Source organism: Kitasatospora sp. Xyl93, from assembly GCF_055383135.1.
Window position 1 is genome coordinate 1,979,622 of record NZ_AP029185.1, and the last position, 57,054, is coordinate 2,036,675.

A 57,054-nucleotide genomic window follows, 5' to 3' on the forward strand; every position below is an offset into this window, starting at 1 on the left:
CCGCCGGAGGTCGGCGGTTCGTCAGCCGTCGCACTGCTGGAGCATGGCCTTCTTGTCGGCCTCGGTGACGGGAAGCTGGTACTTCAGCGAGACCTGGGCGAAGCGCACCGCGTACGCGCAGCGGATCTCGGTGTTGGCGGGGAGCCAGGCGGCCGGGCCGGAGTCGCCCTTGGAGGCGTTCTGCGAGCCGTCGGCGGGGATCAGGTTGAGCGGGTCGTTGGCGATCTGGACGCGCTTGGCCTTGTCCCACTTGGCGGCGCCCATCTGCCAGTCGTAGGAGAGCGGCATCACGTGGTCGATCTGGATCCTGGAGGCCTGCTGCTTGGTCCACTGGACGCTCTTGCCGGTGTACGGGTCCCAGATGGTCATCGCGGTGACCGTGCAGGCCGAGCCGTCCTTGTGCTCGACGGCGGTGCCGTCCCGGGCGAGCAGGTCGTTGCGGGTGTCGCACTTGTTGCCGCCGAACGGGACGCCCGCGACGTTGTCCGTCCAGGCGGGGCCGAACTCGTCGCGGTCGTAGCCGTCCTTGGTGCCGACGGCGGCGGTGGCGACCCTGGCGATGACGTCCCGGCCGGCCTTCCGGTCCTCGGGGGTGGTCAGCGGCGCCAGGCCGGGCTTGGTGCCATCCGGGTTCTGCAGCGGGCTGGTGCCCGCGGCGGCGGTGCCGCCGGGTCGGGGGTCGCTCGGCTGGTGGTCGCGGCCGCCGATCAGCCAGCCGACCAGCGCGAGCGCGCATATCAGGAACACGGTGGCGGCGGACAGCGTGGTGCGGCGGGCGGGCACGGAGGACTCCCGGGATCAGGATGGGTTGACGGCGAACCAGCAGATCAGCCGCCCTGGGGCAGGTCAAGGCGACGCCACGCGGCGCCCCGGGAGCATGTCGAAGCTCACACCCGCTCAGGTCCCGCGCCGTTGACCCCGGCCCGGCCGGGCCGGGCCCGCCCCGACGGCGGAACCGCCGGAGCAGCCGGACCGGCGGGGCACGGCCCCCGCGTACGGGGCGGCACTGCGGGTTCCCACCATGCGCGCCCCGGCCCCGACCGGGCACGCTGTCCCCATGCAGACCGCGCCGACACCCGCCGGACCCGCCCCCGGGCCCACCCCTGCCGCCGCCCCGGTCGCCGCCCTGGTGCTCGCCGCCGGGGGCGGGCGGCGCCTCGGCGGGCGGCCCAAGGCGCTGCTCCGGTACGGCGGGCGGCCGCTGGTGGAGCACGCGGTGGCGGTGGTCCGGGCCGGCGGCTGCGCGGACGTCACGGTAGTGCTGGGCGCGGAGGCCGGGCGGGTGCGGGCCACCGCGCACCTGCCGGGCTGCCGGCTGGTCGGCAATCCGGACTGGGCGCAGGGCATGGGCTCCTCGCTGCGGGTCGGCCTGGCCGCACTGCCGCCGCACGTCTCGGCGGCGCTGGTGATGCTGGTGGACACCCCGGGCGTCACCCCGGCCGCGGTGGCCCGGCTGCTGGCCGCCCACCGGGCCGGCGCCGGACTGGCCGCGGCGGCCTACGGCGGGCGGCGCGGGCACCCGGTGCTGATCGGCGCCCGGCACTTCGCCGAGGCGGCGGCGGGCGCCCGCGGCGACGCCGGGGCCCGCGCCCTGCTGGCGGCGCACGCGGCGGAGCTGGTGCTGGTCGAGTGCGCCGACGTCGCCGTCCCGGACGACCTCGACACCCCCGCCGACCTGGCCCGCTGGTCCGCCGGCTGAGCGTCCCGGCGCGGCCGGCCGAGCATCCCCCTCGGGAAGGATTCCGCCCCTACCAGAGCGGGCAGGATCCCCTGATCCGTCCCTGAGGATTGCCCCATTCCGCGTCCGGCGCCGGACATTTCGGGGAGCATGGGAGACGTCCCACCCACCCGACACCGACGGACGGAGCCCGCGATGGCCGGACTGCCCGACGACTTCACCGGACACGACCCCACGCGGCCGGGGCCGGGCGGTGGCGCCCGGGCGATCCGCTGCCCCGCCTGCCGCCGCGAGCACCTCTACGAACCGCCCTCCCTGCCCTGCCCGTGCGGGGCCTCGCTCAAGGTGCCGCTGCTGCGCGGCGGGGTGCCGGTGCAGGTCCGCTTCCGCTCCTGGGAGGACTCCTGGCTGAGCATGCGCTGCCCGCACTGCGGCCGCTCCGACCAGTGGCCGCAGCCCGAGTTCACCTGCAACTGCGGCGCCACCGTCCGGCTGCCGGTGGACCGCACCACCCGGCTGGGCACCGGCGCCGCCGCCCCGCTCGCCGCCCCCGGCCCGCACGCCGCCCGCCCGTACCCGGCCCACCCGGCGGGCGCGCCCGCCCCGGCCCCGCCCGCGCCGCCCTCGGCCGGCCGCTCCCGCCCGTTCCGCCACCGCGCGCCGTTCCGCCCGCACCCGGTGCGCACCTCCCAGGACGCGGTGTTCACCGCCGCCCGCTACCTGGAGTGGCTGGGTTTCGACGACCTGGAGCTGACCGAGGCCCAGGAGCGCGACGGGGTCACCCTGCTGGGCAGCCGGATGGTCGCCCAGGTGGACACCTGGACCGAGCCCGCCGACGTGAAGTCGGTCGAGTGCCTGTGGCTGCAGACCCTGCACGCCGAGGAGACGGCCGCCGCGATGTTCACCCTCGCGGGTTATTCGCACCAGGCCACCGTGCGCGGCGAACAGCTGCTGGTCGCCCTGTTCAGCCTGGACCTGGCGGGCGTGCCGCAGCCCGCGAACGGCGCCGCCGAGGCCCTGATGGAGACCGGCTGGACGTCCTGACCCACCGGGCGGCCCACCGGACCGCCCCGCTCCGCCTCCTCTAGATCATCCTTCTTCCAAAAGCAACAACCTTCGCTCGTGATCTGGTGCACAAGCTCACCCCCGTGTTGAATTGCCGCCACAGCGCGGGCCTTTCGCCCTGCCGTCGTCATGCGCACGGGTCGTGACGGCAGGGCCCCAGGGGCAGGTCCGCGCCCTTGCCGGATGGCGCACACAAGGAGGTGGCGTTGTCGGAGCACGGATGGGACCCGAGCGGGCCGGTCGGGCGGGGGAGGGCGGCAGCGGAGGAGCCGGGTGACACCGTGTGGCGGCTGAGGTCCCGGGGGTGCTGGCAGGAGGCCGCCGAACTGCTGCGACCGGCCGCCGAGCACGACCCGGACGCGGCCCTCGGACGAGCCGAACTCCTCATCGAACAGTGCCTGTTCACCGCCGCGAACTGGACCCAGGCGGAGCAGGCGCTACGTCTGGCGGAGGCGCTGGCCTCCGGCACCGAGCAGCGCGCGGCCGCCGCCTGCGCCCGCGGCTTCCTCGCGTACGTGGCGAGCGTGCTCGGCCCGCGGGACCGGCTGGACGAGGCGCAGGCCGCGCTCGGCCGCACCTCGGCCCTGCTGCCGCCGGACGCCCCGGGCCGCCCGCTGCTGGACTTCCGGCGCGGGCTGGTCGCCGAGAACCTGCTGCGCGACCGCAGCGCCGCCTGGATCGCCTACCGCCGGGCGCACGAGGGCGCCGGCGAGCGCGGGGACGAACTGCTGCGCTCGTACACCTGGCGGCACCTGGGCGCGCTGGCGCTCTCCCGCGGAGACCTCGGGAACGCCCGGGAGGGGTTCGACGCCTCGCTGCGGCTGCGCGAGCAACTCGGCTTCACGGTGGGAGTGGCGCCGGCGCTCGCGGCGCTCGCCGAGGTGTCCGAGCCGCCCGAGGCCGCGCGACTGCGGGCCGAGGCCAGCCGGCTGGTGGCCGCCCTGGGCGGGGTGCCGGTCTGGCTCGCGCGGCAGCTGGGCGCCGTCCGCACGCCGGGGCCTCCCCCGGACGGGCGCATCGTGAGCGAGACCGGGGGCGGCATCAGCTAAGGTGAGGCTAACCTGGCCGGGGAGAGCAGTACCTCGGCCAGGTCGCCTTGCCGTTCCCCGGGCACCGCCATGCCCCGGTCCGGCCGCGTCCGGCGCCGCCGCTGCACCGGGCCCCGCCGGGCGGACCATGGGCGCCCCGGTCGACCCGATGGGGCTGCCCATGACCGTGAGCAGCGCCCGGCCCGGCCCCCGGCCGCGCGCCCCCCGCACCACCGCGGCGCGCACCCCCGGCCCCACCACCCCGGGCGCCCCCTCGTACCACCGGCTGTCCGGGCTCACCCCCGTCCTCACGGTGCGCTGCGCCCCACCCCGGCGCGGCGACGGCTGGCTGCCCGCCGCCGACCTCGCCACCCGCCCCGAGGCGGTGCGCGAGCTGATCGCCCACGACGCCCGGCAGGGCCTCGCCCGCTACGGGCAGCCGCTGCGCCCGGACGTCGCGGCCGGCTTCGGGCTGCACCGCTTCGTCTGGCCGGTCTCGCTGCTGTTCACGCTGCCGTGGTTCCTGGAGCGGCGGGTCCCGCTGCCGGCCCTCGGGGACGTCGCGCTGCGCCGGCGTCCGGAGGGGGTCGAACTGACGGTCCGCCCGGCGGGGTTCGCCTGTCTGCCGGACGACCCGGCGGCGGGGTCGGCAGCCGGCCCGCCGGTCGGCTCGGCGGCGGGGTCGGCGGACGGCTTGGCGGACGGCTTGGCGATCGGCCCGGGGCAGGCCCGGACGGTGGCGGACGAGCGGGCGCTGGCCGCCGCCCTGCGGTCCGCGCTGGGGGCCTTCCTGGCCCCGGTGCTCACCGCCTTCGGCCCGGAGGCCCGGCGCGGGCCCCGGGTGCTGTGGGCGATGGCCACCGACGCGGTGGTGGAGGGGCTCTGGTACGCGGCCGGGCTGCTCGGGGAGCAGGAGCGGGCGCGCACCGAACTGTCCGCGCTGCTGGCGCCCGGCGAGCCCCTCGACCCCGCGCACCCGCCCGGCACGGGCGCCCGCCCCGCGCTGGCCCCGGCCCCCTTCACCCCGGGCGCCGGTTTCGCGCCCCCGGCACCCGGGGACGGCGGCGCTCCGGGCACGGAGCGGTCCCGGGCCAGTTGCTGCCTCGTCTACACCGCGGATCCGCGGGAGATGTGCGCCGGCTGCCCGCGCGTCACGCGACGTTGACGAATATCCGTCCGAGGGCAGGTCCGAAAAGCCTGGGATTGCGGGAAGAATCCACATCAAATTCATATGACAATGCGATGGTAGCCGGGTCAGAAATCCCTCTCCTCAGCGCATTGACGGAGAATCAGCCGTTCCCCCGTCGAGCATCCGCCATGATGGTCCCCGCCGTCAGGACGCAGGAGAGCGACGCAGGAAAGCGAGGCCGATTCCGGCGATGAAATTGTCCGACATACCGCTCGGATGGGCGATCACCGTGGTCGTGGGGCTGCTGGTCAGCGCGCTCCTGGTGGCCCTGCTCCGCAGCCGGGGATCCACTCCCGCCACCACCGGCACGGATTCCTGGGAGCGCTCCGAGGAACGGCGCCGCCGCAAGGAATCCCTGTACGGCGGCGCGTCCTACACCCTGCTGTTCTGCTGCGCCGGCGTCGCGGCCGCCCTCTCCTTCCACGGCCTGGTCGGCTTCGGGGTGCAGAACCTGGGCCTGTCCGGCGGCTGGGAGTACCTCGTCCCGTTCGGACTCGACGGCGCCGCGATGTTCTGCTCGGTGCTCGCCGTCCGCGAGGCCAGCCACGGCGACGCGGCGTTCGGCTCCCGGCTGCTGGTCTGGCTCTTCGCCGGCGCCTCGGCCTGGTTCAACTGGGTGCACCCCCCGCGCGGCCTGACCCACGCCGGCGCCCCGCAGTTCTTCTCCGGCATGTCGATCTCGGCGGCGATCCTGTTCGACCGGGCGCTGAAGCAGACCCGCCGGGCCGCACTGCGCGAGCAGGGCCTGGTGCCGCGTCCGCTGCCGCAGATCCGCGTCGTCCGCTGGCTGCGCGCCCCGCGCGAGACCTACGCGGCCTGGTCGCTGATGCTGCTGGAGGGGGTGCGCAGCCTGGACGAGGCGGTCGAGGAGGTGCGCGAGGAGAAGCGGGAGCGGGCCGTCGAGAAGCAGCGCCGCAAGCTGGCCGGGCGCCGGGAGCGGGCCGAGATCCGGGCGATCAACCGCTCCCACAGCGCCTGGCGGCGCGGCTCGGCAGCTGACCTCCGGACCGGAGCCCGCGACGGGCGCCGGAGCGGCACCTCCCGGAACGGAACGGGTGGTCGCGGAACGGGCCGGGGCGGAGCGGGCCGGGGCGGAGCGGGTCCCGACCGCACCGGCCGAGGACGCGGTCGTCCAGCCGGGCCAGCCGACCCGTCCGGAGCGGCGCACCGTCGACCTCACCACCGAGGACGACACCGTCACGCTGCCCCGGCTGGACTCGCTGGAGCGCAAACTGAAGGACCTGGAGCAGCAGTTCGGCTGACCGCCCGGGCCCGGGCGGCACGCCGGTGCCGCGGGGGTCCGGACGGGGGATCAGGCCGCGGCCGCCGCCAGTCCGCTGAGCTCGAACCACATCCGCTTGCCGGAGCCGCGCGGCTCCACGCCCCAGGAGTCCGCGAGCGCCTCCACCAGCATCAGCCCGCGCCCGGAGGAGGCCTGCTCCCCCGGCGTCCGGCGGGTCGGCCAGAGGTCCGACTCGTCCTCCACCTCGACCCGCAGCCGGGCCCGGCCGCCGTCCGCCTCCGGTTCCCGGTAGAGCCGGGCGGTGAACATGGCGTCCCGGTCGGTGTGCCGGATGGCGTTGGTGACCAGCTCGGAGGAGAGCAGTTCGGCGGTGTCGATGAACTCGGCCACGCCCCAGCGGCGCAGCGCGTCGCGCAGCTCGGCCCGGACCTCGGCGACCCGCGCCAGGTCGGCCTGCCCGATCCGGCGGCGCAGTTGCTGGGCGGCCAGACCGCCGGCCGGGCCGTCCCAGCGCAGGAGCAGCAGCGCTATGTCGTCCTCGCGCTCGCCGGAGTCGGCGGCCTGGGAGGAGATCCGGTCGGCCAACTCCTCCAGCGGGTCGCGGGCGGCCTCCGCCGCGTCCGGCAGCGGGCGGGCGAGCACCCGGGTGAGCCGGGCGACGCCCTCGTCCAGGTCCATGCCGCGCGCCTCGACCAGGCCGTCGGTGCAGAGCAGCACGGTCTCGCCCGGGTCCAGGCTGAACCGGGTGACCCGGTACTCCTGGTCCGGGTCGATGCCCAGCGGCAGCCCGCCGGCCACCGGCACCACGGCGGCGGTGCCGTCCGCGCGGCGCACCACCGGGTCGAGGTGGCCGGCCCGGACGGCGTAGACCACGCCGTAGTCCACGTTGACCTCGGCGTAGGTGCAGGTCGCGAAGTGGTCGGTGTCCAGGTCCGCGAGGAAGCGGGAGGCGCGGGCCATCACGGCGGCGGGCGGGTGGCCCTCGGCCGCGTAGGCGCGCAGCGCGATCCGCAGCTGGCCCATGATCCCGGCGGCGTGCACGTCGTGGCCCTGGACGTCGCCGATCACCAGGCCGACGTGCCCGCCGGGCAGCGGCACCACGTCGTACCAGTCACCGCCGATCTGGAGGCCGGAGCCGGCCGCGATGTAGCGCACGGCGGTGCTGACGCCCGGGATGGACGGGACGGTGCGCGGCAGCATCACCCGCTGGAGGCCGGCCGCGAGCTCGTGCTCGGCGTCGTGCAGCCGGGCCCGGGCCAGCGACTGGGCGACCAGCCCGCCCAGGGTGGACAGCAGGGTGCGCTCGTCCGCGTCCAGCTCGCGCTCGTCGTCGAAGCTGACCACGCAGACGCCGATCGCCCGACCGCTGGCCACCAGCGGCAGGTACGCCCAGGAGCTGCGGCCGGTGCGGCTGGTCGGCTCCCACACCTCCGGGTAGCCCTCGCGGAACTCCTCGCGGGTGGAGACGAAGACCGGCGCGCGGTGGCGCAGCGCCTCGGCGGCCGGGTGGCCGGCCGGCAGCACGGTGCGGTCCCAGACCGCCAGCGAGTCGGCGCGGTAGCCGGAGGCGCCGAGGATCTGCGCCCGTCCGGCCTCGAAGGAGGCCAGCACCAGGCCGTCCGGGGGCAGCCCGGGCAGCGGCAGCTCGGTGAACACCCGGGCCACGTCACGCACAGTGACGGCTTCGGAGAGGGCGCGCGCCGCCTCCTTGATGAACCGGGAGCGCTCCTCGCGCAGCAGGGCCATCCGGTCGGCGTGGTCGCGCTTGTGCAGCTCGACGGTGGCGTCCCAGACGAAGCCGACCATCCGGGAGGCCCGGCCGAAGGCGTCGGCGAGCACCCGGCCGCGGAAGCGCACCGCGCGCATGCCGCCCTTCGCCCCGACCGTGCGGTAGTAGGCGCCGCACTGGCCCAGCTCGGCCACCGCGCGCTCGACCCGGCGGCGCACCACGGGCGCGTCCTCGGGGTGCAGCAGGGACAGGAAGGAGGCGGCGGTGCGGTCGAAGCGGCCGTGCTCCAGGGCGTCCAGTCCGACGATGGCGCAGGCCCGCTGGTCGCCCTCCAGGACGTCGCGGCGGATGTCCCAGTCGAAGGAGCCGATGCCGTTGGCGGCCATCGCGGGCTCCAGCCAGTCCGGCATGGTGTCCGCGGAGGACGGCGGCAGCCCGCCCGACAGCACGGGCGCCAGCCGGGCGGCGGCGAGGCTCGGGGACGGGCGCACCACGGAGCCGCGGCGCGAGGGCTGGGCGGGCGGGCGGGCCCGGCCGGTGCCGGTGGGGCCGGGCTGCTCGGCCACGCGCGGCTCCACGGTCCGGGAGGCCGTGGTCCGGGGGGCCACGGTTCGCGGCTCTACCGCTCGCGGCTCGACGGTTCGCGGCTCTACCGCTCGCGGCTCGACGGTGGGCGCCGCGCCGGGAGGAAGCGCCGGCCCCGGCGACTCGGGCTCAGTGGGCATGCTGCTCCTGCCGCTGCCGTGGCGGACCGCGCCGACCGTCCGGACGGGCCGCGTGGCGGTGTGATGGGTCGTGCTGGATAGGACGGTGCGACGGACGGTGGCCAGTCGAGGTTCGGTCTCCCCGCTGCTTCCCGCACGTGGACACACATTCCCACCATCCTGGCCAATGTTCGGCCGAGCGGCAATGCCAACGGGCCGGAAATCTTCCGTTCCGCCTTCTGTTCAGGGCTTCCTTCGACGGCGAATCAATCGACGGCGAACCATCGTACGACCCGGCGGCCGGCGCCGGGCCGGGGCCGGCCGGTGGCGCCGGGACGACCGCGCCGGCTCATGGCGTGGCGAGCTCGAACCAGGTGACCTTGCCGTCGCCGCGCAGCTGCACGCCCCAGGAGTCCGCGAGCGCCTCCACCAGCAGCAGGCCGCGCCCCGAGGTCGCGTACTCGGCCTCCGGATCGCGCCGGCGACCGGGCAGTCTGCTGGTGCCGTCCTGCACCTCGACCCGCAGCCGGTGGTCCGAGCCGAGCACCGCGTCGAACACCGCGCCCTTGCCGGTGTGCAGCAGCGCGTTGGTGACCAGCTCGGAGGTGAGCAGCTCGGCGGTGTCGGACAGCTCCGGCACCCCCCAGTGGCTCAGCGCCGACCGCAGCCGCCGCCGGACCGCGCCCACCCCGACCAGGTCCGCCGGGTCGAGCGCCAGGTGCAGCCGGCGGTGCACGGCACAACCCGGAGCCGGTGAGCCCGGCAGGGTCGTCCCGGTGCCGCCGACCGGCCCCTGGACCGGCCCGGACCGGTAGGCGTCGCCGGAACTCGTCCGCTGCCGCGGGAATCGCGACTGACCGTCCATCAACCCATGCCCCCGCCCTGAATCCCAGGCCCCCGCCTCCGGATCCCCCGCCGGCCGGGTGGCCCCCTCGATCTGACCACTCATCCTCATGCCCAGTTGACGGCGTTTGCAACAGTGTGCGTCCGATCACGTGGGGTGAAAGGGGCACGGGGTGGTTCGCGTGATCCAACTGCCCGCGCCGGACAGGTTTGCGAAGCGCAGAGGCCGTTTTCGAGGACGCCCCCGCCCGAGCCCGCGCACACCCGGCGCCCGTACGGACCGTGCGCCCGCCTGCGCGCCCCTCCCCCGCACCCGCCGCGCGCCGGGGGCGAGGGGAGCGCCGGGACGCGCCGGGGCCGGGCGCCGGGGGCCGGGGGCCGGGCGTCGGGACTGGGGCTCTCGCGGGCGCATCCTGTCCCGTCCGGGCCGCTCACCCCCATCCCCCGCCCAGCAAGCCGAACGCCCGCGCAGCGGCAACGCTGGACAGGGCGGCCCGGTGCGGGTTCAATGACCCGAGATGTTTGAACGACGTTCTAACATCGCCCCCGGAGCATCCGAGCCCCGGCCCCCTTCCGGGACCGGACCCCTTCCGAGGCCCCGAGCCGACCCCCTCCCCCGGCGACCGCGAGCGAGGAACCGTGCGACTGACCCCCACCGAGCGGGACCGGCTGCTGATCTTCACAGCAGCCGAGCTGGCCCGCGCCCGCCGCGCCCGGGGCGTGCGCCTCAACATCCCCGAGGCCACCGCCCTGATCGCGGACACCGTCTGCGAGGCCGCCCGCGACGGCCGACGCCTGGCCGAGGCCATCGAGGCCGGCCGCTCCGTGCTGACCGCCGAGGACGTGCTGCCCGGCGTGCCGGACGTGGTCACCGTCGTCCAGGTCGAGGCGGTCTTCGACGACGGCACCCGCCTCGCCGTCGTCAACGACCCGTTCCGCGGCGCCGGCTCGCTCGGCGACGAGGCCCCCGGCGGCGCGCTGATCGGTGACGGCACCGGCTACGACCCGGTCGAGGAGACCCTGCTGCTCCCCGTCCACAACACCTCCGGGGTGCCGATCTCGGTCACCTCGCACTTCCACTTCTTCGAGGCCAACCCGCGTCTGGCCTTCGACCGGGCCGCCGCCTACGGCACCCACCTGGCCGTCCCGGCCGGCTCCTCGGTCCGCTTCGACCCGGGCAGCACCGTGGAGGTCGGCCTGGTGCCGATCGGCGGCGAGCGGGTCGCGATCGGCTTCGCGGGGCTCGTGGACGGTCCCCTCGACGCGCCCGGCGCGAAGGAGGCCGCCCTCGCGAAGGCCCGCGCGACCGGCTACCTGACCAGCTTCGACGACTCGGAGGTGCCCTCGTGACGGCGATCTCTCCCCACGACTACATCTCCGTGCACGGCCCGCGCGCCGGGGACCGCGTCCGGCTCGGCGACAGCGGACTGATCGTCCGCGTGGAGTCCGACTCCCAGGCGCCCGGCGACGAGTTCCTGGCCGGCTTCGGCAAGACCGCCCGCGACGGCCTGCACCTCAAGCCCGCCGCCGTCCGGGACACCTGCGACGTGGTGATCAGCAACGTGCTGGTGATCGACGCGGTCCAGGGCATCCGCAAGACCTCGATCGGCCTGATCGGCGGCCGGATCGCCTCGATCGGGCGGGCGGGCAACCCGGACACCCTGGACGGCGTCGACGTGGTCGTCGGCACCGGCACCACGATCGTCTCCGGCGAGGGCCTGATCGCCACCGCCGGCGCCATCGACACCCACGTCCACCTGCTCTCGCCGCGGATCATGGAGGCCTCGCTGGCCTCCGGCGTCACCACGATCATCGGCCAGGAGTTCGGCCCGGTCTGGGGCGTCGGCGTCAACTCGCCCTGGGCGCTGCGCCACGCCTTCAACGCGTTCGACGCCTGGCCCGTCAACATCGGCTTCCTGGGCCGTGGTTCGTCCTCCGACGAGGCCCCGCTGATCGAGGCGCTGGCCGAGGGCGGCGCGTCCGGCTTCAAGGTGCACGAGGACATGGGCGCGCACACCCGCGCCCTGGACACCGCGCTGCGGGTCGCCGAGGAGTACGACGTCCAGGTCGCCCTGCACACCGACGGCCTGAACGAGTGCCTGTCGGTCGAGGACACCCTGAAGGTGCTGGAGGGCCGGACCATCCACGCCTTCCACATCGAGGGCTGCGGCGGCGGGCACGTCCCCAACGTGCTCAAGATGGCGGGCGTGCCGAACGTCATCGGCTCCTCCACCAACCCCACCCTGCCGTTCGGCCGGGACGCGCTCGGCGAGCACTACGACATGATCGTCTCCGCGCACGACCTCAAGCCCGACCTGCCCGGCGACGCCGCGATGGCCCGCGACCGCATCCGGGCCGGCACCATGGGCGCCGAGGACGTGCTGCACGACCTCGGGGTCATCGGCATCACCTCCTCCGACGCCCAGGGCATGGGCCGGGCCGGCGAGACGGTGCGCCGCACCTTCGCCATGGCCGGGAAGATGAAGGCCGAACTCGGCCCGCTCGACGGCACCGGCTCGTACGGGACGACGGAGAGCGGCGACGACAACGAGCGCGTGCTGCGCTACATCGCCAAGCTCACCGTCAACCCGGCCATCGCGCACGGACTTTCGCACGAGGTGGGCTCGATCGAGGTCGGCAAGCTCGCCGACATCGTGCTGTGGCGCCCGGACCACTTCGGCGCCAAGCCGCAGCTGGTCCTCAAGGCCGGTTTCCCGGCGTACGGCGTGGTCGGCGACCCCAACGCCTCCACCGACCGCTGTGAACCGCTCGTTCTGGGGCCCCAGTTCGGCGCCCACGGCGCGACCGCCGCCGACATCTCGGTGGCCTTCGTCGCCCAGGCCGCCGCCGACGGCGCCTACCTCGACCGGGCCGCCGACGGGCTGCCCACCCGCCGCCGCCGGGTCGGCGTGCGGAACACCCGCGGCATCGGGCCGCGCGACATGGTGCGCAACGCCCGCGTCGGCCACGTCGAGGTCACCGAGACCGGACTGGTCTCCCTGGACGGCTCGCCGCTGCGCTCCGAGCCCGCCGACAGCGTCTCGCTCAGTCGCCTCTACTTCCTCTGACCCTCCCCTAGGACGCGATGATGACCACCCCCACGCCCGCCTCGCTCGGCTACCGGATGCCCGCCGAGTGGCACCCGCACGACCGCACCTGGATGGCCTTCCCCACCGCCAACCCCACCTTCGACGGCCCCGAGCAGCTGCACGCCGCCCGCCAGGCCTGGGCCGCCGTCGCCGACACCATCGCCGGGTACGAGCCGGTGACGCTGGTCGTCAACACCGGTGAGACCGCGGAGGCGCGCAAGTACGTCTCCGAGCGGGTCGAGATCGTCGAGCGCCCGCTGAACGACGCGTGGATGCGCGACATCGGCCCGTCCTTCCTGATCGACGGCAAGGGCTCGCTGGCCGCCGCCGACTGGATCTTCAACGGCTGGGGCGCGCAGTCCTGGGCCCGCTGGGACAAGGACCAGCACATCGCCGAGCACATCGGCGAACTGACGCAGGCGCGGCGCTTCGCCTCCCGGCTGATCAACGAGGGCGGCGGCATCCACGTCGACGGCGAGGGCACGGTGCTGGTCACCGAGACCGTCCAGCTCGGCGAGGGCCGCAACGCGGACTGGACCAGGGAGGAGGTCGAGGCCGAGCTGCACGCCTTCCTCGGCACCACCAAGGCGATCTGGCTGCCGCGCGGGCTCACCCGCGACTACGACGAGTTCGGCACCCGGGGGCACATCGACATCGTGGCCTCCTTCGTGCGCCCCGGCGTCGTGGTCGCCCACGTCCAGCCCGACCCCGCGCACCCGGACCACGAGGTCTGCCGCGAACTGGTCGCCGTCCTGCGGGCCTCGACCGACGCCCAGGGCCGGCCGCTGGAGGTCATCGAACTGCCCGCCCCCACCGTCCTGCTGGACGAGGACGGCGAGCCGGTCGACTACTCGTACATCAACCACTACGTGGCCAACGGCGCCGTGATCCTGTGCGCCTTCGACGACCCGCGCGACCAGCAGGCCGCCGACATCCTCGCCGAGGCCTACCCGGGGCGCACCGTCGAACTCGTCGACGCCCGCGAGATCTTCGCCAACGGCGGCGGCATCCACTGCATCACCCAGCAGCAGCCGAAGGCGCTCTGACGCCCCACCCGGGTGGGAGCCGCGCGCTCCCACCCGGGCCGCCTTCCGAGCGCCGGGCCGCCTTCCGAGCGCCGTGCCACCGAGGAGATCCGCACATGGCCGACCCCCGCCCGCGCCGGCCGGCCCGACCCCGCGAGGAGGTCTTCGCCGCCGCCCGGGCCGCGATCGCCGAACACGGGCTCGCCGGACTCACCATGGCCGGGCTCGGCAAGCAGCTCCAGATGAGCGCCGGGCACCTGCTCTACTACTTCGGCAGCAAGGACCAGTTGCTGCTGGAGACCCTCCGCTGGAGCGAGGACCAGCTCGGCGCCCGCCGCCGCGAGGCCCTCGCCGACCGCGCCCTCGACCCCTGGCAGCGCCTCGACGCCTACCTGCGCCTCTACCTGCCGGAGGGGGCCGGCGACCCGCGCTGGATCCTCTGGGTCGAGGTGTGGGGCCGCTCCCCGGCGAGCGCCGAGATCCGCCAGGGCCAGCAGGAGATCGAGGCACCCTGGCAGGCCGACCTGGTCGCCCTCATCGAGGAGGGCACCGCCGCCGGCCACTTCACCCCGGGCCCCGCCGCCGACCGCGCGGTGCAGATCCGCGCCCTGCTCGACGGTCTCGCCGTCCCCATCGCCATCGGCCTCCCCGACGCCCACCACCCCGCCGCCCTCACCCAGGCCACCGCCGTCACCACCATCCTCCTCCGCACCTGACCCACCTGCGCCCCTGCGCCGGCCGTGGCCCTGGCCCTGCGCGAGAAGTCGGCCCCGCCGACTTCTCGCGCAGGCACCCAACCAGCCACCCGGAAAAATATGCAGACCGGTCTACTTATTCGCACCCGCTCAGGCACCCGCGCACAGGAAGTCGACCCAGCCGCCTTCCTGTGCAAGCGCTTCACATCCCCCGTCGCAAAAATATGCAGACCGGTCTACATATCGTTCCACCCGAACACCCACCGACCCCCTCCCGGCGGCGGCAACCTCAACGCCTGCACACGAGAAGTCGACCAGACCGACTTCTCGCGCAGTGGTCAGCCTCCGGACGTTGCCCGAGGGGTAAATATGCAGACCGATCTACAGATTCGCTCTCACCCCCGAGTCCCCGTGCACAGGAAGTCGACTCAGCCGACTTCCTGTGCGAGCCCCCAACGCTCGAATATGCAGACCGGTCTACAGATTTACGGTGCCAGATCTCCGCAGATGAGTGTGCGCCCGGTCGACTCGCTGTACGGCAGGTGAGAGGGGACTCCGCGCGAGAAGTCGATCAGGCCGACTTCTCGCGCAGGTGCGGGAATCGTGCCCGGGCACCGCACACAGGAAGTCGGTGGGGCCGACTTCCTGTGCGGTAGGGGACACGGGGGGCGGGGCGTGAGAAGTCGGCCGGGCCGACTTTTCGTGCGGGGTGAGGGCGCGGGTTGGGTCGGGGTCACTCGGTCCAGAGGGCGGCGGCCGTGCGGTCGTCGGCGTAGCCCTTGGCACGGACCTGGACCTGGCGGAGGAAGTCGACGGTGCCCGGGGGGTGCGGGTGGGCCCAGTGGGAGGAGAGGAAGTGGGCGACGGCCGGCTCGTCGGCGATGGGGCGGGCCAGGCCGGGGGCGCAGAGGAGGAGGATGTCGCCCGGCGTCGCGGGGACGAGCCGGAAGCGGAACGGGCGCGGGCCGGGGGCCGGAGCCTCGGGGACCGGCGGCTGACCGTCCGGGTGGTGCAGCAGTCGGGCCGCGTAGGCGTCGATCCAGTGACCGGAACGCAGCAGGTAGAGCCCGCCCGGCCCGACGCCGAAGGCCGCGCGGTAGCCGGCCTCCGGGTCCAGCGACACCATCAGGCAGTGCAGCGAGGCCGGTGACGGGCTGTCGTCCCCCTCCGCCCGGGGCGCCAGGGCGCGCAGCGGGGCGGCCGCGCCGGTGGCCAGGCGCTGGAGGCCGTAGCGGAGCCGGTCGCGGGCGCCGTCGCGCAGGTCGGCGGCCAGTCCGGCCCGGCTGCGCCCGATCGCGGCGGCGAGCTGGTGGCACGCCTCCCCGGTGGCGGCCGCGACCGCCGCCGCGGTGACCGCCTCCTCCTCGGCAGTCCCGCCCGTACGGTCGAAGCCGCCGAGGACGGCGAGCAGCAGGCCGTCGGGCCCCTCGCCGAACCGGGTGACCAACAGGGAGTCGCGGCGCGGCTCGCCCCGGTAGCGCGCGGAGTCGCCCCGCACGGAGGCGGCGCGCAGCACGGACGATCCGTACTGGGCGCCGTCCAGCACGGTGTCCGGTACGAGCGCGCGCAGTGCGCCCGGGTCCGCCTCGGGTACGGCCGTCGGCTCGGGTCCGTAGGTCGGGGGGCGTTCGCCGACGTGGGGGACGGCGCCGCCGTCGGCGAGCGGTGCGCGGACGGCCAGGCGGGGATCGGGGGCAGCCGCGGCCTGGACCACGGGCTCAGGGTCGGGGTCGGGATCGGGATCGGGCTCCGGGGTGTGGACGGGCTCGGGCTCGGGCTCCGGTTCGGGTTCGGGTTGTGCTTCGGCGACGGGCTCCGGCTCGGGCTCCGGTTCGGGGGTGGGCGGCGGGGTCGGCTTCTCCAGGGAGACCGGGTCCGAGACCGGTACGGCCTCCGGCTCCGGTGCCGCCTTCGGTGCCGCCTTCGGTGCGTCGTCGGCGAAGGCGGGGGCCGGGAACTGGTGGGTCTCGGTGGAGGTCCGCTGACGCCCGATCCCCTCCGTTCCTCCGATCACGCCGACCGCGGTGTCGAACCAGTCGTCGATGCTGTCCCGGTTGTCCGAGCCCGCCGAGATCTCGGAGCCCACCGGGCCCGCCGAGCCCGTCGGCCCCTCGGAACCGTCAGGCTCACCGGGCGTCTCCGGCTCGGATTTCGCCTCCGCTTCCGGTTCAGGCTGCGCTTCCGGCTCCGGCTCCGCCGACCGCTGCTGCCCGATGAGCCCGACCGCCGTGTCGAACCAGTCGTCCACGCTGCCGTCCCCCGGGTCGGCGTGCGGGGTGTCCGGGAGGGTGCCCGTCGGACCGTCGTAGACGGCGTCCCACCAGCCGTCGTCCGGCCGGTGCGGTTGTGCGGGTGCACCCTGCTTGCTCATCTGACGGCTCCTGGTCGTTCCGTGGTCGCGCCGCCCCCGGCGGGCCGGGCTGACGACATTGTTCTCCACCCGCGACGACCCTGTCCGGGTTTCGGCGACAACCGGTCACCCACCGGAAGGTCCCGGCCACCGCGCTCACCAGCCGGTTCGCCGGACCGGCGCCGGATACGTCATCGGTTCGTCCGCTTCCGTTCCGTCCGCGCTTGCCGGATGTGTCCGGAGCAGGGCGTTTCCTGGCCATCCGGGTGTCCGCGCCGCCGAAAATGGGGGCCAATGGGGGGCATCGCATCACTCGTTCGGCTGATTAAATGTGCGCATGACCGCGTCGGCCCCCAGTTCACCCCGACCGGGGAGGGCCGCGTCCGCGGGCCGCCCGGTGGGTCGGCTGTTGGTCCTGCTGCTCGCCGCGCTGCTGACGCTGCTGCCCTGCGCGGGCCCGGCGAAGGCGGCGGACGGCTCCGGACACCCGGCGCCGCCCTCGGCCACGGTCGGCGCCGTCACCGTCGTCAGTGTGGTCAATGTCCAGGTCGCCACCGGGCAGACCTCCCACAGCGGCCGCGCCGCGAAGGTCACCAAGTCCGCGCAGTCCTCGGACCACCACCGGACGGCCGAGGAGCAGGGGCACTGGATCCTCTGCACCGCCGACGGCCAGCCGCCGCGCAACAACGGCTGCTCCAGCCACCCGTACTGCCCGCAGGACGCCCAGCTGCCGAACCCGCCGCCGCAGCCGCAGCCCGCCGTGTCACCGCTGACCCCCGCCGCGCCCGAGGCGCTGCCCCGGGTGGTGCCGACCGGTCTGCTGGACGGCTCGCACCCGGTTCCCGACCTGCACGAACTCCAGGTCCACCGGTCCTGAGTGGAACCCGCCGTCGGCACGACCGCCGACGGATCCGATCTTCCTCTCACTCCAGCTGACCGCCGCCACCGACCCGGTGCGGCGGGGACAAGGACGACCACCATGGGTTCCGCTTCCAAGCAGTCCAACAAGCCCGGCGGCAAGCAGGCCGGCGGCGACCGCCGCGCCCGGATCGCCGAGCTGCGCGCCGCCGAGCAGCGCCGCGACCGCCGCAACAAGATCTTCGCCTCGGTGGCGGCAGGCGTGCTGGTGATCGGTGCGATAGCCACCGGCACCTGGGTCGTCATGGACCAGAACCAGAAGAAGAAGGACAAGGAGACCGCCGCCAACGCGGACATCCCGGGCGTGAAGACCTTCGGCGAGCTCAGCCGCACCCACGTCAAGGACAAGGTCACCTACCCGATGACCCCGCCGGTCGGCGGCGACCACAACGCGATCTGGCTGGACTGCATGGGCCACGTCTACGACCAGCCGGTCGAGAACGAGCGCGCCGTCCACTCGCTGGAGCACGGCGCGGTCTGGGTGACGTACAACGGCAAGGCCACGCCGGACGACCTCAAGACCCTCTCCGACAAGGTCAAGAAGACCCCGTACTCGCTGATGAGCCCGTACCCGGACGAGGAGGGCACCATCACCCTCAACGCCTGGAGCACCCAGCTGATCGTGGAGAGCGCCAGCGACCCGCGGGTGGAGCAGTTCTTCACCAAGTACGTCCAGGGCAAGCAGACCCAGGAGCCGGGCGCCTCCTGCACCATGGGGCAGATGTGACCGCCGAGCCGGGCCGCCCCGACGGGGCCCTGACGGAGGACGCCGCGCACGCCGAGGCGGACGCCGTCGAGGAGGGCGGGCCCTCGCGCCGCCGCCGGATGTGGTGGCCGGCCGCGCTGGCCGCCGCCGTGGCGCTGGCGCTCGGGGTGCCGGCCCTGGTGGCGAGCGGGACCTCCGCGTCCGGCTCGTCCACGCTGTCCGTCCCGGCCGACGACTCCCCCGAGGCCGGGTTCGCCCGCGACATGGCGACCCACCACCAGCAGGCCGTGGACCTGTCGTTCGTCGTCCGGGACCGCACCGCCGACGAGCCGACCCGCACCCTGGCCTTCGACATCATCAACACCCAGGCCAACCAGCGCGGGATGATGATGGGCTGGCTCGACCAGTGGGGGCTGTCCCAGCACGCGACCGCCACGCCGATGGCGTGGATGAAGATGGGCCACGAGTACCAGGCCCACGACGGTTCGCTGATGCCCGGCATGGCCACCAACACCCAGATCGCGAAGCTGCGCACGCTCAGCGGGCGGGACGCCGAGGTGTACTACCTCCAGCTGATGATCGAGCACCACAAGGGCGGCGTGGAGATGGCCCAGGGCTACGTCGACAAGGCCGGGAACGAGACGGAGAAGCGGCTCGCGCAGTCGATGGTGGTCGGCCAGACCTCCGAGCTCCAGCTGATGACCGACATGCTCAAGGAGCGTGGCGCCGCCCCCGGCATACCAGCCTCCTGAGCGGCCGCTCCGCACGCTCGGCGGGCGGGCCGCCTCGGGCGTTGCGGGCGTTCCGCAGGTCCGTGTGCTCCGTGTGCCCCGCGCTCTCCCCGGACGGCCGGGGCGTCGGCGGGGACGGTCCCGTACCGTCCCCGCCGCGCCCCGGCCGTCCGCCGTTCTGCCGGTTCCTCCCAGCCGTGGCCCTCAGGCCCGGGTGGGCCGGGTGAGGAGCGCGGCCGCGGCTGCGACGGCGGCGAGGATGAGGAGGACCGTCCGCCCACCGGACTCGGCGCCCGCCAGGTGGACGCCGAGGACGGACAGGGCCATGCCGAGGGCCGTACCGAGGCTGCGGGCCATGTTCACCATGCCGCCGCCGACCGCCGAGCACTGCGCCGGGATCGTCCGCATCACCAGCGCGTTGTTGGCGGGCAGCAGCAGGCCCAGCCCGTACCCGGCGACCAGCAGCGGGGGCGCCGCCGCGACCGAGGCCGGCAGCAGGGCGAACAGCAACAGTCCGGCGGCCGCGAGCAGTGCGCCGAAGCGGCACCTGGTCGCGTCCCGCCAGGCACCGGGCAGCAGCCCGCCGCCGACCGTCGCGGCGAACGCGAACGCGGCGGGCAACAGGGTGACCACCAGGCCCGCGTGGGCCGTCGACACCCCCGCGCCGGTGAGCAGCACCGGGCCCAGCACCAGCGGGCAGAACAGCAGCAGGTAGCCGATCAGTGCCACCAGCAGGCCGGAGCGCACGCCCGGGGTGTTGATGAGGCCGGGTGCCAGGATCGGGCGGGCGGCCCGCCGTTCCTGGCGCACCAGCGCCAGGGTGAGGGCGGTGGAGGCGAGCAGCAGGGCGGCCACCGCCCAGCCGGGCAGGGGCAGTCCGGAGGCGGTGGACAGGGCGAGCAGCAGCGCGGTGGTCGCCCCGGTGAGCAGCAGCATGCCGGGCAGGTCGAAGCGGCCGTCCTCGCGGGGCCCGTCGAGTCGGGCTTCGGAGAGGCGGGCTTCGCTGTGGCGGGCTTCGGAGAGTCGGGCTTCGGAGAGTCGGGCTTCGCTGTGGCCGGCGCCGGCGAGGCGGGGGCCCGGGACGGCGGCCGGAACGGCCGGGGCGGCCGACGCGCAGGTGCGGGTGCGGGGCAGCAGGTACCAGCCGGCCACGATGCCGAAGACCGCGATCGGCACGTTGACCCAGAACACCCAGCGCCACGAGGCGTGCTCGACCAGCAGTCCGCCGAGGCTGGGTCCGAGCGCCAGGCCGAGGCCCTGGGCGGAGGCCTGGATGCCGAGCGCGCGCCGCATCGCGCGCTCGGGGACGCCGCGCGCCACCAGGGCGACGCTGTTGGCCTGCATCATCGCGGCGCCGACCGCCTGGACGGCGCGGCAGCCGACGAGGGCCCAGAGGCCGCCGGCGAATCCGGCCCCGAGCGAGGCGAGGCCGAAGACCGCGAAGCCGCCGATGTACATCGTCTTGCGGCCGACGCGGTCGGACAGCCAGCCGATCGGGGCCAGCAGGGCGACCAGGACCAGCAGGTAGGCCAGGGCGACCCACTCGACCGCGGCGAACCCCGCGTCGAAGTCACGGCCGATGGCGGGGAAGACCAGGGCGATGACGCTCGCGTCGAGCTGGCCGAGGAAGGCTCCGAGGCAGACCGTGGCGACGGCGAGCCAGTGGGCGTGGCGCCAGCCGGCTATGCCGCGTGGCCGGGGCCGCTCGGTGAGCAGCCGCGAGGCAAGGGTGGCGGCGTTCATGTGCACGAATATATCGAATACAGATATGTTCCTGCTACGAGCAGATCGCTCTACGACGGGTCGCGTTCCATGGCACGGACGGTGCCCCGGACGGACGCCTGCCACGGAGCCCGCGGCGGAACCCCCGACGGAGCCGCGAGCAGGCGCGGCCAGGCGCGTCCGCGGACCCCGAACCGGCCGCCGGACCGCCCCGCACCAGGAGATACGCTGTCCGCCATGCCGTCGTCACCACACGTTCCCGACTCCGCCACCGGAAGCACCGACCCGGCGGTCGAGCACGCCCGGCGGCTGACCGACACCGTCACCCGGCTGCGCCGCGCGCTGCGCAGCAGCATCCGCACCGACTACCCGTGGGAGTCCCTGCCGATGGCGCAGGTCGAACTCCTCCAGACGCTGGCCGCCGCACCGCTGCGGGTCGGCGAGCTGGCCGCGCGGCAGCGCCTCGCGCCCAACACCGTCAGCGGGTTGGTCGGGAAGCTGCTCGACGCCGGATTCGTCGACCGCCAGGCCGACCCCGGCGACCGTCGCACCGCCCGGATCGCCCTCACCCCGGCCGGCCGGCGGCAGCTGGACGACTGGCAGCACGCCCACGAGCGGCGGATCGCCACCGCACTCGGCACCCTGGACCCGGCCGACCGGGCGGCGGTCGTCGACGCCCTGCCGGCGCTGGAACAGCTCGCCCGCGCCCTCGCCCGGACGGGCACCGGGGCCGAACAGGGGGCTGCGGCCGAGCAGGAGGCTGCGGCCGAGTAGGGGGCTGCGGCCGAGCGGGAAGTCACGGCCGAACACAGGGCAGCCGCCGGACAGGACCCCGAAGCTGGATAAACCGCTGGTGGCCGGGGTCCGTCCGGCGCTACCGTCCCCGGCATGACCACCGCAGACGTACCGGCAGAGGTACGGATCGAGCCCTGGACGGACGACGACCTCGCGCTGCTGCGCCGGGTCAACACGCCGGAGATGAAGAAGCACGTCGGCGGGCCGGAGAGCCCGGAGCAGCTGCTCGTACGGCACCGGCGCTACCTGGACTTCGTCCCGTCCGGGCTCGGCTGCATGTACCGGATCGTGCTGCTGCCCGAGGGCGAGGCGGTCGGGACGGTCGGCTACGGCACCCGGACCTGGGAGGGCCGGACCGTCCACGAGATGGGGTGGAACGTGCTGCCCGGCTTCCAGGGGCGGGGCATCGCGGTCGCCGCCACCCGCGCGGCGGTCGCGGCCGCCCGCCGCGAAGCCGCGCACCCCCACCTGCACGCCTTCCCCTCCGTGGACAACCCCGCTTCCAACGCGGTCTGTGCGAAGGCCGGGTTCACGCTGCTCGGCGAGACGGACTTCGAGTTCCCGCCCGGGAGGCTCATGCGCAGCAACAACTGGCGGGTGGACCTGCGGAGTTGAGCGCAAGGCGCGGTTGAACGCCTGCGGAGGTCAGAACAGGGCGCCGCCCTCCAGGTCCAGCAGCCAGCGCTTGCGGTCCACGCCGGCGGCGAAGCCGGTGAGCGCGCCGTTGGCGCCCAGCACCCGGTGGCAGGGGCGGACGATCAGCAGCGGGTTGGCGCCCACCGCGCCGCCGACCGCCCGGACCATGCGCGGCTCCTGCCCGGCCAGCTCGGCGAGTTCGCCGTAGGTGACGGTCCTGCCGTACGGGATCTCGTCCAGCGCGGCCCAGATCCGGCGGCGGAACTCGGTGCCCTCGGGCGCGAGCGGGAGGTCGAAGCCGGTGCGCTTGCCGGCGAAGTAGGCGGTCAGCTGCGCCACCGGCTCGGCGAGCGCCTCCGGGTCGAGCACCCAGTCGTCGGCGGGCTCGGCCAGCGCGTACTTCTGACCGGGCGCGGTGACGGTGGCCAGCGCGGCCGGTCCGCCGTCCTCGGGCAGCACCCCGCTGAGCAGCAGCCGGCCGAAGGGGCTCTCCATGGTGGTGTAGACGGTGGTGCTCATGCTCGTCCGTTCTCCGTTCCGGTGCTGGTCTCGCTGGTGCTGCTGGTACTGCTGGTGCTGCTGAGTTTGCCGCCGGTGCTGAGGCCGGGGCTCGCCGGGCCGGCCCACAGCCGGTGGACGGCGTAGGAGCGCCACGGGGCCCAGGACTCGGCGGCGCGGGCGGCGGACTTCGGGTCCCCGGCGGCACCGAGGCGGAGCAGGCCGTGCTTGACGCCCACATCGCTCGGGAGGAAGACGTCGGGGTCGGCCAGGGCCCGCATCCGCAGGTAGCCGACCGTCCAGGGGCCGATGCCGGGCAGGTCCAGCAGGGCGGCCGCGGCCTCCTCCCGGTCGGCCCCGCTGTCCAGTCGGACCACGCCCTCCGCCAGCGCGGCGCACAGCCCGGTGAGCGCGCGGCGGCGGGCGGCGGGCATCGCGAAGTCCTCCGGGTCGGCGGTGGCCAGGGCCGCCGCGGTCGGGAAGAGCAGGCGCAGACCGCCGCTGGGCTCGGGCAGCGCGGTGCCGTACTTCTCGGCGAGCCGTCCGGCCAGGGTACGGGCGGCAACGACGCTGATCTGCTGGCCGAGGACGGCGCGGACGGCGAGCTCGTGCGGGTCCACGTGGCCGGGCGAGCGCAGACCGGGGCGCTCGCGGACCAGCGGGCCGAGCAGCGGGTCGGCGCCGAGCTGGTCGTCGACCGCGAGCGGGTCGGCGTCCAGGTCGAAGAGGATGCGCAGGCGCTGGACGGCGGTCGGCAGGTCGCGCAGGTCCGCGAGCAGCAGGCGGCAGTCGAGCCAACCGCGGGTGCGGGGCTCCCCCGGCGCCAGGCCGTCGACCTCGGCGATGCCATGGCCGTACGGGAGCGCGAGGGTGCGGCGGTACACGCGCACGCCGGGGCGCGCGCCGGGGACGACCTCCTCCACACCGGGAACGGCGCGCAGGGCGAGGAAGTCGATCAGGTGCTCGCTGTCGAGCGCACCGCGGTAGGCGAGGCGCAGGGTCAGCCCACCGGCCGGGGTCGCGGTGCGGCGGCCGGCGGCGACCTCGGCGCGCAGGCCGCTGGGGGTGCGGTCGTAGACCTCGCGCACGGTGTCGTTGAACTGGCGCACGGAGGCGAAGCCGGCCGCGAACGCGACGTCGGTGACGGACAGTTCGGTGGTCTGGAGCAGCAGGCGGGCGGTCTGCGCGCGGCGGGCGCGGGCCAGCGCGATCGGGCCGGCGCCCAGCTCGGCGGTCAGCTGGCGCTGCAGCTGGCGTGAGCTGTAGCCGAGGCGGCCGGCCAGACCGGCGACGCCCTCGCGGTCCACCACGCCGTCGCCGATCAGGCGCATCGCCCGGCCGACCAGGTCGGCGCGGTGGTTCCACTCGGGCGAGCCCGGCACGGAGTCGGGGCGGCAGCGGCGGCAGGCGCGGAAGCCGGCCCCCTGGGCGGCCGCGGCGCTGGGGTAGAAGACGCAGTTGACGCGTTTGGGGGTCACGGCCGGGCAGCTCGGACGGCAGTAGATGCCGGTGGAGGTGACCGCCGTGAAGAAGACCCCGTCGAAGCGGGAGTCGCGGCTGTCCACGGCTCGGTACCGGATGTCGTCGTCGATCACGTTGTCCAGTTTGCGGCACGGGGCGGGGGGTGACTGGCGGGAATCGGACATCGCCGTTGATCGCTCCTCCGGGGGCCCTCCCCCTCCCCCACCCACCACCCACCTCGCCCGGGGAACCCGAGAACCCGAGGAACCCGCGGCTCCCCGCGACGAGCCGCCCGGCCCGAAATTCGCGAGCCCGCCGGCCGTCGCGCCGTTACTCTCGCGGCATGAGCGACCAGCAGCCCTACACCGGTCCGGACGACCCGCGCGTCGTCGCCCTGCCTCCGGCCGAGTTCGCGTTCCCCGGTCCGCTGCGGGACCAGTTGGTCGCCGCGATCCTCGACGGTGCCAAGACCAGCACCACCGGCCTGGTCGCCGACTACGAGCACGAGGGCGATCCCCTGCCGCTGCCCGGGGAGCGCTCCGCGGTCGTCGACTCGGACGAGCGCAGGGTCGCCGTGATCGAGACCACGGACGTCCGGGTGGTCCCGCTCGCGGAGGTCGACCTCCAGCACGCCCTGGACGAGGGCGAGGGGTGCACCAGCGTGGCCGAATGGCGTGCGGTGCACGAGCGGTTCTGGCGCAGTCCGGAGATGCTCGACGCCCTCGATGACCCGGGGTTCACCGTGGACGACACCACTCCGGTGGTCCTGCAGCGCTTCCGCGTGGTGGCCGACCTCCGCTGAGCCGGGCGGGCCCGGCGGAGGCCGGCCGGCGGCCGTTGCGCGGCGGCCGGCCGGTGCCGGGGCTCAGCGCTTCACCGGACCTCCCGCGGCTCGCATCGACTTGGTGATCGTCTTCCACTTCTGCAGCCGCTCCTTGGCCACCCGGGCGTCCGAGCGCGAGGCGATCCACTCGTTCTCGCGCTGGAGCTTGAGGTAGCTGTCCATCCGGCGCTGCGGCAGGGTGCCGTCGGCCAGCGCCTCCTGCACCGCGCACCCCGGCTCGGTACGGTGACCGCAGTCGTGGAAGCGGCACTCCTCGGCCAGCTCGGCGATGTCGGCGAAGGCCAGGTCCACGCCCTCGCCACCGTAGAGGCCGACCTCGCGCAGCCCGGGGGTGTCGATCAGCACGCCCCCGCCGGGCAGCGGGATCAGCTCGCGGGTGGTCGTGGTGTGGCGGCCCTTCTGGTCGACCTCGCGGGCCTCCTGGACGGTCATCACCACGGAGCCGGCCAGCGCGTTGGTGAGCGTGGACTTGCCGACACCGGACTGGCCTATCACCGCGGTGGTGCCGGGGGTGCAGGCGCGGAGCACGTCCATGCCCTCGCCCGTCTCGGCGCTCACCACGAGCACCGTGACGCCGGGAGCGACCGCCTCGACGTCGGCCCGGATGAAGTCGGCGTCGTCGACGAGGTCGGCCTTGGTGAGGACGACCAGCGGTTCGGCGCCGGACTCCCAGGCCAGGGCGAGGAAGCGCTCGATCCGCCCGAGGTCGGGATCGGTCGCCAGGGAGGACGCGATCAGCACGGTGTCCACGTTGGCGGCCAGCACCTGGCCGTCGGAGCGCTTGCCGGCCACCTTGCGGATGATCGCGGTGGAGCGCGGCAGCAGCGCGACGACGGAGGCCATCGGCTGGGCGTACAGGTCGACCGCCGCCCAGTCGCCCGTGCACGGGCAGTTGATCATGTCGGCGTCGCCCACCGGCCGGGTGTCGAACCGGACGGTACGGGGCTCGCCCGTCTCCGGGTCGGCGATCACGGCGTCGCACTGGCCGCGGTCGACCCGGACGATCCGGGCCGGGAGCAGCCCGGCCTCGCCGAGCGGGGTGAACAGCTCCGCGAGCTCGGCCGTCCAGCCGTAGCCGGTCAGCGCGGAGGCCTCGTCGGAGAACGAGGAGGAGGAAGAGGAAGAAGAGAACGACGGAACGGAGGCAGCGTTGAACAACGCAGTGGCCCTTCGGGAGGAGATGGTCCCGGCGGGCTACGGCTGGCGCGAAGGGCTCAGCCGGCGGCCGGGAAAAGGAGGTGAACGCGAGTGCTGCCCAGGGCAGCTATCGGGGCGACAACGACCACGGGGTTCACCTCCTGCTCTCTACTCCTCGGGCGGCCCAATGGCCCCCGAACCGGACGTGTCACACGCTAGCGGACCGGGGGATCCGGGCCAACCTATTTTTGACCTGCGGAAATGCGGCACGGGGGGCGTCAGGAAGGCCTTGGCGGACCAAAATTGGCCCGCCCAACCCACGTGCACCCGGCCGCCGCCAGTCGACCCGCCGGCCCGCGCGTCCTACCCCCCGTACCGGTGCTTGAGGTTCGGGTCGTCGAGCCACCACGGCCGCATCTCCGCCTCCGTCTCCGTCTCCTCCTCCGGCCGCCCCGCCGCCCGCGCCCGCGCGGCCGCCGCCGCGAAGCGGGCGTCCAGCTCGGCGTCCACCGCCTCGGCCTCCTCCCGCCCCCGCACCACCATCCGCCGCACCAGCGCGGCCAGGAACGGCAGCCCGACCAGGTCCCCCAGCACCCAGAACGCGTTGCCGCCCCAGGTCTGGTCCTGTGCCGGGCTCGGGCCCCACGGACGCCCGAGCGCCAGGTAGTACTGCTCGGCGACCAGGTGTCCGCCGTAGATCAGCACGATCCCCAGCGCCGCGTCGAAGATCACCTCGGCGAAGGTGATGAACAGCCCGACCAGGTGCGGGTACTCGTGCCCGACCGGGTCCAGCTGCAGGCGCGGCCAGAAGTACGCGAGGCTCAGCAGCACCAGCGCCAGGTGCAGCACCGCGTTCCCGAGCCCGCTGGACACCGACCACTCGTACCAGGGCGTGAAGTAGAGCAGCCAGGGCGGCGCCATCAGCAGCGCGGTGGAGACCGCCGGGAACATCAGCACCTTGGACGGGCGGCTGCGCAGCGCCCGCAGGAGGCGCCCCCGCCGGACCGCCGGCGCCGCCTCGACCAGCAGCGAGACCGGCGCGCCGAGCGCGAGCAGCAGCGGGACGACCATCAGCAGCAGCACGACCTGCACGGCCCGGTCGGTGAAGAGGATCCGGTCGTACACGCCGAGGCCGGAGCAGGTGCACCAGATCCACAGCAGCAGCCCGCCGAGGAACGCGGCGGTACGGGTGGGCTGCCAGCGCCCGTCGCCGGACCGGCCGCCTTCGGACCGTCCGCCACCGAACCGGTCACCGCCGGACCGGGCCCGCTCCCCCGCCGCCCGGTCGACCTTGCGCACCGCCGCCAGGTACCAGGCCCCGAGCAGTACCGACAGCGCGAGCACCAGCGGCTCGGCCGTCCAGGAGGTCGCCAGGTCGGACCACTGCCACGGCGGCGGCCCGCTGTAGGCGAGCGCCGAAGCGGGCCCGCCGACCAGATGGCCCACCGGACCGCCCGCCACGCCGTCCACCACCGCGTCCATCCGCCCGCTCACCTCGCTCGTTCCGGCGGGCCCGGACCGTCGGGCACCCGCCGCCGGGGCACCCCGGCGCCCGGCCATGGTGTCCCGCCGACGCTGCCCCGCCGCACCCGGGCCCCGGCTCAATACCCGGACCTGAGGAAAGCTTTACCGGGCCCCACCAGTGTTCTGCCCAGGCGAAGTTCTGCCCGTCGGCGAGACCCGCCTGGTGCTCGGCAAGGGCTGGCAAGGGGTACGGACCACGGCACCCGGCGAAGGCCGCCGGGTAGCGGCGCCACCGAGCCGACCCTGCCGGCCCCCGCGGTCGCAGTCCGTCCGCCGGGGCACGTCGTCGCCGCCCTGGCGCTCACCGGCAGATGCCGCCCGAGCTGCCGTTGCGCGGCCTGTCGCCGGACGCGCCGGACGCGCCGACCGGGGCGGCCACCGCCGACCGCCCACCGCCGACACCGTGCGCACCCCCACCGACGCAACAGGGCCTCCCCCGCATGCGCGGAAGAGGCCCTGCCCCTGTTCCTGCCGTCCGCCTACCGCTCGTCCCACGGCGGCCACGGCGGTCGGGGCGGCCGCGGCGGATACCCCGGCACCTGCCGCCCCGGCGGTCCCTGCGGCGGCCCCTGCGGCGGCCCCGGCACGGGCCCGGGCCGCGCCCCGCCCGGTTGCGCCCCGCCCGGCTGCACCCCCGGCTCCGCCCCCGCCTGACTCCCCGCCTGCTCCCCAGGCTGCCCCCCCGCCGCCGGCCCCGCCGGCCGGTCGCTGTCCGGCGGCGGCGGCCCGGGCCGGTGGTGCGGCCCGCCCCGGGCGGTGAGCCGCCCGCGCACGTTCTCGGCGGCCAGCACGTCGGCCCACCGCTCCGGGTACTCGGAGGGCGCGTCCACGTCCTCGCCCTCGCCCTCGTCCTCGCCCCACTCCTCCTCGACGCCCTCGGCGAGCCCGAGTTCGCGCGCCCGCCGGGCCCGTTCGACGGCCCGCCGGGCGGCGACCTCGCGGACCACCGCGGCGGCCGCCTCCTCGTGGGCGCGCTCGTTCTCGGCGCGCGCGTCGGCGGTCTCCAGGGTGGGCCAGCGGCGGTCTATCGCGGCGTTCATCGCGGCGCCGATGAGCACCGCGAGCGCCACCACGAAGATCCACAGCAGCACCGCCACCGGCGCCGCCAGCGAGCCGTACACCGAGGGGCCCTCGACCGAGCTGACCAGGTAGAGCCGCAGGCCGACGCTGCAGAAGACCAGCACCACCAGGGCGACCAGGGCGCCGGGGATGTCCTCGCGCCACGGGGTCGAGACCGGGACGGCCAGGTGGTAGAGGGTGGTCAGCGAGACGATCAGCAGCACGATCGCGACCGGCCAGTAGAGGGCGCCGACCAGCCCGGCCACGCCCGGCACGGCGTTCTCCACCAGTCCCGGCCCGGCCATCAGCAGCGGCAGCACCAGCGAGCCGATCACCAGGGCGCCGAGGTAGAGGCCCAGCGACATCAGGCGGGTCTTGACGATGCCCCGCTTGCCGTCGAGCCCGTACATGACGGTGATGGTGTCGATGAAGATGTAGAGCGCTCTGGAGCCGGACCACAGCGACAGCAGGAAGCCGATCGAGACGAGGTCGGGCCGGGTGTGGTCGAACACCTGGTTGAGCAGCGGGACCACGACCTCCTTGACGGAGGAGTCCGACAGCACCGTCCCGGAGGCCGAGACGATGTCGTGCTTGAGCCGGTCGATGGTGCCCGCGCCGAGGAACTCGTCGAGGTAGCCGAGGGTGCCGGCCAGGCCGAGCAGCAGCGGTGGGATCGACAGCAGGGTGAAGAAGGCCGCCTCCGCGGCGAGCCCGGTGACCCGGTACTCGACGCAGGTGTTGGTGGTGTCCTTCACCAGCTCCCACGCCGTGCGGCGCCAGGTGGCCTGTTTGGCCGCGCGCCGGGAGCCCTTGCCCCTTCGCCGGGAGGGCCGCTCGGCGTTCGCTCTGCTCGTATCGCCTGCTGCTTGCACAGGGCCAACCGTATCGGGCCGGGGCCGCGCGGTTGATCTCCCCGTGGTGCGGGCGGGTGCCCGGACGTCCGGGCGGGGAGCGGCGGGAACATCCGGATGTCCCACATGACGAAACCTCAGCGTCCAGCATTCGGATGTTAGTGGACCGCGAGTCCCGCGCCGTGCGAATCTCTTGCCATGCCTAGCGCCGGAACCACCCTAGTAGGTCGACTCCACGTCGATCTCCTTCGCGTGTCCAGCGCCATCTGTCCGGTGACCTGAGCCCCACCCCGCCGCACCACCGCACCCGGCGCCGCCCTTCCCCGCCATCCCCGCCGCAGCGGATGCGCAGGCGCCCGCCCGGTCCCGGTCACTGCGCTCAAGGCCTTGATGAATCCGCAGGTCAGAGCAGCACCGAACGGCCGAGCACGCTCCGCGACCCATCCGGCGCCAGCGCCACCTGCCCAGAAGGACTTCACCATGGCCACCTTCCCCGAGACCGTCGAGCCCCCGGCCGACCGCGCCGCCGAGCGCCGCCCGGTGGCGGCCCGCAAGGCGACCCGCCACCGCGGTGAGGGCCAGTGGGGCATGGGCCACTACACCCCGCTGAACGCCAACGAGCAGTTCAAGAAGGACGACGACGGTCTCAATGTGCGGACACGTATTGAGACGATCTACGCGCACCGGGGCTTCGACTCGATCGACCCGGCCGACCTGCGCGGCCGGATGCGCTGGTGGGGGCTCTACACCCAGCGCAAGGAGGGCATCGACGGCGGCAAGACCGCGATCCTCGACCCGCACGAGCTGGACGCCGAGTACTTCATGCTCCGGGTGCGCATCGACGGCGGCCGGCTGACCGTCCCCCAGCTGCGGGCGGTCGCCGAGGTCTCCGAGCAGTACGCGCGCGGCACCGCCGACCTGACCGACCGGCAGAACATCCAGTACCACTGGATCCGGATCGAGGACGTCCCGGCGATCTGGCGGAAGCTGGAGGCCGTGGGCCTGTCCACCACCGAGGCCTGCGGCGACACCCCGCGCGTCATCCTCGGCTCCCCGGTGGCCGGCATCGCCGAGGACGAGATCATCGACGGCACCAGCGCCATCGAGGAGATCCAGCGCCGCTTCATCGGCAATCCGGAGTTCTCCAACCTGCCGCGCAAGTTCAAGAGCGCGGTCTCCGGCTCCCCGCTGCTGGACGTCGCACACGAGATCAACGACGTCTCCTTCGTCGGCGTGGTCCACCCCGAGCACGGCCCCGGCTTCGACCTGTGGGTCGGCGGCGGCCTGTCCACCAACCCCAAGCTGGGCGTGCGGCTGGGCGCCTGGGTGCCGCTGGAGCAGGTGCCGGACGTCTACGGCGGGGTCATCGGCATCTTCCGCGACTACGGCTACCGGCGCCTGCGCAACCGTGCCCGGCTGAAGTTCCTGGTCGCCGACTGGGGCGTGGAGAAGTTCCGCCGGGTGCTGGAGGAGGAGTACCTCGCCCGCCCGCTGGTCGACGGCCCGGCCCCCGCCGAGCCCGCCGCCCGCTGGCGCGACCACGTCGGCGTCCACCGGCAGAAGGACGGGAAGTTCTACATCGGCTTCGCGCCGCGCGTCGGCCGGGTCGACGGCAAGCTGCTCGGCCGGATCGCCGACCTCGCCGCCGCCCACGGCAGCGACCGGGTCCGCACCACCGCCGAGCAGAAGATGCTCATCCTCGACATCGCCGAGGAGCACGTCGACTCCGTGGTGGCCGGCCTGGAGGAGCTCGACCTGCGGGTGGCCCCCTCGCCGTTCCGCCGCGGCACCATGGCCTGCACCGGCATCGAGTACTGCAAGCTCGCCATCGTCGAGACCAAGGAGCGCGGCCGCACGCTCATCGACGAACTGGAGCAGCGCCTGCCGGACTTCGCCGAGCCGCTGACCATCAACATCAACGGCTGCCCGAACGCCTGCGCCCGCATCCAGGTCGCCGACATCGGCCTCAAGGGCCAGCTGGTCACCGACGAGAACGGCGACCAGGTGGAGGGCTACCAGGTGCACCTCGGCGGCGCGCTCGGCCTGGAGGCCGGCTTCGGCCGCAAGGTCCGCGGCCTCAAGGTCACCAGCGCGGGCCTGCCCGACTACGTCGAGCGCGTGCTGACCCGCTACCAGGCCGACCGCACCGAGGGCGAGCGCTTCGCCCAGTGGGCGGCCCGGGCGACCGAGGAGCAGCTGTCGTGAGCGAGCGGGCCGCGCCGTTCTTCTGCCCGTACTGCGGGGACGAGGACCTGCGTCCCTCCGAGGCCGGCCACGGCGCCTGGGAGTGCCACGGATGCCGCCGCGCCTTCCAGTTGAAGTTCCTCGGACTGCTGTCACCGACCAACCACGGGGGTGCGTCACATGAGCAGCACCGCGACTGACCACGAGGCGGCCGCCGTCCGGGCCGGGCGCGAGCTGGAGGAGGCGAGCGCGCAGGAGGTCCTGACCTGGGCCGCCGAGACCTTCGGCAAGCGGTTCTGCGTGACGTCGTCGATGGAGGACGCGGTGGTCGCGCACCTGGCCTCCTCGGTGTTCCCGGGGGTGGACGTGGTGTTCCTGGACACCGGCTACCACTTCCCGGAGACCATCGGCACCCGTGACGCGGTGGCGGCGACCATGCCGGTCAACGTCATCACGCTCACCCCGCTGCGAACGGTCGCCGAGCAGGACGCCGAGCACGGGCCGAACCTCCACGACCGCGATCCGGACCTGTGCTGCTCGCTGCGCAAGGTCGAGCCGCTCAACCGCGGCCTGGCCGGGTACGACGCCTGGGCCACCGGACTGCGTCGCGACGAGTCGCCGACCAGGGCGAACACCCCGGTGGTGTCCTGGGATCCGAAGCGCCGCAAGGTGAAGATCGCTCCGATCGCCCGGTGGACGCAGGAGGACGTGGACGCCTACGTGGCCGCCAACGGCGTGCTCCTCAACCCGCTGCTATGGGAGGGCTACACCTCGATCGGCTGCTCGCCGCTGTCCTGCACCCGCAAGCCCGCCGAGGGCGAGGACGCCCGGGCCGGCCGCTGGTCCGGCTCCGGCAAGACCGAGTGCGGCATCCACCTCTGACCGGCCCCCACCCCGCGCCCGGCCCGCCCGGCCCACCACACCCCCACACGTGAGGAAGACCCGTGACAGCGAACACCCTGGCAGTCGACGGAGCCGCAGAGGCGGCCCCCGCGGCCGCACCCTGCGAGCGCGGCGCCACCGTGTGGCTGACCGGGCTGCCGAGCGCCGGCAAGACCACCCTGGCCTTCGCGCTGGCCGAGCGGCTGCGCGCCGAGGGCCACAAGGTGGAGGTGCTGGACGGCGACGAGATCCGCGAGTTCCTCTCCAAGGGCCTCGGCTTCTCCCGCGAGGACCGGCACACCAACGTCACCCGGATCGGCTTCGTCGCCGAGAAGCTCGCCGCCAACGGCGTGAAGGTCCTCGCCCCGGTGATCGCCCCGTTCGCCGACTCCCGCGCCGCGGTCCGCGAGCGGCACGCGGCGGCCGGCACCGCGTTCCTGGAGATCCACGTCGCCACCCCGGTCGAGCTGTGCGCCGAACGCGACGTCAAGGGCCTGTACGCCAAGCAGGCGGCCGGGGAGATCTCCGGTCTCACCGGCGTGGACGACCCGTACGAAGCACCGGAGACCCCGGAGCTGCGGATCCACACGCAGGGCCGCGAGGTGGCCGAGTCCGCCGCCGAGCTGCACGCCTTCCTGACCGAGAGGGGCCTGGCATGACCACCGCGACCGACCGTCACGTGCGCACCGACGACAACCCCTTCACGCTGTCCCACCTGGACGCGCTGGAGGCCGAGTCGGTGCACATCTTCCGCGAGGTCGCGGGGGAGTTCGAACGCCCGGTGATCCTGTTCTCCGGCGGCAAGGACTCCATCGTCATGCTGCACCTGGCCCTCAAGGCCTTCGCGCCCGCGCCGGTGCCCTTCGCCCTGCTGCACGTCGACACCGGGCACAACTTCCCCGAGGTGATCGCCTACCGCGACCGCGTCGCGGCCGAGCACAACCTGCGCCTGCACGTCGCCCACGTCCAGGACTTCATCGACCGCGGCGTGCTGCGCGAGCGCCCCGACGGCACCCGCAACCCGCTGCAGACCGTGCCGCTGCTGGACGCCATCGAGAAGAACCGCTTCGACGCGGTCTTCGGCGGCGGCCGCCGGGACGAGGAGAAGGCCCGCGCCAAGGAGCGCGTCTTCTCCCTGCGCGACGAGTTCGGCGCCTGGGACCCGCGCCGCCAGCGCCCCGAGCTGTGGTCGCTGTACAACGGCCGGCACGCGGTCGGCGAGCACGTGCGCGTCTTCCCGCTGTCCAACTGGACCGAGCTGGACGTCTGGCAGTACATCGAGCGCGAGGGCATCGAACTGCCCGGGATCTACTACGCCCACGAGCGCGACGTCTTCGCCCGCGGCGGCATGTGGCTGACCGCCGGCGAGTGGGGCGGCCCCCGGGACGACGAACCGGTCGAGCGGCGCCTGATCCGCTACCGCACCGTCGGCGACATGTCCTGCACCGGCGCCGTCGACTCCGACGCCACCACCATCCAGGCCGTCATCGCCGAGATCGCCGCCAGCCGCCTCACCGAACGCGGCGCCACCCGCGCCGACGACAAGCTGTCCGAGGCCGCGATGGAAGACCGCAAGCGCGAGGGGTACTTCTAACCATGACCACCACCATCCAGGACACCACCGCCACCTCGCTGCTGCGCTTCGCCACCGCCGGCTCCGTCGACGACGGCAAGTCCACCCTCGTCGGCCGACTGCTGCACGACTCCAAGTCGGTGCTCGCCGACCAGCTGGAGGCCGTCGAGCACGCGTCCCGCAACCGCGGCCAGCAGACCCCCGACCTGGCACTGCTCACCGACGGCCTGCGCGCCGAGCGCGAGCAGGGCATCACCATCGACGTCGCCTACCGCTACTTCGCCACCCCCCGGCGCCGCTTCATCCTCGCCGACACCCCCGGCCACGTGCAGTACACCCGCAACATGGTCACCGGCGCCTCCACCGCCGAACTCGCCGTCGTCCTGGTCGACGCCCGCAACGGCGTCGTCGAACAGACCCGCCGGCACGCCGCCGTCGCCGCCCTCCTGCGCGTGCCCCACGTCGTGCTGGCCGTCAACAAGATGGACCTCGTCCACTACGCGGAGCCCGTCTTCGCCGCCATCGCCGCCGAGTTCACCGCCTACGCCGCCTCGCTCGGCATCCACGACGTCCTCGCCGTCCCGATCTCCGCACTCGCGGGGGACAACGTCGTCGAGCCGTCCGCGCACATGGACTGGTACGGCGGCCCGACCCTGCTGGAGCACCTGGAGACGGTGCCGGTCGGCAGCGACCCCAGCGACGAACCCGCCCGCTTCCCCGTCCAGTACGTCATCCGCCCGCAGACCGAGACCCACCCCGACTACCGCGGCTACGCCGGCCAGCTCGCCTCCGGCGTGCTGCGCGTCGGCGACCCCGTCACCGTCCTGCCCTCCGGCCTGACCAGCACCGTCGCCGGCATCGACGCCCTCGGCCGGGAGACCGACATCGCCTGGGCACCCCAGTCCGTCACCGTCCGGCTCACCGACGACCTCGACATCTCCCGCGGCGACCTCATCGCCGCCGGCCGGCCCCCCGCGCCGACCAAGGACGTCGAAGCCACCGTCAGCCACCTCAACGAGCGGCCGCTGCGCGCCGGCGACAAGGTGCTGCTCAAGCACACCACCCGCACCGTCCGCGCCCTGGTCAAGGAGATCTCCTACCGGATCGACATCGACACGCTCGAACAGCGCTCCGGCGCCGAGGGGCTGAACGTCAACGACATCGGCCACGTGGTGCTGCGCACCGCCGAGCCGCTGGCGCTGGACGCCTACTCCGACAACCGCCGCACCGGCTCGTTCCTGCTGATCGACCCGGCCGACGGCACCACCCTCACCGCCGGCATGGCGGGCGAGGCCTTCGACACCGTACGCACCACCGACGCACCCGACGAGGAGGACTGGGTCTGATGCCCAGCGAGGCGTTCTCGGGCATGGACAAGGAAGGCGGCCGCATCGGCAGCGGCGTCCTCGGCAGCGGCCAGGGCGGCCTGACCCGATGTGCGGGCCGACAGGGCTGAGAACGCCCTGTCACCGGGCTGTCTCCCCCCACAGCCGCCCGGCTTGCCCCGGCACCCATGTGCCGCGCGCACCACCTTCCCGACCGTCCACCCGGGACCGCCTCCTGACGGTCCGTCCGCGAACAGGACTCACCATGGCACCGAACCAGGCACCTTCGCATACCCGCGTCCGCCCGAACGCCGGCCGGATCAGACGCACCGCGGCGGCCGCGGCGGCCGGACTCACCGCGGTGGCCCTGCTGTCGGCATGCGGCTACGGCTCCCAGGCCGACAAGTCCTCCGACGACAAGGCGAACGCGGCGGCCACCGCCGGTGCCTCCGGCGCGAAGCTGTCGGCCGACACGGTGAAGATCGGCTACTTCGCCAACCTGACCCACGGCACCCCGCTGGTCGGCCTCCAGGAGGGCTTCTTCCAGAAGGAGCTGGGCTCCACCCAGGTCAAGACCCAGGTCTTCAACGCCGGGCCCGCCGAGATCGAGGCACTGAACGCCGGCTCGATCGACATCGGCTGGATCGGCCCCTCCCCGGCGATCAACGGCTTCACCAAGTCCGACGGCAAGTCGCTGAAGATCATCGGCGGTTCGGCGTCCGGCGGGGTCAAGCTGGTGGTCAACCCGGACAAGGTCTCCTCGCTGGACGACCTCAAGGGCAAGAAGATCGCCACCCCCCAGCTGGGCAACACCCAGGACGTGGCGCTGCTCAACTACCTCGCGGGCAAGGGCTACAAGGTCGACGCGGCCTCCGGCGCGGGTGACGTCTCGGTGGTGCGCACCGACAACAAGGTCACCCCCGACGCCTACAAGTCCGGCTCGATCGACGGCGCCTGGGTGCCCGAGCCCACCGCCTCCAAGCTGGTCACGCTCGGCGCGAAGGTCCTGCTCAACGAGAAGGACGTCTGGCCGGACAAGAAGTTCGTGATCACCAACATCATCGTCTCGCAGAAGTTCCTCAAGGAGCACCCGGACGTGGTGGAGGCCGTGCTGCGCGGCTCGGTGAAGACCAACGCCTTCATCAAGGCCGACTCCGAGAAGGCCAAGGCCGACGCCAACGAGGCGATCAAGAAGGAGGCGGGCAACGCCCTGGAGCCCGCGATCCTCGACCCGGCCTGGGCCGACATCGACTTCCTGGACGACCCGCTGGCGTACACCCTGCAGGCCGAGGCCGACCACGCCGTCACCGCCGGGCTCCTCAAGAAGCCCAACCTCAACGGCATCTACGACCTCACCCTGCTGAACAAGGTCCTCGCCGCCCAGGGCCAGGCCGCCGTGGCGGACGCCGGGCTCGGCGCCAAGTAGCGCCCGCAGCACCCGCGTCCCGTTCCCCGACTCCGCGGTCCGTGCCCCGCCCGTCCCGGTCGATCCCGATCGATGCCCACCCGGACGGCCGGGGCCCGGGCCCCGGCCCCGACCCGCAGCCCCGCAGACCACTCACCAGGAGGTGCCCGGATGACCCCGGCACTGACCACCTCGGCGGACGCCCCCCGCGCCGACGCCCACGGCGGCGCGCCCGCCGTCCGGATCTCGCACGTGCACAAGTCCTTCGGCCGCCCCGGAGCCCAGACCCACGTCCTGGACGACATCACCCTCGACGTCGCCCCCGGCGAATTCGTCACCCTGCTCGGCGCCTCGGGCTGCGGCAAGTCCACGCTGCTCAACCTGGTCGCCGGCCTCGACCGGCCCACCGCCGGCGACATCGAGGTGACCGGCGGCCGCCCCGCCCTGATGTTCCAGGAGCACGCCCTCTTCCCCTGGCTGACCGCCGGGAAGAACATCGAACTCGCCCTCAAGCTCGCCGGCCTGCCCCGCGCCGAGCGCCGCCCCGAGGCCGAGCGCCTCCTCGAACTCGTCCGGCTGAACGGCGCGTACGGCAAGCGGGTGCACGAGCTGTCCGGCGGCATGCGCCAGCGCGTCGCGATGGCCCGCGCGCTCGCCCAGGGCAGCGAGGTCCTGCTGATGGACGAGCCGTTCGCCGCCCTCGACGCCATCACCCGCGACGTCCTGCACGACGAGATCACCCGGATCTGGGCCGAACGCCGGCTGTCCGTCCTGTTCGTCACCCACAACGTGCGCGAGGCCGTCCGGCTCGCCCAACGCGTCGTCCTGCTCTCCTCCCGCCCCGGCCGCGTCGCCCGGGAGTGGCGGATCGACCTGCCCCAGCCGCGCCGCATCGAATCCTCCGGCGTCGCCGACCTGTCCATCGAGATCACCGAAGAACTGCGTGGGGAGATCCGTCGCCATGGCCAGCACTGACACCACCCCCGTCCTCGACAAGAGCGCCCCGGCCGGCGGTGCCACCGGCGACACCGCCGACGTCGGCGCGGGCCTGGACGCCCTGGACGCCGTCACCGCGCAGCGCGGCTCGCTCGGCCAGGCCCTGCGGACCAAGGCGCTGCCGCCGCTGATCGGCGTGCTCGTGGTGGTCGCGCTGTGGCAGGGGGCGTACAGCCTGGAGCTCACGTCCTCCTACAAGCTGCCCAGCCCGGCGGATGTCTGGCGCTCCGCGCAGGACCTCTGGTACCAGGGCACCCTGCTCTCCATCATCTGGACCAGCGTCTGGCGCGGCCTGTCCGGCTTCCTCCTCGCCGTCGTCATCGGCACCCCGATCGGCCTCGTCGTCGCCCGCATCAAGCCCGTGCGCACCGCGATAGGCCCCGTCCTGCAGGGCCTGCAGTCACTGCCCTCGGTGGCCTGGGTGCCCGCCGCGGTCATCTGGCTCGGCATCAACGACTCGATGATGTACGCCGTCATCCTGCTCGGCGCCGTCCCCTCCATCGCCAACGGCCTGGTGGCCGGCATCGACCAGGTGCCGCCGCTGTTCCTGCGGGCCGGCCGCACCATCGGCGCCACCGGCCTCACCGGCGCCCGGCACGTGCTCATCCCCGCCGCGCTGCCCGGCTACCTGGCCGGACTCAAGCAGGGCTGGGCGTTCTCCTGGCGCTCGCTGATGGCCGCCGAACTCGTCGCCTCCTCCCCCGACCTCGGCCGGGGCCTGGGCCGGTTCCTGGAGGACCAGCGCGAGTTCTCCGACATGTCCGGCGTCCTGCTCGGCATCATCCTCATCCTCTTCGTCGGCATCGCCATCGAGCTGCTGGTGTTCACCCCGGTCGAGCGCCGGGTGCTGCGCAACCGCGGCCTGCTGGCCACCACCAAGTGAGGCACCGCCGATGACGCCCGCCCTCCTCCTCATCGCCCACGGCAGCCGCGACCCGCGCCACGCCGCGACGGTGGCCGCGCTCGTGGAGGAGGTGCGGGCCCAGCGGCCCGGCACCGAGGTCGCCACCGCCTACCTGGACCACTGCGCGCCGCGGATCCCGCAGGTGGTCGGACGGCTGGCGAACGCGGTGGCGGTGCCGCTGCTGCTCAACCGGGCGTTCCACGCCAAGCACGACATCCCCGCCGCCCTGCGCGCCACCGGTTCCCGGCTGCCGGTCGCGGACGTGCTCGGGCCCTCGCCGCTGCTGCTCGCCGCCCTGGACCGCCGCCTCGCCGGGGCCGGCCTGGACGTCTCCTCCCCCGCCGTCCGCGCCCGTACCGGCGTGGTGCTCGCCGCCGCGGGCTCGTCCGACCCCGCGGCCGACGCCGCGACCCGCGCGGTGGCCGCCGAGTGGCGGCGCGCCCGCGGCTGGGCCGCCGTGGAGGTCGCCTACGCCTCCGCCGCGGGCCCCCGCGTCCCCGACGCCCTCGCCGCCCTGCGCGCCGCAGGCGCCACCCGCACGGCCGTCGCCCCCTACCTGCTCGCCCCGGGCCTCCTCCCGGACCGCATCGCGGCGGCCGCCGAGGAGTCGGGCGCGGACGTGCTGGCCGCCGTCCTCGGGCCCGCCCCCGAACTGGCGGCCCTGCTCCTGGAGCGCTACGACGAGGCCCGCTCGCCCTCCGCCCGCCCGGCCCTCACCGCCTGAACGCCGACCCAGTCACCTTCATTCGGGCAGGTGACGGCGCACGGAAGTGCCGACGGCGCGCGCGGCCGGGGCCGCGCGCGCCGCTGGGGGTGGGGCGGGTCAGACCGGGAGGTTCCACTTCTGGTTGGCGGCGGAGGCGCCGAAGCAGTCCCAGATCTGCAGCACCGCGCCGTTCGCGCTGGACACGTCCCGCACGTCCAGGCAGCGGCCCGACTGCGGGTTCACCAGCGAGCCGTCCGCACGGGCCTGCCACTTCTGCGCACCGCTGCCGTTGCACTCCCAGGTGCGCACCAGCGTCCCGTTGCCGGTCCGACCGCCCTCGACGTCCAGGCAGTTCCCGACCGCCCGCACCGTGCCGTCGACGGCGACCTTCCAGGTCTGGTTGACGTTGCCCAGGCAATCCCAGATCTGCGTCTGCGTCCCGTTCGCCGAGCTGCCGCCCCGCACGTCCAGGCACTTGCCCGCGATCCCGGTGATCTGACCCACCGGCCCCGCCGGAACCGCCGGTCCGAACTGGATGTAGCCCTTCCCCGCCATCAGCGGGTAGCGGCAGGAGGTGCTGCCGCTGACGTTGCCGGCCACCCAGTTGCCCGGCGACACCTCGTAGATGGGCATGTAGCGGGTCCAGTCGTAGCCGTTGCAGTCGACCACGACGCGCCAGGTCTGGTTCGGGTCGATGCCCGTACAGGTGCCGACGGGGCTGGCGGTGGTGTCGTCGACGGTACAGCTCCCGACACCCCCCGGGCCCGGAACGGTCGAGTTGCGGGTCGTGCTCTCGGCGGCTCCGGCCGAGGCGGGTGCGGTGAGGGCCGCGGCTCCGGCGAGCAGGGCGGTGGCGAACAGGGCTGCGGTACGACGCACGGGGGGTGTCCTTCCGGGGAGGGTGAACCGGGCGACCCACACGTGAAGCAATCGTGGTGATAATGCGATCTTCATGTGGGCCGCGCGAAAGCTTCGGGCAGGACATGTCCACGGTCAACGGGCGGGGTGAAGATCACGCCACCCGACCGTCCACGCACGGAACGTGTCCGGCAGGGCCCCGGAACGACCCCGGCAGGCCGGACGCACGGCCGATCCGGCCGGATCGCATGCGGCCCGGCCCCCGCTCCGGCTCCGGCTCCGGCCGGCTCCGGCCGGGACGGACCCCGCGGCGACGCCCACGGCGGTGTGACCCGGCGGGCCGGTCCGGCCGGAACGGGCGAGGCCCGGCTCCCCCTCGGACGGGGGAGCCGGGCCTCGCCGGTGCGCGGGGGCGTCAGTCCGCCTTGCGGCGCTGGCGGCCGGTGCCGTAGTTGGAGCCGGACTTGGAGCCGCTGCCGGGCTTGGCGCGCCCCGAGGAGCGGCCGATGAACCCGGCCGCCTGCGGGCGCTCGCCCTGGGCGGCGGCGCCCAGGCGCTGCTTGGGGCGGGGGCGGCGCGGGTTGCCGTTCATGTCGACGTCGGTGGGCAGCCCGGAGCGCTTGCCGGGCCGGCGGCGCGGGGCGCCGGACCTGGCCCCGGCGGGCTTGTCGGCACCGGCCTGGGCCGCGCCGGACGCGCCCTGGTCCGCGGGGACCGGCACGGCCAGCGTCACCGGGACGCCGCTGGGCGTGCGGGCGCCGGTGATCCGGGCCAGGTCGGCGTCGCCCGGGCGGACCTTGGTGACGGTCGGGCGGATGCCGGCCACCGTCATCAGCCGGTTGACCTCGCGGCGCTGCTCGGGCAGCACCAGGGTGACGACCGTCCCGGACTCGCCGGCCCGGGCGGTGCGGCCGCCGCGGTGCAGGTAGTCCTTGTGGTCGATCGGCGGGTCGACGTTGACGACCAGGTCCAGGCCGTCGATGTGGATGCCGCGGGCGGCGACGTTGGTGGCGATCAGCGCGGTGACGTGGCTGTCCCGGAACTGGTCCAGGACCCGGTTGCGCTGCGGCTGGGACTTGCCGCCGTGCAGGGCGGCGGCCTTCACGCCGTTGGCGAGCAGCTGCTTGGCCAGCCGGTCGGCGCCGTGCTTGGTGTGCACGAACATGATCACGCGGCCGTCGCGGGAGGCGATGTGCGCGGTGGCGGAGGCCTTGTCGGCCGCCTCCAGCTGGAGGACGTGGTGGTCCATGGTGGTGACCGCACCGGCCGAGGGGTCGACCGAGTGGGTGACCGGGTCGGTCAGGAAGCGCTTGACCAGCCGGTCGACGTTGCGGTCCAGGGTGGCGGAGAACAGCATCCGCTGCCCGCCCTCGGCGACCTGCTCCAGCAGCTTGCTGACCTGCGGCAGGAAGCCCATGTCGGCCATCTGGTCGGCCTCGTCGAGAACCGTGATCGCGACGTCGGACAGGTTGACGTCGCCGCGCCCGATCAGGTCGTCCAGCCGGCCGGGAGTGGCCACCAGCACCTCGGTGCCGCGGCGCACGGCGTTGGCCTGCCGGTTGATCGACATGCCGCCGACGACGGTGGTGATCCGCAGGTTGACGGCGGTGGCGTACGGGGTGAGCGCCTCGGTGACCTGCTGGGCCAGCTCGCGGGTCGGCACCAGGACGAGCGCCAGCGGGTGGCGGGCGTCGGCGCGGCGACCGGCGGTACGGGCCAGCAGCGGCAGGCCGAAGGCCAGGGTCTTGCCGGAGCCGGTGCGGCCGCGGCCGAGCACGTCGCGCCCGGCGATCGAGTCGGGCAACGTGGCGGCCTGGATCGGGAACGGCGCGGTGACGCCCTCGCGGGTCAGCGCGGAGAGGATCGCCTTGGGCAGTTCGAGCTCGCCGAAGGACTCCGCCGGGGGCCGGGCCGGGGTGCCCTGGACCACGGTGAAGTCGGTGGCCTCGGGGACGGCGGCAGGGCGGTTCTGCTGGGGGGCGCCGGCGCGGCTGCGGGTCTTGCGCGGGCGGTCGCCGCCGGCGGCGGTGCGGCCGGCCTGGCCGGTGCGGCGGGACTGGTCGGTGGTGCGGGGGCCGCGGTCGCGCGGCGGGCGGGCAGGGGTGGTCACGGGATCTCCGTCCGTCGGTCTACAGCCCGGGACCCGGGCTGGGTCGGCCGTCGGGAGAGGTGCGCCGCCCCGGCCGTACGGCGGCATGAGCGGGGGCCCGCACCTTGCGGTGCGGGCCCCCGCTTCGCGATGATCGCGAGTCAGCTGGAGCTGACGTCAGCCGATGATCTGGATGTTCTCGGCCTGCGGGCCCTTCTGGCCCTGGGTCACGTCGAACTCGACCTTCTGGCCCTCGAACAGCTCACGGAAGCCCTGAGCCACGATGTTCGAGTAGTGGGCGAACACGTCAGCGCCGCCACCGTCCTGCTCGATGAAGCCGAAGCCCTTTTCGCTGTTGAACCACTTCACGGTGCCGGTAGCCATAACCGTCTCCTCTAACTGGGGCATCAGGGATCCACACCTCGTGGACCCCCAAGTAGCCGCGATCCCCATCCGGAGACTGAAACACCGGACAAAACAAATGCGCCTGGCGGTTGGAACCAGCAGGCGCACACCACGTTCATGGGAACCAAAACTGCAACTGCTTCGACTGTAGCACGGCGCCACCCCGGTTGACCGGGGATTTTCCCGCCCCGTAGATCACGTTTGGCGGCTCCGCAAAACGGGCAGGCGGCGCCCCGCCGAAGCGGGGCGCCGCCTGTTCGTACCGACCCGGTCGGGTCAGCGCCGGCCGGCCGGCTCCGGCACCCCGTGGGCGCCGGACAGCGGGGCCGGGCCCTCGCCGCGGCCGCCGCCGTGGCCGTGACGGGGGCTGTCCGCGTGGCCGGGCCACCAGGCCTTGTTACCGATCAGCGCGGTGAGCGCCGGGGTGAAGAACATCGCCATCACGAAGGCCGCCAGGATGATGCCGAAGGCCATCGCGAAGCCGAACTCCAGCATGAAGACGTTGCCCGCGAGCATGAAGGTCGCGAAGGACGCCGCCAGGATGAAGCCGGCCGCCGCGACGGTCGGGCCGCCGTGGCGCAGCGCCTCGCGCGCCGCCTCACGCGGGCTGCGGCCCTCTCGGGCCTCCTCCCGGAGGCGGGCGATGATCAGGATGTTGTAGTCCGTGCCGATCGCCACTACGAAGAGGTAGATGAGAATCGGCAGCATGAACATCAGGCCGGTCTCGCCGCCGAGGTTCTGGAAGAGCAGTGTGGCGGCACCGAGGGTGGCGGTGAAGCCGAGGCCGACCGAAGCCATCAGGTACCAGGGGGCGACGACGCTTCGCAGCTGCAGGCCGAGGATGAGCAGGATCAGCAGACCCGCGATCGGGAAGACCAGCTTGTAGTCGTGGGTCATCGCGAGGTTGATGTCCTTGTAGACGGCGGTCAGGCCGCCGACCTTCGCCTCGGTCCCGGCCGGTGCCTGGCCGTGCGCGACCTCGCGGAGCTGCGTGAGGGTGTCGATCGCCTCGTTGCTGTCCGGCTTGTGGGTGAGCATGACGGTGAAGTCGGCCGTCACGCCGTCCGCGCTGAGCTGGGGCTTCGGCGCTGCCTGGGCCACTCCGGACACCGCGCCGAGCTTGGCGGCGTAGGGCTCGAACGCGCCCGGGTCGAGCTTGGCGCCGCCGGTGTTGGTCAGGAAGACGTGGGTCGGGTCGGCCGCACCGGCGGAGAAGCCGTTGATCATCTTGTCCTGGACGACCATCGACTCCTTCTCCTTGGGCATGGAGCTGCCCGCCAGGTCGAAGGTGCCGTTGTAGCCCAGGGCGCCGGCGGACAGCGCCAGCAGCACGCCACCGGACGCGAGGGCCACCGCCGCGGGGCGCTTGTGCACCATCCGGCCGAGCGCGGCGAAGCGCGCGTCGTTCGGCTCCCGCATCCACTTCTTGCCGGGCCAGAACACGGCACGGGCCGGGATGACGGCGAGCAGGGCGGGGGCCAGAGTGAGCGAGGCGAAGGCGGTGACCACCACGGCGATGGCCAGCGCGGGGCCGAGGGCCTTGAACATGCCCAGGCTGGAGAGGACCAGTACGGCGAACGCGACGGTGACCGCACCCGCCGCGGAGGCGATCGCCTCGCCGACCCGACCGACCGCGTTGGCCACGGCCTCCTTGCGGTCGTCCCCTGCCCGCAGCCGCTCGCGGTAGCGGAACGCCAGGAAGAGGAAGTAGTCCGTGCCGACGCCGAGCACGACGACGATCAGGATCGCCGAGAGGATCGGAGTCGTTTCGAGGCCGAAGGCCTTGGTGGCGTGGTTGATCAGGCCGTTGGAGGTCGGCATGGCGACCACGAGCGAGACCAGGAGCGGCAGGATGCCGGCCAGGATGCTGCGGAAGATGAGCCCGACGATGATCGCGACCAGGACGATCGTCGCCATCGCGATGAGGGCGTCGGCCGAGCCGGAGGCCTCCTGCTGGTCCAGTGACTGGGCGGCGGCGCCGCCGAGCTGGAACTTGACGTCGGTGCCTTCAGCGAGCGCCTTGCCCTCCTCGCGGAGGTGCTTGGCGACGTCGCCGAACGCCTTGGGGTCCTGCTGCTTGGACTTGTCGATGGCAATCGGGGCGAGCGCGTACTTGCCGTCCTTGGAGGTGGTCTGCTCGCCGACCGGGATGATCTTCTCGACCGCCTCGATCTTCTTGTCCGTGAGACCCTGGACGATCTTGGCCATCGCCGTCTTGTCGGCGTCGTTCAGCGCGCCGCCGTCATTGCGCTCGAAGAGTGCCAGCGCGGACGGGGTGAAGCTGGCCGGGAACGCCTGCTCCTGGAGCTGCGCCGCCTGGATGGATTCGTAGTGCTTGGGCAGGAACGCGGCTTCGTCGGTCTGCGAGGTGATCTTCGGAGCCGACGCGACGATGGCGATCATCGCGACGACCCATGCGGCGATCACCCACCACGCACGGCGAACGACGAATTGTCCTAGTCGGTGGAACATGCTCGATGCCTCCTGGGCATGGTTCACCGCAGCCCTTGGGGGACGGGACGCTGGGCGACGGCAGGACCGGCTCGGGGAATGCCCGCGGGCACTCCCCTGCCGGTCGGCAGGTAAGTGGATCTGGGGCATCATCCTACGAGTACTTGCTTGCCGCCCGGCAAGGAGCCCCCGTGTGTTCAACCCCCGTCGGGCCGCCACGAAGCGGCCCCGGCCCAGTCTCCCCCGGGCGCACCCCCGTTGACCTCGTGCTCCGGGTGGAGACTTCTCCCCCTCAGGGTGGAGGCGCACCCCCTACCCCCTAGGAGGAGATCTCGGGGTCACGGGGTAGGGAAAACCCCACCCCGGCCCCGAGGAGAGCACCAGGAGACGGCCACCCGCCAGCCGGATTACCCGTCAGGAACCGCTTCCCTACTGTCGACCGGGACGCCGGACCGCACCCGGCGCACCGCAACCGGCGGCCGCCCCCACCCAGGGCGGCTGCCGCTCCCGTCCGGCGACGACCGCCGATCTCCCAGGGGGGGGAAGAACCAGCGTGAAGCCCGTGAAGCCCAGACCCGGCCTGGCGGCCACGATGGGTGCCTGGAGCGCCCGGCACCGCAGGACCGCCGTGTTCGGCTGGCTGCTCTTCGTCATCCTGACCGCCGCGCTCGGGACCCTGCACGGCAGCACCAGGATCACCGACGCCGAGCAGGTCCCCGGCCAGGTCTCCCGGGCCGCGCGGATCCTCGACGAGGCCGGGCTGAAGAGCCCGGCCGGGGAGACCGTCCTGGTCCAGAGCGTCACCCGGGTCGCCGACGACCCGGAGTTCCGCACCGCCGTCGGCCGGGTGATCGCCGCCGTGGACGGCACCGGCGAGGCCGCCGAGGTCCGCTCGCCGTACGACACCGGGGCGGTCTCCGCGGACGGCCACTCCGTCCTGGTGACGCTGACGCTCAAGGGCGACCCCGCGACCGCGCCGGACCGCGTCCAGCCGGTGCTGGACGCGGTGGCCGGCGTGCAGCGGCAGCACCCCGACCTGACCGTGGTCCAACTCGGCGACGCCAGCTCCGGCAAGTGGATGCAGGACCAGCTCGGCGACGACTTCGCCCGCGCCGAGTGGACGGCCGTGCCGCTCGCCCTCGGCATCCTGCTGGTCGCCTTCGGCGCGCTGGTCGCCGCCGTGCTGCCGGTGGTGCTCGCGCTCACCGCCTTCCTCGCCGCCGCCGGACTGGTCGCCCTCTGCAGCGGCTTCCTGCACACCAGTGGCGACGCCGGCTCGGTGATGCTGCTGGTCGGCCTCGCCGTCGGCGTCGACTACTGCCTCTTCTACCTGCGCCGCGAACGGGAGGAGCGGGCCGCCGGACGCGACGCGGCCACCGCGCTGGCCGTGGCCGCCGCCACCAGCGGACGGGCCGTGCTGGTCTCCGGCATCACCGTGGTGGTCGCCATGGCCGGCATGTTCCTCACCGGCATCGCCACCTTCGAGGCGATGGCCTTCGCCACCATCGTGGTCGTGATCACCGCCGTGCTCGGCTCGCTCACCGTGCTGCCCGCGCTGCTGTCGATGCTCGGCGACCGGGTCGAGAAGGGCCGGGTCCCGCTCCTCGCCAGGCTGCGCCGCCCGCAGGCCGCCCAGGACGGCGGACGGTTCTGGAACGCGGTGCTGACCCCGGTGCTGCGCCGCCCGCTGGCCGCCACCCTGCTCGCCGGCGCCTTCCTGCTGGCCCTGGCCGCGCCGCTGCTCACCATGCACACCGCCAAGCTGACCTTCCAGCAGCAGCTGCCGGAGGGCAACGCGCTGGTCGCCGCCTCGCAGCGGATCGAGGCCGCCTTCCCCGGCAGCCCCGCCCCCGCCACCGTGGTGATCAAGGCCGCCGACATCGACTCCCCCGCGATGACCGCCGCGATCGCCGAGCTCAAGGCCAGGGCGCTGGCCGGCGGCCGGATGCACGGCCCGGTCGCGGTCACCGTGCACCCCGAGCGGAACGTGGCCACCGTCGACATCCCGCTCAACGGCACCGGCAACGACGCCACCAGCAACGAGGCCCTGAGGAGCCTGCGCGAGGACCTGCTGCCCGCCACCGTGCTCAAGGTGCCCGGCACCGAGGCCCCGGTCGCCGGCCAGACCGCCGCCTCGTACGACTTCAACCGGAGGATGACCGACTCGATGCCGCTGGTCTTCGGCTTCGTCGTCGTCCTCGCCTTCCTGCTGATGCTCGCCTCGTTCCGCTCGCCGGTCGTCGCGGCCACCGCCGTGGTGCTCAACCTGCTCTCGGTGGGCGCCGCGTACGGGGCGCTGACGCTGGTCTTCCAGCACGGCATGGGCGCCTCGCTGCTGGGCACCGCCGGGGTCGGCGCGGTGGAGTCCTGGGTGCCGCTGTTCCTGTTCGTGATCCTCTTCGGGCTCTCGATGGACTACCACGTCTTCGTGGTCTCCCGGATCAAGGAGGCACACGACCGCGGCCTGCCGACCAGGGACGCGGTCGCCCACGGCATCCGCTCCACGGCCGGGGTGGTCACCAGCGCCGCGGTGATCATGGTGGGGGTGTTCTCGGTCTTCGGCTCGCTGTCCATGCAGGTGATGAAGCAGGTGGGGGTGGGCCTGGCGGTCGCGGTGCTGATCGACGCCACGGTGATCCGCGCGGTGCTGCTGCCCTCGGTGATGACCCTGCTGGGCGACCGCAACTGGTACCTGCCGCGCTGGCTGGACCGGCTGCCGGACCTCTCGCACGGCGGGTCCCTCCCGCCGGTCGGCGCCGACCAGGCCCCGCCCGCCCCGCCCGCCGCGCCCGCCGGGACAGCGCAGGGGGCGCGGCACCGCCGGGCCGGGGTCTGAGGCCCTCCCCGACCGTCCGACGCGTCACCTGGGCGACCCGCCCGGCGCCGGGCCCCGCAGCGCGCGGGGCCCGGCGTCCGTGCGTCATGATGATCACCGTCCGGAGTCCCCCGGATGAACGTCGGCGGAACGGAATCCCAGTCATGATCCCCTTCGACGAGGGCCGCGCCCGGCTGCTGCTCGCCCGGGCCTGCGCGTCGGCCGGGCTGGCCGCCCCCGACGGGGCCGCACTGCTCGCGCTCGGCGAGAACGCCGTCTTCGACCTCGGCGACCCGGCCGTGGTCGCCAAGGTCGGCCGCGGCCCCGAGCTGTACGACCGGGCGCACCGCGAGCTGGCCCTCGCCCACTGGCTGGCCGGACAGGACGTGCCGGTGGTCCGCCCGTACGCCGCGGTGGCGCCCGAGCCGCAGCTCGCCGACGGCCACCCGGTCACCTTCTGGCGCCGGCTGGCGCCCGCCGTCCGGCCCGCCCGCCCGGTCGACCTCGCCCCGTTGCTGCGCGCCCTGCACCGGCTGCCGCTGCCGCCCTTCACGCTCGGCCGGCGCGACCTGCTGGCCCCGGTCGAGCGCTGGCTGGCCTCCGCCGAGGGCCACGTCGACCCGGCGGACGTCGCCTTCCTGCGCCACCGCCGGGACGCCTTCGCGGCCGCGCTGCCCGACCTCGTCCCGCAGCTGCACTCCGGGGTGATCCACGGCGACGCGCTGCCTCGCAACGTCCACGTCGGCCCGGACGGGCCGGTGCTGCTCGACCTGGAGTTCATGGCGAACGACCTGCGCGAGCACGACCTGGTGGTCCTCGCGCTCAGCCAGGACCGGTACGGCGTGCCCGTCGAGGAGTACCGCGCGTTCACCGAGGCGTACGGCTGGGACGTGCGCGAGTGGCCCGGCTTCACGGTGCTGCGCGGCGCCCGGGAGACCGCCAGCGCCTCCTGGGTGGCGCAGCAGGCGGCCAGCAACCCGGCCGCGCTGAAGGAGTTCCGGCGCCGGGTCGACTCGCTGCGGGACGGGGCGACCGAGGTGCGCTGGTACCCGTTCTGACGGCCTCCCCGTTACCCGCGGCGGCGCCGGGCCGCCACCGGGGGACGTGTGAGAAGGCTCCTACGGCGGGCCGGTCCGGCCCGCAACCGGCGAACGTACGATCGGCGTCCTGTCGGACAGTCATCCTGATCCGAGAGATCGGCACCGCACTCGTACCTCAGGAGCCGCCGCCATGCACCGGACCGCCCGCCGCCCCTGCGCCCCGTCCCGATCGTCCCGATCCCGGCGCCGACTGCTCGCGGGCACGGTCGCGGTGGTCGCCGCCCTGGGGCTGGCCGCGTGCGGGACGGCGGACGGGGCGCTCCGGTCGCCGAGCGCGGCCGCGCCGTCCGGGACGCCGTCACCGGCCGCCGCCCGGCCGAGCGGGACGGCGGCGACCACCGTCGCGCCGGTTCCCGGCTCGGACGCCGTGCCGCCGGGCGGCGCGGGCTCCCCGGCCGCCCCCTCCACCTCGGCGGCGCCGCCCAGGCCGACGCCGAGCCCGTCCGCGGCCACGGCCTCCCCCGCGCCCACCGCTCCCGGCACGCCGGCCACCTCGAACACCTCGACCGCGCCCACCGCCGCCCCGTCCACGCCCGCGGCGCCGCCGCCGCACCCCGGGGCGGGCACCGTGATCGGCTCCACCGCCTCCGGCGGCCGCACCGTCGCGCTCACCTTCGACGACGGCCCCGGGCCGGCCACCGGCCAGGTCCTCGACCTGCTGGCCCGGTACCACGCCAAGGCGACGTTCTGCCAGATCGGTCAGAACGCCGCCGCCGACCCGGCCATGGTCAGGCGCGTCCTGGCCGCCGGGCACCGGCTCTGCGACCACAGCGTCCACCACCCCCAGCCGTTCGCGAAGCTCCCGCACGACAAGGCCGGGTACGAGATCACCGCCGCCCGGAACATGATCGTCCAGGCGGGCGGCCCCGGCACCGAGGTCCGCTGGTTCCGCGCCCCGGGCGGCGGCTTCAACGCCGACAACGAGCAGATCACCGCGAGCCTCGGGATGTCCTCGCTCGGCTGGTCCGTCGATCCGCGCGACTGGGCGCGCCCCGGAGTGCCGGCCATCGTCTCGGCCGTGCAGAAGCAGCTCAGGCCCGGCGGCGTGGTCCTGATGCACGACGGGGGCGGCGACCGGAGCCAGACCGTGGCCGCGCTCAGGCAGCTGCTGCCCTGGCTGGTCGCCCAGGGGTACACCTTCGACTTCCCGGCGGCGTAGCCGCCCGCCGGCACGACCGGCCTCCCGGCGTCCGCCGGGCCGGTCGGGGCAGGTCCGATCAGATCGGGTCAGGTCAGGACGAGCCGGTAGACCTGCCGGGAGCCGCCCTCCGGGCCGGGGGCGGCGGCCTCGGCCGGGGCGAAGCCCAGCCGCTCGTAGAAGACCCGGGCGCCGCTCGCCACCGCGCCCGGGTGGTCCGGGCCGAAGGTCACCACCTCGACGACGGCCGGGCTCCGGACGTGGCGGCGCAGGACGTCCTCGACCAGGGCCCGGCCGACGCCGGTGCCCCGGGCGTGCCCGGCGACGACCAGCCAGTGCAGGTAGTGGGGCCCCGGGCCGCCCACCCCGAACAGCAGGCCGCCGAGCAGCCCCGCGGCGTCCACGCCGTCCACGCCGTCCTCGGCGTCCTCGCCGCTCTGGGCGCTCTCGGCGACGGTGGCCAGGCCGCGGTCGATGCTGTTCGCCACCGCGCGGTGGAAGCCCGGTTCGGCGACCATCGGGCCGAACCAGTGCTCGACCTCGGCGGCGAGGGCGAGGAAGCCGGGCAGGTCCGCCGGGCGGGCCGGGCGTACCTTCACCGGGCGGGCCAGCGCGGGTCGACCACGGCCTGCGGGTCCTTGCCGCGGCGCAGCCAGGCCTGGAGGCCCTCGGCCCACTGCCGGTACCAGTCGACCTGCCGCCGGTGCAGCTCGGCGGGGGCCACCGCGCCGACCTCGGCCGGGTAGCGGTCGGCCAGCGCGACGGCGACCCGGACGGCGGCCAGCGCGTCGCTGCCCGCCTCGTGGGCGTCCGTCAGCTCCACCCCGTACAGCTCGCAGACCCTCTGGAGGGTGCGCGAGCCCTTGCGGTACTTGTCCACGGCCCGGTCGATCACCAGCGCGTCCAGCACCGGCCCGACCGGCCGGCCCAGGCGCTCGGCGAGCGTCTCCAGCCCGTGCCTCCTCAGCTCGGCGTCGAGCAGCGACAGGTCGAACGGCGCGTTGAACGCCACCACCGGCCGCCCGGCGGCGATCCGTTCGCACAGCGCGGCGGCTATCTCGTCCACCGCCTCCTTCGCCGGCCTGCCCTTGCTCCGCGCCACCGCGTCCCCGATCCCGTGGATCGCCTCCGCCTCGGCGGGTATCGGCACCCCGGGGTCGATCAGCCAGTGGGCGGCTCCCACCCGGGCGGCTCCGACGGTGTCCACGAGGGCGGCCGTGACGATGCGGTCCACGGCCGGGTCGGTGCCCGTGGTCTCCAGGTCGAAGCCGACCAGTGGCTGCTGCCACCAGCTCATCAGGTGTGTCCTTCCGTCCTTCTCTCGAAAACAGCCCCTATCATCACCCGGCCCACCGACAGAGCGGCCCGCGGGGAGCCCGGCCAGGGGCTCGGCGGCTGTCCGGGAGGGCCGTCGGGGCGGCCGGGCGGGAGGCCGGGACGGCCCGCCGGGCGGTGTCAACGCCGGTGGTGCGCAGCCGGGTTGGCCGCCGGCTCGACAGCGGGCACGCTACCGCGCCGCCGCCGGGGCGGCCAGGGTGCGGCGGCCGGGCAGGGCGGCGGCGGCGACGCGCGGGTCGGCCTCAGGACACCGAGCGGGACGGCCTCAGGACACCGGGCGGGAGTCGCCCCAGGACACCGGGCGGGACGGCCTCAGGACACCGGGCGGGAGTCGCCCCAGACGCCCTCGAACTCCTCGCGGTAGACCTCCAGCAGGCCGGGCTCGGTGCCGCCGGGCTGCTGCCCGGCGCCGCCGCGCAGCACCAGCGCCGGGGACTCCATGCCGCGGGAGCGGCGCAGGTAGGGCTGGACGACGCCGAGGTCGCGACTCTGCCGGCGGCCGCCCGCCTGGCCCGGGGTGCGGGGGCCCTCGACCAGGTAGGCGGTGAAGCGCGGGGTCTCGTCGAAGACCCGGATCTCGAAGCCGCCCTGGTCCCGCAGCCGGGCCCGGACCCGCCGCACGTGCATGATGTTCATCTCGATGGAGCGCGACAACTCGCCGCGTCCCAGGCCGAGTTCCCGTTCCCGGCGGCGCACGGCGCTGCTCGCCGGGTTGAGGAAGAGCAGCCGCACCCGGCAGCCCTCGCCGGCCAGGTTCACCAGGCGTTTGCCGGTGTAGTTCTGGCAGAGCATGCCGAGGCCGATGCCGAGCGCGTCGAGGCGCCGGGCGCCGTCCAGCAGGTCCTCGACCGGCAGGTCGCGCTGGAGCCGGACCCGGTCGGCGTGCACCGCGACGACGTCCGCGTACCGGCCGGCCACCAGGGACTCGACCACGTCGGCGGGCACCCCGCCGGCGCCGCCGTCCAGGACGGCCAGCAGCCGGGCGGCGGCCCGCTCGGTCTGGGCCAGCACGGTCTGGGTGAGCGCCCGGTTGCGGGAGACCACGTGCCGGGCCACCTCCAGCTCGTCCAGCGCCAGCTCGATCTCGCGCCGGTCGGCCAGGTACGGCTCGAAGCAGGGCCAGTGCTGCACCATCAGCTCGCGCAGCTGGGGCAAGGTGAGGAAGACCAGCGGGTCGTCGTCGGCCGGGTCGAGCAGGTAGCCCTTGCGGCGGCTGACCTCGCGCACGGCTCCGGCCCGGTGCGCCCACTCCTCGCCGGCCGGCCCGGCGGCGGCGGTGACCCAGTCCTCGCCGTGGGCGGGGGCGTAGATCGGGTGCAGCACCTCGTCGACGAGGGCGCGCAGCCGCTGTTCGACCAGGTTGAGCCAGACGTAGGCGCGGCCGGACAGCCGGACCCGCTGGTAGGCGTCCTCCCACTCGCCGGCGGACCAGGCCAGCGCGGGTATCTCGACCGGGCCGCTCTGGGCGGGCACCAGCGCGCGGCCGGTCAGGGTGGGGCGCATGACCACCGTGGGCGCCTCGCTGCGGACACCGCCCCGGTCGCGGCCGCCCGGCCCGGAGCCACGGCCGCCTGCGGGAAACACCATGCGCCACCTCGTCTGCGGCTGACCCCCGCGGGCGCGGGGAGCGTTGGCTGTCTGTCGGCCCGGACCGGGCGCCCGGACGATCAAGGGTACTGCCCGCCGAGAGGCGGTCGCAGCCGGATGTCCGGGGCCCCGCGACGGCACCGGCGGCGCTTTTCACACGAATGCCCGCCGGTACTCGTTCGGACCAACCGGGGCCGGATGTCCCGGCCGCCGGGGAAGGGCTCGGGGAGTATGCCCTGTGCCGCGTGTCACGGCGGCTGTGCCCTGCGTCACGGCGCGCGGTCACGCACATGCCCGGCCGCCCGGCCGGGCAGGAGAGCGTCCGGGTCCGGGCAGACGGTCGGGCCGATTGTCGGACCACACGTCAGTTTCCGTCGGCAGTAAGGAAGTTGAGGAGTCATGCAGGTCTGGCCCGGAACGCCCTACCCGCTCGGCGCCACCTACGACGGGGCCGGCACCAACTTCGCGGTGTTCTCCGAGAGCGCCGACCGGATCGAGCTGTGCCTGATCGCCGAGGACGGCTCGGAGACGGCCGTCGAGCTGCGCGAGACGGACGCCTTCGTCCGGCACGCCTACCTCCCGGGCGTCCAGCCCGGCCAGCGCTACGGCTTCCGCGTGCACGGCCCGTACAACCCGGGCCTGGGCCAGCGGCACAACAGCGCCAAACTGCTGCTGGACCCGTACGCCAAGGCGATGAGCGGTCACATCGACTGGGACGAGTCGGTCTACGGCTACCACTTCGGCGCCCCCGAGCGCCGCAACGACCTGGACTCCGCCCCGCACACCATGCACTCGGTGGTGATCAACCCGTACTTCGACTGGGGCACCGACCGCCCGCCGCGCACCGACTACCACCGCACCGTCATCTACGAGGCCCACGTCAAGGGCCTGACCCGGCTGCACCCGGGCATCCCGGAGGAGATCCGCGGCACGTACGCGGGCCTGGCCCACCCGGCGGTGATCGAGCACCTGGCCAAGCTCGGCGTCACCGCGATCGAGCTGATGCCGGTGCACCAGTTCGTCCGCGACCACCGGCTGCGGGACCTGGGGCTGGCCAACTACTGGGGCTACAACACCATCGGCTTCTTCGCCCCGCACTCCTCCTACTCCTCCACCGGCGACCGCGGCCAGCAGGTGCAGGAGTTCAAGTCCATGGTCAAGGCGCTGCACGCGGCCGGGATCGAGGTGATCCTGGACGTCGTCTACAACCACACCGCCGAGGGCAACCACCTGGGGCCGACGCTGTCGCTGCGCGGCCTGGACAACGTGTCCTACTACCGCCTCGCCCGGGACCAGCGCTTCTACGAGGACACCACCGGCACCGGCAACAGCCTGCTGATGCGCAGCCCGCACGTGCTCCAGCTGATCATGGACTCGCTGCGCTACTGGGTCACCGAGATGCACGTGGACGGCTTCCGCTTCGACCTCGCCGCCACCCTCGCCCGGCAGTTCCACGAGGTGGACCGGCTCTCCTCGTTCTTCGACCTGGTCCAGCAGGACCCGGTGGTCTCCCAGGCCAAGCTGATCGCCGAGCCCTGGGACCTCGGCGAGGGCGGCTACCAGGTGGGCAACTTCCCGCCGCTGTGGACGGAGTGGAACGGCATGTACCGGGACACCGTGCGCGACCTGTGGCGCGGGGAGAACGCCACCCTCGCCGAGTTCGGCTCCCGGCTCACCGGCTCCTCCGACCTCTACCAGGACGACGGCCGCCGCCCGATCGCCTCGATCAACTTCGTGACCTGCCACGACGGTTTCACCCTGCGCGACCTGGTCTCGTACAACGAGAAGCACAACGAGGCCAACGGCGAGGACAACCGGGACGGCGAGTCCTTCAACCGCTCCTGGAACTGCGGTGTCGAGGGCCCCGCCGAGGACCCGGCCGTCGAGGAGCTGCGGGAGCGCCAGCAGCGGAACTTCATCGCCACCCTGATGCTCTCCCAGGGCGTGCCGATGCTCTCGCACGGCGACGAGCTCGGCCGCACCCAGCTGGGCAACAACAACGCCTACTGCCAGGACAACGAGCTGACCTGGGTGCACTGGCCGGAGGGCGACGGGCCGCAGGCGCGGCTGCTGGAGTTCACCCAGGGGATGATCTGGCTGCGCCGCGACCACCCGGTGTTCCGGCGGCGGCGCTTCTTCCACGGCCGGCCGGTGTCCGGGCGGCCGGGTGCGGCCGCGCAGGGCCGGGGCCAGGGCGGTACGGGCGCGCAGGGCCCGGGCGGGCCGGCCGCCGGCGGGTTCGACGACCTCACCGACATCGCCTGGTTCACCCCGGGCGGGGAGGAGATGACCAAGCACAACTGGGGCGCCAGCTACGCCAAGTCGCTGACCGTCTTCCTCAACGGCTACGCGATCTCCGAACCGGACCGGCGCGGCGGGCGGATCGTCGACGACTCCTTCCTGCTGATGTTCAACGCCCACTTCGAGCCGCTGGAGTTCACCGTGCCCGCCGACCACGGGAAGGAGTGGCAGGTCGTGGTCGACACCGCCCGGCCCCGGCTGCCCGCCCCGGGCACCGGAGCCCGGGTCAAGGCCGGGGACGCCCTGTGGCTCACCGACCGCTCGCTGATGGTGCTGCAACGGCCCGCCTAGCCGCCGCCCGGAGGCGGCGCGGGCCCGCCGGACGGCCGGGGCGGTCACCTGTTCGGGTCAGCAGCGGGTCTTGGCGGAGGGCTCCCCCGGGTACCTATGGAGCTATGACCCCCGCCGCCGAGCCCGCGCAGCCCCGCCCGGCCGCCACCGTCCCCTCGTCGTCGTACCGTCTCCAGCTCCAGCCCGGCTTCACCCTCCACGACGCCACCGCCGCCGTCCCCTACCTGGCCGCCCTCGGCGTCTCCCACCTGCACCTGTCCCCGCTGCTGGAGGCCGTCCCCGGCTCCACCCACGGCTACGACACCGTCGACCACACCCGGATCAGCGAGCAGCTCGGCGGCGAGCCGGCGCTGCGCGAGCTGGCCGCGGCCGCGCACCGCCACGGCCTGCGGCTGATCGCCGACGTGGTGCCCAACCACATGGCCGTGCCCGCCCCCGAACGCCTCAACCGGCCGCTGTGGCAGGTACTGCGCGACGGGCCCGACTCGCCGTACGCCCGCTGGTTCGACATCGACTGGACCGCCCAGCCGGGCCCCGCCGACGCCCCCGGGCGCGGCCGGGTGCTGCTGCCGCTCCTCGGCGACCGGCTCGGCGCCGTCCTGGACCAGCTCACCGTGGACGGCGACACCCTGCGCTACCACGAGCACGAGCTGCCGCTGCGCCCCGGCACCGAGGAGCTGCCGCTGCCCGGGCTGCTGGCCCGCCAGTGGTACCGGCTGGCCTGGTGGCGGCTGGCCCGCACCGAACTCAACTACCGGCGCTTCTTCACCGTCAACGAGCTTATCGCGCTGCGCGCCGAAGACCCGGAGGTGTTCGCCGCCACCCACGCCGTGCTGCTCGGGCTGCACGCCGACGGCGTCCTGGACGGCTTCCGGATCGACCACCCGGACGGGCTGGCCGACCCGCGCGGCTACCTGCGGCGCCTCGCCGACGCCACCGGCGGGGCGTACGTCGTCGTCGAGAAGATCCTCACCGGCGAGGAGCGGCTGCCCGAGGACTGGCCGGTGGCCGGCACCACCGGCTACGACGCGCTGCGCCGCATCGACGGCGTGCTCACCGACCACGCGGGCGCCTGCCGGCTGGCCGGGGCGTACGAGTCCTTCCGGCACGGCGGCCCGGTCCGGGACCTCTGCGCGGACCCGCACCCCGCGATCGCCGAGGCCCGGCGCGGGCGGGCCGACATGAC

47 protein-coding genes and 1 pseudogene (1 of these 48 cut by a window edge) are annotated in these 57,054 nt (G+C 74.2%); 31 read left to right on the forward strand and 17 right to left on the reverse strand.

Translation table 11 applies throughout. From position 1 onward, the window contains the following. Positions 1–21: 21 nt before the first annotated feature. Positions 22–783, reverse strand: coding sequence for an HNH endonuclease family protein (locus ACZ5GH_RS08465; protein ID WP_387758108.1), 762 nt, complete (start codon positions 781–783; stop codon positions 22–24). A gap of 274 nt (positions 784–1,057) precedes the next feature. Between ACZ5GH_RS08465 and ACZ5GH_RS08470 the strand changes: the two genes are divergently transcribed. From ACZ5GH_RS08470 to ACZ5GH_RS08490, 5 genes and pseudogenes are all read left to right on the forward strand, one after another. Then, positions 1,058–1,699, forward strand: a complete 642-nt coding sequence (locus tag ACZ5GH_RS08470; RefSeq protein WP_464333845.1) for a nucleotidyltransferase family protein — start codon at positions 1,058–1,060, stop codon at positions 1,697–1,699. Positions 1,700–1,873: 174 nt separating this feature from the next. Next, positions 1,874–2,722: a hypothetical protein gene (locus ACZ5GH_RS08475; RefSeq protein ID WP_387758104.1), complete on the forward strand. Its 849-nt coding sequence runs from the start codon at positions 1,874–1,876 to the stop codon at positions 2,720–2,722. Between the two features lie 227 nt (positions 2,723–2,949). Then, positions 2,950–3,792: a hypothetical protein gene (locus tag ACZ5GH_RS08480; RefSeq protein WP_387758102.1), complete on the forward strand. Its 843-nt coding sequence runs from the start codon at positions 2,950–2,952 to the stop codon at positions 3,790–3,792. A 160-nt stretch (positions 3,793–3,952) separates the two neighbouring features. Next, complete coding sequence (locus tag ACZ5GH_RS08485; RefSeq protein ID WP_464333846.1) at positions 3,953–4,936, forward strand: (2Fe-2S)-binding protein; 984 nt, start codon at positions 3,953–3,955, stop codon at positions 4,934–4,936. A 214-nt stretch (positions 4,937–5,150) separates the two neighbouring features. Further along, positions 5,151–6,222: pseudogene (locus tag ACZ5GH_RS08490) on the forward strand (DUF2637 domain-containing protein). A 50-nt stretch (positions 6,223–6,272) separates the two neighbouring features. Here ACZ5GH_RS08490 and ACZ5GH_RS08495 read toward each other — a convergent pair. Together ACZ5GH_RS08495 and ACZ5GH_RS08500 are read right to left on the reverse strand one after the other, a co-directional pair. Beyond that, the gene (locus ACZ5GH_RS08495) at positions 6,273–8,498 is read right to left on the reverse strand and encodes an ATP-binding SpoIIE family protein phosphatase (protein WP_387758096.1); all 2,226 of its coding nucleotides are present in this window, start codon (positions 8,496–8,498) and stop codon (positions 6,273–6,275) included. 487 nt (positions 8,499–8,985) lie between these two features. Next, the gene (locus ACZ5GH_RS08500) at positions 8,986–9,372 is read right to left on the reverse strand and encodes an ATP-binding protein (protein WP_387758094.1); all 387 of its coding nucleotides are present in this window, start codon (positions 9,370–9,372) and stop codon (positions 8,986–8,988) included. 746 nt (positions 9,373–10,118) lie between these two features. Here ACZ5GH_RS08500 and ACZ5GH_RS08505 point away from each other — a divergent pair. From ACZ5GH_RS08505 to ACZ5GH_RS08520, 4 genes are all read left to right on the forward strand, one after another. Continuing rightward, positions 10,119–10,829 carry an urease subunit gamma gene (locus ACZ5GH_RS08505; RefSeq protein ID WP_387758092.1) on the forward strand — a complete coding sequence of 237 codons (711 nt, stop codon included), beginning with the start codon at positions 10,119–10,121 and terminating at the stop codon, positions 10,827–10,829. Beyond that, on the forward strand, positions 10,826–12,547 hold the full coding sequence (locus ACZ5GH_RS08510; protein ID WP_387758090.1) for an urease subunit alpha: 1,722 nt from the start codon (positions 10,826–10,828) through the stop codon (positions 12,545–12,547). The genes ACZ5GH_RS08505 and ACZ5GH_RS08510 overlap by 4 nt, the downstream gene beginning before the upstream one ends. Positions 12,548–12,564: 17 nt before the next feature. After that, positions 12,565–13,614: an agmatine deiminase family protein gene (locus ACZ5GH_RS08515; RefSeq protein WP_387758088.1), complete on the forward strand. Its 1,050-nt coding sequence runs from the start codon at positions 12,565–12,567 to the stop codon at positions 13,612–13,614. A 95-nt stretch (positions 13,615–13,709) separates the two neighbouring features. Beyond that, positions 13,710–14,309 carry a TetR/AcrR family transcriptional regulator gene (locus ACZ5GH_RS08520; protein WP_387758086.1) on the forward strand — a complete coding sequence of 200 codons (600 nt, stop codon included), beginning with the start codon at positions 13,710–13,712 and terminating at the stop codon, positions 14,307–14,309. Between the two features lie 712 nt (positions 14,310–15,021). Here the strand turns inward: ACZ5GH_RS08520 and ACZ5GH_RS08525 are convergent. Then, positions 15,022–16,659 carry a hypothetical protein gene (locus ACZ5GH_RS08525; RefSeq protein ID WP_464333847.1) on the reverse strand — a complete coding sequence of 546 codons (1,638 nt, stop codon included), beginning with the start codon at positions 16,657–16,659 and terminating at the stop codon, positions 15,022–15,024. Positions 16,660–16,975: 316 nt separating this feature from the next. Here ACZ5GH_RS08525 and ACZ5GH_RS08530 point away from each other — a divergent pair, with 316 nt between their 5' ends. The 3 genes from ACZ5GH_RS08530 to ACZ5GH_RS08540 all read left to right on the forward strand — a co-directional run bounded on the left by ACZ5GH_RS08530 (position 16,976) and on the right by ACZ5GH_RS08540 (position 19,014). Continuing rightward, positions 16,976–17,515, forward strand: a complete 540-nt coding sequence (locus tag ACZ5GH_RS08530) for a hypothetical protein (RefSeq protein WP_401116509.1) — start codon at positions 16,976–16,978, stop codon at positions 17,513–17,515. Positions 17,516–17,617: 102 nt separating this feature from the next. Then, positions 17,618–18,283 (forward strand): DUF3105 domain-containing protein, encoded by a 666-nt coding sequence (locus ACZ5GH_RS08535; protein ID WP_387758082.1) that lies wholly within the window; start codon positions 17,618–17,620, stop codon positions 18,281–18,283. Continuing rightward, the gene (locus ACZ5GH_RS08540; RefSeq protein WP_464333848.1) at positions 18,280–19,014 is read left to right on the forward strand and encodes a DUF305 domain-containing protein; all 735 of its coding nucleotides are present in this window, start codon (positions 18,280–18,282) and stop codon (positions 19,012–19,014) included. Before ACZ5GH_RS08535 ends, ACZ5GH_RS08540 begins: the two co-directional genes overlap by 4 nt. Positions 19,015–19,197: 183 nt before the next feature. Here ACZ5GH_RS08540 and ACZ5GH_RS08545 read toward each other — a convergent pair whose 3' ends face one another. Next, positions 19,198–20,736 carry an MFS transporter gene (locus ACZ5GH_RS08545; protein ID WP_387758079.1) on the reverse strand — a complete coding sequence of 513 codons (1,539 nt, stop codon included), beginning with the start codon at positions 20,734–20,736 and terminating at the stop codon, positions 19,198–19,200. A gap of 216 nt (positions 20,737–20,952) precedes the next feature. Here ACZ5GH_RS08545 and ACZ5GH_RS08550 point away from each other — a divergent pair, with 216 nt between their 5' ends. After that, positions 20,953–21,489, forward strand: a complete 537-nt coding sequence (locus ACZ5GH_RS08550; RefSeq protein WP_464333849.1) for a MarR family winged helix-turn-helix transcriptional regulator — start codon at positions 20,953–20,955, stop codon at positions 21,487–21,489. Positions 21,490–21,603: 114 nt separating this feature from the next. Further along, positions 21,604–22,125, forward strand: coding sequence for a GNAT family N-acetyltransferase (locus ACZ5GH_RS08555; RefSeq protein ID WP_464333850.1), 522 nt, complete (start codon positions 21,604–21,606; stop codon positions 22,123–22,125). Positions 22,126–22,155: 30 nt separating this feature from the next. On the opposite strand, the gene ACZ5GH_RS08560 is transcribed toward ACZ5GH_RS08555, so the two are convergent. Next, complete coding sequence (locus ACZ5GH_RS08560) at positions 22,156–22,665, reverse strand: methylated-DNA--[protein]-cysteine S-methyltransferase (RefSeq protein ID WP_387758074.1); 510 nt, start codon at positions 22,663–22,665, stop codon at positions 22,156–22,158. After that, the gene (locus tag ACZ5GH_RS08565; protein WP_387758072.1) at positions 22,662–24,290 is read right to left on the reverse strand and encodes a DNA-3-methyladenine glycosylase 2 family protein; all 1,629 of its coding nucleotides are present in this window, start codon (positions 24,288–24,290) and stop codon (positions 22,662–22,664) included. Before ACZ5GH_RS08565 ends, ACZ5GH_RS08560 begins: the two co-directional genes overlap by 4 nt. A 158-nt stretch (positions 24,291–24,448) precedes the next feature. Between ACZ5GH_RS08565 and ACZ5GH_RS08570 the strand changes: the two genes are divergently transcribed. Further along, entirely contained in the window at positions 24,449–24,907 is a 459-nt protein-coding gene (locus ACZ5GH_RS08570) for an ASCH domain-containing protein (protein WP_387758070.1), read from the forward strand. A 63-nt stretch (positions 24,908–24,970) separates the two neighbouring features. Here ACZ5GH_RS08570 and rsgA read toward each other — a convergent pair whose 3' ends face one another. The 3 genes from rsgA to ACZ5GH_RS08585 form a co-directional block, all read right to left on the reverse strand. Continuing rightward, positions 24,971–26,107: a ribosome small subunit-dependent GTPase A gene (rsgA, locus tag ACZ5GH_RS08575; protein ID WP_387758068.1), complete on the reverse strand. Its 1,137-nt coding sequence runs from the start codon at positions 26,105–26,107 to the stop codon at positions 24,971–24,973. A 342-nt stretch (positions 26,108–26,449) separates the two neighbouring features. After that, on the reverse strand, positions 26,450–27,580 hold the full coding sequence (locus ACZ5GH_RS08580; RefSeq protein WP_464333851.1) for a cytochrome c oxidase assembly protein: 1,131 nt from the start codon (positions 27,578–27,580) through the stop codon (positions 26,450–26,452). A gap of 509 nt (positions 27,581–28,089) precedes the next feature. Beyond that, positions 28,090–29,541, reverse strand: a complete 1,452-nt coding sequence (locus ACZ5GH_RS08585) for a YihY/virulence factor BrkB family protein (protein ID WP_464333852.1) — start codon at positions 29,539–29,541, stop codon at positions 28,090–28,092. Between the two features lie 177 nt (positions 29,542–29,718). Between ACZ5GH_RS08585 and ACZ5GH_RS08590 the strand changes: the two genes are divergently transcribed. The 11 genes from ACZ5GH_RS08590 (at position 29,719) to ACZ5GH_RS08640 (ending at position 39,513) form a co-directional block, all read left to right on the forward strand. After that, positions 29,719–29,802: a putative leader peptide gene (locus tag ACZ5GH_RS08590; RefSeq protein WP_310593185.1), complete on the forward strand. Its 84-nt coding sequence runs from the start codon at positions 29,719–29,721 to the stop codon at positions 29,800–29,802. 198 nt (positions 29,803–30,000) lie between these two features. Continuing rightward, positions 30,001–31,725, forward strand: coding sequence for a nitrite/sulfite reductase (locus ACZ5GH_RS08595; RefSeq protein ID WP_464333853.1), 1,725 nt, complete (start codon positions 30,001–30,003; stop codon positions 31,723–31,725). Then, positions 31,722–31,904 (forward strand): hypothetical protein, encoded by a 183-nt coding sequence (locus ACZ5GH_RS08600; protein WP_360347684.1) that lies wholly within the window; start codon positions 31,722–31,724, stop codon positions 31,902–31,904. Before ACZ5GH_RS08595 ends, ACZ5GH_RS08600 begins: the two co-directional genes overlap by 4 nt. Beyond that, on the forward strand, positions 31,885–32,586 hold the full coding sequence (locus ACZ5GH_RS08605) for a phosphoadenylyl-sulfate reductase (RefSeq protein ID WP_387758062.1): 702 nt from the start codon (positions 31,885–31,887) through the stop codon (positions 32,584–32,586). The genes ACZ5GH_RS08600 and ACZ5GH_RS08605 overlap by 20 nt, the downstream gene beginning before the upstream one ends. 77 nt (positions 32,587–32,663) lie before the next feature. Then, positions 32,664–33,245 carry an adenylyl-sulfate kinase gene (cysC, locus tag ACZ5GH_RS08610; protein ID WP_387758319.1) on the forward strand — a complete coding sequence of 194 codons (582 nt, stop codon included), beginning with the start codon at positions 32,664–32,666 and terminating at the stop codon, positions 33,243–33,245. Continuing rightward, positions 33,242–34,180, forward strand: coding sequence for a sulfate adenylyltransferase subunit CysD (gene cysD, locus ACZ5GH_RS08615; protein ID WP_387758060.1), 939 nt, complete (start codon positions 33,242–33,244; stop codon positions 34,178–34,180). Before cysC ends, cysD begins: the two co-directional genes overlap by 4 nt. 2 nt (positions 34,181–34,182) lie before the next feature. Next, positions 34,183–35,505, forward strand: a complete 1,323-nt coding sequence (locus ACZ5GH_RS08620) for a sulfate adenylyltransferase subunit 1 (RefSeq protein WP_464333854.1) — start codon at positions 34,183–34,185, stop codon at positions 35,503–35,505. A 244-nt stretch (positions 35,506–35,749) separates the two neighbouring features. Continuing rightward, complete coding sequence (locus ACZ5GH_RS08625; RefSeq protein WP_387758057.1) at positions 35,750–36,910, forward strand: aliphatic sulfonate ABC transporter substrate-binding protein; 1,161 nt, start codon at positions 35,750–35,752, stop codon at positions 36,908–36,910. A gap of 150 nt (positions 36,911–37,060) precedes the next feature. Then, positions 37,061–37,864, forward strand: a complete 804-nt coding sequence (locus ACZ5GH_RS08630; RefSeq protein WP_387758055.1) for an ABC transporter ATP-binding protein — start codon at positions 37,061–37,063, stop codon at positions 37,862–37,864. Further along, entirely contained in the window at positions 37,851–38,768 is a 918-nt protein-coding gene (locus ACZ5GH_RS08635; protein ID WP_387758052.1) for an ABC transporter permease, read from the forward strand. The genes ACZ5GH_RS08630 and ACZ5GH_RS08635 overlap by 14 nt, the downstream gene beginning before the upstream one ends. Positions 38,769–38,778: 10 nt before the next feature. Beyond that, positions 38,779–39,513: a sirohydrochlorin chelatase gene (locus ACZ5GH_RS08640; RefSeq protein ID WP_464333855.1), complete on the forward strand. Its 735-nt coding sequence runs from the start codon at positions 38,779–38,781 to the stop codon at positions 39,511–39,513. Between the two features lie 99 nt (positions 39,514–39,612). Here the strand turns inward: ACZ5GH_RS08640 and ACZ5GH_RS08645 are convergent, their stop codons facing one another. The 4 genes from ACZ5GH_RS08645 to ACZ5GH_RS08660 all read right to left on the reverse strand — a co-directional run bounded on the left by ACZ5GH_RS08645 (position 39,613) and on the right by ACZ5GH_RS08660 (position 45,319). Then, positions 39,613–40,374 (reverse strand): ricin-type beta-trefoil lectin domain protein, encoded by a 762-nt coding sequence (locus ACZ5GH_RS08645; RefSeq protein ID WP_464333856.1) that lies wholly within the window; start codon positions 40,372–40,374, stop codon positions 39,613–39,615. A 394-nt stretch (positions 40,375–40,768) separates the two neighbouring features. Then, positions 40,769–42,463 carry a DEAD/DEAH box helicase gene (locus ACZ5GH_RS08650; protein WP_387749234.1) on the reverse strand — a complete coding sequence of 565 codons (1,695 nt, stop codon included), beginning with the start codon at positions 42,461–42,463 and terminating at the stop codon, positions 40,769–40,771. Between the two features lie 156 nt (positions 42,464–42,619). Next, positions 42,620–42,826, reverse strand: coding sequence for a cold-shock protein (locus ACZ5GH_RS08655; protein WP_049657493.1), 207 nt, complete (start codon positions 42,824–42,826; stop codon positions 42,620–42,622). 297 nt (positions 42,827–43,123) lie between these two features. Then, entirely contained in the window at positions 43,124–45,319 is a 2,196-nt protein-coding gene (locus tag ACZ5GH_RS08660) for an MMPL family transporter (protein ID WP_387749230.1), read from the reverse strand. 571 nt (positions 45,320–45,890) lie between these two features. Between ACZ5GH_RS08660 and ACZ5GH_RS08665 the strand changes: the two genes are divergently transcribed. The 3 genes from ACZ5GH_RS08665 to ACZ5GH_RS08675 all read left to right on the forward strand — a co-directional run bounded on the left by ACZ5GH_RS08665 (position 45,891) and on the right by ACZ5GH_RS08675 (position 50,372). Next, positions 45,891–48,134 carry an MMPL family transporter gene (locus ACZ5GH_RS08665; RefSeq protein WP_464336806.1) on the forward strand — a complete coding sequence of 748 codons (2,244 nt, stop codon included), beginning with the start codon at positions 45,891–45,893 and terminating at the stop codon, positions 48,132–48,134. Positions 48,135–48,277: 143 nt separating this feature from the next. Further along, positions 48,278–49,171 (forward strand): phosphotransferase enzyme family protein, encoded by an 894-nt coding sequence (locus ACZ5GH_RS08670; RefSeq protein WP_464333857.1) that lies wholly within the window; start codon positions 48,278–48,280, stop codon positions 49,169–49,171. Between the two features lie 172 nt (positions 49,172–49,343). Next, positions 49,344–50,372, forward strand: a complete 1,029-nt coding sequence (locus ACZ5GH_RS08675; protein ID WP_464333858.1) for a polysaccharide deacetylase family protein — start codon at positions 49,344–49,346, stop codon at positions 50,370–50,372. A gap of 68 nt (positions 50,373–50,440) precedes the next feature. Here ACZ5GH_RS08675 and ACZ5GH_RS08680 read toward each other — a convergent pair whose 3' ends face one another. From ACZ5GH_RS08680 to ACZ5GH_RS08690, 3 genes are all read right to left on the reverse strand, one after another. Further along, positions 50,441–50,950 carry a GNAT family N-acetyltransferase gene (locus ACZ5GH_RS08680; protein WP_464333859.1) on the reverse strand — a complete coding sequence of 170 codons (510 nt, stop codon included), beginning with the start codon at positions 50,948–50,950 and terminating at the stop codon, positions 50,441–50,443. Next, positions 50,947–51,648, reverse strand: a complete 702-nt coding sequence (locus ACZ5GH_RS08685; RefSeq protein WP_387749218.1) for an exonuclease domain-containing protein — start codon at positions 51,646–51,648, stop codon at positions 50,947–50,949. Before ACZ5GH_RS08685 ends, ACZ5GH_RS08680 begins: the two co-directional genes overlap by 4 nt. Positions 51,649–52,001: 353 nt before the next feature. Further along, the gene (locus ACZ5GH_RS08690) at positions 52,002–53,276 is read right to left on the reverse strand and encodes an SAV2148 family HEPN domain-containing protein (protein WP_464333860.1); all 1,275 of its coding nucleotides are present in this window, start codon (positions 53,274–53,276) and stop codon (positions 52,002–52,004) included. Between the two features lie 399 nt (positions 53,277–53,675). Here ACZ5GH_RS08690 and glgX point away from each other — a divergent pair, with 399 nt between their 5' ends. Next, positions 53,676–55,868: a glycogen debranching protein GlgX gene (glgX, locus tag ACZ5GH_RS08695; RefSeq protein ID WP_387749212.1), complete on the forward strand. Its 2,193-nt coding sequence runs from the start codon at positions 53,676–53,678 to the stop codon at positions 55,866–55,868. 104 nt (positions 55,869–55,972) lie between these two features. After that, a protein-coding gene (gene treY, locus ACZ5GH_RS08700) for a malto-oligosyltrehalose synthase (RefSeq protein WP_464333861.1) crosses the window boundary here: on the forward strand, positions 55,973–57,054 show its beginning. It continues 1,354 nt past the right edge of the window; only the first 1,082 of its 2,436 coding nucleotides appear in the window; it begins with the start codon at positions 55,973–55,975; its stop codon lies beyond the right edge, outside the window.

Excerpts from the sequence above, each read along its gene's own strand:
- ACZ5GH_RS08470 (WP_464333845.1), top strand. The coding sequence starts at position 1,058 with ATGCAGACCGCGCCGACACCCGCCGGACCCGCCCCCGGGCCCACCCCT.
- ACZ5GH_RS08475 (WP_387758104.1), top strand. The coding sequence starts at position 1,874 with ATGGCCGGACTGCCCGACGACTTCACCGGACACGACCCCACGCGGCCG.
- ACZ5GH_RS08485 (WP_464333846.1), top strand. The coding sequence starts at position 3,953 with ATGACCGTGAGCAGCGCCCGGCCCGGCCCCCGGCCGCGCGCCCCCCGC.
- ACZ5GH_RS08515 (WP_387758088.1), top strand. The coding sequence starts at position 12,565 with ATGATGACCACCCCCACGCCCGCCTCGCTCGGCTACCGGATGCCCGCC.
- ACZ5GH_RS08520 (WP_387758086.1), top strand. The coding sequence starts at position 13,710 with ATGGCCGACCCCCGCCCGCGCCGGCCGGCCCGACCCCGCGAGGAGGTC.
- ACZ5GH_RS08525 (WP_464333847.1), bottom strand. The coding sequence starts at position 16,659 with ATGAGCAAGCAGGGTGCACCCGCACAACCGCACCGGCCGGACGACGGC.
- ACZ5GH_RS08530 (WP_401116509.1), top strand. The coding sequence starts at position 16,976 with ATGACCGCGTCGGCCCCCAGTTCACCCCGACCGGGGAGGGCCGCGTCC.
- ACZ5GH_RS08535 (WP_387758082.1), top strand. The coding sequence starts at position 17,618 with ATGGGTTCCGCTTCCAAGCAGTCCAACAAGCCCGGCGGCAAGCAGGCC.
- ACZ5GH_RS08545 (WP_387758079.1), bottom strand. The coding sequence starts at position 20,736 with ATGAACGCCGCCACCCTTGCCTCGCGGCTGCTCACCGAGCGGCCCCGG.
- ACZ5GH_RS08550 (WP_464333849.1), top strand. The coding sequence starts at position 20,953 with ATGCCGTCGTCACCACACGTTCCCGACTCCGCCACCGGAAGCACCGAC.
- ACZ5GH_RS08555 (WP_464333850.1), top strand. The coding sequence starts at position 21,604 with ATGACCACCGCAGACGTACCGGCAGAGGTACGGATCGAGCCCTGGACG.
- ACZ5GH_RS08560 (WP_387758074.1), bottom strand. The coding sequence starts at position 22,665 with ATGAGCACCACCGTCTACACCACCATGGAGAGCCCCTTCGGCCGGCTG.
- ACZ5GH_RS08565 (WP_387758072.1), bottom strand. The coding sequence starts at position 24,290 with ATGTCCGATTCCCGCCAGTCACCCCCCGCCCCGTGCCGCAAACTGGAC.
- ACZ5GH_RS08570 (WP_387758070.1), top strand. The coding sequence starts at position 24,449 with ATGAGCGACCAGCAGCCCTACACCGGTCCGGACGACCCGCGCGTCGTC.
- ACZ5GH_RS08590 (WP_310593185.1), top strand. The coding sequence starts at position 29,719 with ATGCCTAGCGCCGGAACCACCCTAGTAGGTCGACTCCACGTCGATCTC.
- ACZ5GH_RS08595 (WP_464333853.1), top strand. The coding sequence starts at position 30,001 with ATGGCCACCTTCCCCGAGACCGTCGAGCCCCCGGCCGACCGCGCCGCC.
- ACZ5GH_RS08605 (WP_387758062.1), top strand. The coding sequence starts at position 31,885 with ATGAGCAGCACCGCGACTGACCACGAGGCGGCCGCCGTCCGGGCCGGG.
- cysD (WP_387758060.1), top strand. The coding sequence starts at position 33,242 with ATGACCACCGCGACCGACCGTCACGTGCGCACCGACGACAACCCCTTC.
- ACZ5GH_RS08620 (WP_464333854.1), top strand. The coding sequence starts at position 34,183 with ATGACCACCACCATCCAGGACACCACCGCCACCTCGCTGCTGCGCTTC.
- ACZ5GH_RS08625 (WP_387758057.1), top strand. The coding sequence starts at position 35,750 with ATGGCACCGAACCAGGCACCTTCGCATACCCGCGTCCGCCCGAACGCC.
- ACZ5GH_RS08630 (WP_387758055.1), top strand. The coding sequence starts at position 37,061 with ATGACCCCGGCACTGACCACCTCGGCGGACGCCCCCCGCGCCGACGCC.
- ACZ5GH_RS08635 (WP_387758052.1), top strand. The coding sequence starts at position 37,851 with ATGGCCAGCACTGACACCACCCCCGTCCTCGACAAGAGCGCCCCGGCC.
- ACZ5GH_RS08640 (WP_464333855.1), top strand. The coding sequence starts at position 38,779 with ATGACGCCCGCCCTCCTCCTCATCGCCCACGGCAGCCGCGACCCGCGC.
- ACZ5GH_RS08655 (WP_049657493.1), bottom strand. The coding sequence starts at position 42,826 with ATGGCTACCGGCACCGTGAAGTGGTTCAACAGCGAAAAGGGCTTCGGC.
- ACZ5GH_RS08660 (WP_387749230.1), bottom strand. The coding sequence starts at position 45,319 with ATGTTCCACCGACTAGGACAATTCGTCGTTCGCCGTGCGTGGTGGGTG.
- ACZ5GH_RS08665 (WP_464336806.1), top strand. The coding sequence starts at position 45,891 with ATGGGTGCCTGGAGCGCCCGGCACCGCAGGACCGCCGTGTTCGGCTGG.
- ACZ5GH_RS08670 (WP_464333857.1), top strand. The coding sequence starts at position 48,278 with ATGATCCCCTTCGACGAGGGCCGCGCCCGGCTGCTGCTCGCCCGGGCC.
- ACZ5GH_RS08675 (WP_464333858.1), top strand. The coding sequence starts at position 49,344 with ATGCACCGGACCGCCCGCCGCCCCTGCGCCCCGTCCCGATCGTCCCGA.
- ACZ5GH_RS08685 (WP_387749218.1), bottom strand. The coding sequence starts at position 51,648 with ATGAGCTGGTGGCAGCAGCCACTGGTCGGCTTCGACCTGGAGACCACG.
- ACZ5GH_RS08690 (WP_464333860.1), bottom strand. The coding sequence starts at position 53,276 with ATGGTGTTTCCCGCAGGCGGCCGTGGCTCCGGGCCGGGCGGCCGCGAC.
- glgX (WP_387749212.1), top strand. The coding sequence starts at position 53,676 with ATGCAGGTCTGGCCCGGAACGCCCTACCCGCTCGGCGCCACCTACGAC.